The 57,671-nt window shown below is 33.1% G+C and carries 49 protein-coding genes and 1 tRNA gene (2 of these 50 cut by a window edge); 33 read left to right on the top strand and 17 right to left on the bottom strand.

Annotation, left to right across the window (positions count from 1 at the left end):
• On the top strand, positions 1-562 hold the 3' end of the coding sequence (locus PLJ10_00900) for an alkaline phosphatase family protein (protein ID HOK08200.1). 1,409 nt of this gene lie to the left of the window's left edge; only the last 562 of its 1,971 coding nucleotides appear in the window; its start codon lies beyond the left edge, outside the window; it ends in the stop codon at positions 560-562.
• 49 nt (positions 563-611) lie between these two features.
• On the opposite strand, the gene PLJ10_00905 is transcribed toward PLJ10_00900, so the two are convergent.
• Positions 612-1,586: a hypothetical protein gene (locus PLJ10_00905; GenBank protein ID HOK08201.1), complete on the bottom strand. Its 975-nt coding sequence runs from the start codon at positions 1,584-1,586 to the stop codon at positions 612-614.
• A 111-nt stretch (positions 1,587-1,697) separates the two neighbouring features.
• Between PLJ10_00905 and PLJ10_00910 the strand changes: the two genes are divergently transcribed.
• The 6 genes from PLJ10_00910 to tsaD all read left to right on the top strand — a co-directional run bounded on the left by PLJ10_00910 (position 1,698) and on the right by tsaD (position 6,898).
• A complete protein-coding gene (locus PLJ10_00910; GenBank protein HOK08202.1) occupies positions 1,698-2,207 on the top strand; it encodes a cyclic nucleotide-binding domain-containing protein in 510 nt (169 codons plus the stop codon).
• 309 nt (positions 2,208-2,516) lie between these two features.
• The gene (locus PLJ10_00915; GenBank protein HOK08203.1) at positions 2,517-3,506 is read left to right on the top strand and encodes an N-acetylmuramoyl-L-alanine amidase; all 990 of its coding nucleotides are present in this window, start codon (positions 2,517-2,519) and stop codon (positions 3,504-3,506) included.
• Positions 3,499-4,140: a GerMN domain-containing protein gene (locus PLJ10_00920; GenBank protein ID HOK08204.1), complete on the top strand. Its 642-nt coding sequence runs from the start codon at positions 3,499-3,501 to the stop codon at positions 4,138-4,140. The genes PLJ10_00915 and PLJ10_00920 overlap by 8 nt, the downstream gene beginning before the upstream one ends.
• 27 nt (positions 4,141-4,167) lie before the next feature.
• Positions 4,168-4,989, top strand: coding sequence for a glutamate racemase (murI, locus tag PLJ10_00925; protein ID HOK08205.1), 822 nt, complete (start codon positions 4,168-4,170; stop codon positions 4,987-4,989).
• Between the two features lie 26 nt (positions 4,990-5,015).
• Positions 5,016-5,903 (top strand): divergent polysaccharide deacetylase family protein, encoded by an 888-nt coding sequence (locus PLJ10_00930; GenBank protein HOK08206.1) that lies wholly within the window; start codon positions 5,016-5,018, stop codon positions 5,901-5,903.
• Positions 5,900-6,898 carry a tRNA (adenosine(37)-N6)-threonylcarbamoyltransferase complex transferase subunit TsaD gene (gene tsaD / locus PLJ10_00935; GenBank protein ID HOK08207.1) on the top strand — a complete coding sequence of 333 codons (999 nt, stop codon included), beginning with the start codon at positions 5,900-5,902 and terminating at the stop codon, positions 6,896-6,898. The genes PLJ10_00930 and tsaD overlap by 4 nt, the downstream gene beginning before the upstream one ends.
• Before the next feature lie 8 nt (positions 6,899-6,906).
• Here tsaD and PLJ10_00940 read toward each other — a convergent pair whose 3' ends face one another.
• Positions 6,907-7,644 (bottom strand): lipoate--protein ligase family protein, encoded by a 738-nt coding sequence (locus PLJ10_00940; GenBank protein ID HOK08208.1) that lies wholly within the window; start codon positions 7,642-7,644, stop codon positions 6,907-6,909.
• Between the two features lie 83 nt (positions 7,645-7,727).
• Here PLJ10_00940 and PLJ10_00945 point away from each other — a divergent pair, with 83 nt between their 5' ends.
• From PLJ10_00945 to PLJ10_00975, 7 genes are all read left to right on the top strand, one after another.
• On the top strand, positions 7,728-8,810 hold the full coding sequence (locus PLJ10_00945) for a type IV pilus twitching motility protein PilT (GenBank protein ID HOK08209.1): 1,083 nt from the start codon (positions 7,728-7,730) through the stop codon (positions 8,808-8,810).
• 349 nt (positions 8,811-9,159) lie between these two features.
• Positions 9,160-10,380, top strand: coding sequence for an outer membrane protein transport protein (locus tag PLJ10_00950; protein HOK08210.1), 1,221 nt, complete (start codon positions 9,160-9,162; stop codon positions 10,378-10,380).
• 155 nt (positions 10,381-10,535) lie between these two features.
• Positions 10,536-11,186, top strand: coding sequence for a CerR family C-terminal domain-containing protein (locus PLJ10_00955; protein ID HOK08211.1), 651 nt, complete (start codon positions 10,536-10,538; stop codon positions 11,184-11,186).
• Between the two features lie 12 nt (positions 11,187-11,198).
• A complete protein-coding gene (locus tag PLJ10_00960) occupies positions 11,199-12,686 on the top strand; it encodes a TolC family protein (protein ID HOK08212.1) in 1,488 nt (495 codons plus the stop codon).
• A complete protein-coding gene (locus PLJ10_00965; GenBank protein HOK08213.1) occupies positions 12,673-13,863 on the top strand; it encodes an efflux RND transporter periplasmic adaptor subunit in 1,191 nt (396 codons plus the stop codon). Before PLJ10_00960 ends, PLJ10_00965 begins: the two co-directional genes overlap by 14 nt.
• Positions 13,860-16,937, top strand: a complete 3,078-nt coding sequence (locus PLJ10_00970) for an efflux RND transporter permease subunit (protein HOK08214.1) — start codon at positions 13,860-13,862, stop codon at positions 16,935-16,937. The genes PLJ10_00965 and PLJ10_00970 overlap by 4 nt, the downstream gene beginning before the upstream one ends.
• A gap of 8 nt (positions 16,938-16,945) precedes the next feature.
• A complete protein-coding gene (locus PLJ10_00975; protein ID HOK08215.1) occupies positions 16,946-18,724 on the top strand; it encodes a hypothetical protein in 1,779 nt (592 codons plus the stop codon).
• Positions 18,725-18,736: 12 nt separating this feature from the next.
• On the opposite strand, the gene PLJ10_00980 is transcribed toward PLJ10_00975, so the two are convergent.
• From PLJ10_00980 to PLJ10_01000, 5 genes are read right to left on the bottom strand one after another with little or no spacing between them, the layout of a single operon-like run.
• The gene (locus tag PLJ10_00980) at positions 18,737-19,819 is read right to left on the bottom strand and encodes a Xaa-Pro peptidase family protein (protein HOK08216.1); all 1,083 of its coding nucleotides are present in this window, start codon (positions 19,817-19,819) and stop codon (positions 18,737-18,739) included.
• Between the two features lie 31 nt (positions 19,820-19,850).
• Complete coding sequence (locus PLJ10_00985) at positions 19,851-22,748, bottom strand: O-antigen ligase family protein (protein HOK08217.1); 2,898 nt, start codon at positions 22,746-22,748, stop codon at positions 19,851-19,853.
• A gap of 11 nt (positions 22,749-22,759) precedes the next feature.
• Positions 22,760-23,854: an MraY family glycosyltransferase gene (locus tag PLJ10_00990; GenBank protein HOK08218.1), complete on the bottom strand. Its 1,095-nt coding sequence runs from the start codon at positions 23,852-23,854 to the stop codon at positions 22,760-22,762.
• The gene (locus PLJ10_00995; protein HOK08219.1) at positions 23,851-24,954 is read right to left on the bottom strand and encodes a glycosyltransferase; all 1,104 of its coding nucleotides are present in this window, start codon (positions 24,952-24,954) and stop codon (positions 23,851-23,853) included. Before PLJ10_00995 ends, PLJ10_00990 begins: the two co-directional genes overlap by 4 nt.
• Before the next feature lie 10 nt (positions 24,955-24,964).
• Complete coding sequence (locus PLJ10_01000) at positions 24,965-26,113, bottom strand: radical SAM protein (protein ID HOK08220.1); 1,149 nt, start codon at positions 26,111-26,113, stop codon at positions 24,965-24,967.
• Positions 26,114-26,213: 100 nt separating this feature from the next.
• Between PLJ10_01000 and PLJ10_01005 the strand changes: the two genes are divergently transcribed.
• The gene (locus PLJ10_01005; protein ID HOK08221.1) at positions 26,214-28,016 is read left to right on the top strand and encodes an ASKHA domain-containing protein; all 1,803 of its coding nucleotides are present in this window, start codon (positions 26,214-26,216) and stop codon (positions 28,014-28,016) included.
• Between the two features lie 3 nt (positions 28,017-28,019).
• Here PLJ10_01005 and PLJ10_01010 read toward each other — a convergent pair whose 3' ends face one another.
• Positions 28,020-29,198: a pyridoxal phosphate-dependent aminotransferase gene (locus PLJ10_01010; protein HOK08222.1), complete on the bottom strand. Its 1,179-nt coding sequence runs from the start codon at positions 29,196-29,198 to the stop codon at positions 28,020-28,022.
• A 72-nt stretch (positions 29,199-29,270) separates the two neighbouring features.
• Here PLJ10_01010 and PLJ10_01015 point away from each other — a divergent pair, with 72 nt between their 5' ends.
• Positions 29,271-30,770, top strand: coding sequence for an MBL fold metallo-hydrolase (locus tag PLJ10_01015; protein HOK08223.1), 1,500 nt, complete (start codon positions 29,271-29,273; stop codon positions 30,768-30,770).
• Here PLJ10_01015 and PLJ10_01020 read toward each other — a convergent pair.
• Positions 30,759-31,256: a ferritin-like domain-containing protein gene (locus PLJ10_01020; protein ID HOK08224.1), complete on the bottom strand. Its 498-nt coding sequence runs from the start codon at positions 31,254-31,256 to the stop codon at positions 30,759-30,761. The two genes, PLJ10_01015 and PLJ10_01020, sit on opposite strands and share 12 nt — an antisense overlap.
• An 82-nt stretch (positions 31,257-31,338) precedes the next feature.
• Here PLJ10_01020 and PLJ10_01025 point away from each other — a divergent pair, with 82 nt between their 5' ends.
• From PLJ10_01025 to PLJ10_01055, 7 genes are all read left to right on the top strand, one after another.
• On the top strand, positions 31,339-31,875 hold the full coding sequence (locus PLJ10_01025) for a metallophosphoesterase family protein (GenBank protein HOK08225.1): 537 nt from the start codon (positions 31,339-31,341) through the stop codon (positions 31,873-31,875).
• Between the two features lie 29 nt (positions 31,876-31,904).
• Positions 31,905-34,625, top strand: coding sequence for a family 78 glycoside hydrolase catalytic domain (locus PLJ10_01030; protein HOK08226.1), 2,721 nt, complete (start codon positions 31,905-31,907; stop codon positions 34,623-34,625).
• Between the two features lie 20 nt (positions 34,626-34,645).
• The gene (locus tag PLJ10_01035; protein HOK08227.1) at positions 34,646-35,569 is read left to right on the top strand and encodes a CHAD domain-containing protein; all 924 of its coding nucleotides are present in this window, start codon (positions 34,646-34,648) and stop codon (positions 35,567-35,569) included.
• Between the two features lie 158 nt (positions 35,570-35,727).
• Positions 35,728-38,538, top strand: a complete 2,811-nt coding sequence (locus PLJ10_01040) for an ATP-binding protein (GenBank protein ID HOK08228.1) — start codon at positions 35,728-35,730, stop codon at positions 38,536-38,538.
• A 21-nt stretch (positions 38,539-38,559) separates the two neighbouring features.
• Positions 38,560-39,282 carry a response regulator gene (locus tag PLJ10_01045; protein HOK08229.1) on the top strand — a complete coding sequence of 241 codons (723 nt, stop codon included), beginning with the start codon at positions 38,560-38,562 and terminating at the stop codon, positions 39,280-39,282.
• A 28-nt stretch (positions 39,283-39,310) separates the two neighbouring features.
• Positions 39,311-39,916: a glycine zipper domain-containing protein gene (locus PLJ10_01050; protein ID HOK08230.1), complete on the top strand. Its 606-nt coding sequence runs from the start codon at positions 39,311-39,313 to the stop codon at positions 39,914-39,916.
• Positions 39,917-39,986: 70 nt separating this feature from the next.
• Positions 39,987-41,225, top strand: coding sequence for a neutral/alkaline non-lysosomal ceramidase N-terminal domain-containing protein (locus tag PLJ10_01055; GenBank protein HOK08231.1), 1,239 nt, complete (start codon positions 39,987-39,989; stop codon positions 41,223-41,225).
• Positions 41,226-41,256: 31 nt separating this feature from the next.
• On the opposite strand, the gene serC is transcribed toward PLJ10_01055, so the two are convergent.
• The gene (gene serC / locus PLJ10_01060; protein ID HOK08232.1) at positions 41,257-42,348 is read right to left on the bottom strand and encodes a 3-phosphoserine/phosphohydroxythreonine transaminase; all 1,092 of its coding nucleotides are present in this window, start codon (positions 42,346-42,348) and stop codon (positions 41,257-41,259) included.
• Between the two features lie 143 nt (positions 42,349-42,491).
• On the opposite strand from serC, the gene PLJ10_01065 reads away from it, so the two are divergent.
• Complete coding sequence (locus tag PLJ10_01065) at positions 42,492-43,058, top strand: RNA methyltransferase (GenBank protein HOK08233.1); 567 nt, start codon at positions 42,492-42,494, stop codon at positions 43,056-43,058.
• Here the strand turns inward: PLJ10_01065 and PLJ10_01070 are convergent.
• From PLJ10_01070 to PLJ10_01085, 4 genes are all read right to left on the bottom strand, one after another.
• Positions 43,055-44,053, bottom strand: a complete 999-nt coding sequence (locus tag PLJ10_01070; protein HOK08234.1) for a Gfo/Idh/MocA family oxidoreductase — start codon at positions 44,051-44,053, stop codon at positions 43,055-43,057. The genes PLJ10_01065 and PLJ10_01070 overlap by 4 nt on opposite strands.
• A gap of 13 nt (positions 44,054-44,066) precedes the next feature.
• Positions 44,067-45,032: a Gfo/Idh/MocA family oxidoreductase gene (locus PLJ10_01075; GenBank protein ID HOK08235.1), complete on the bottom strand. Its 966-nt coding sequence runs from the start codon at positions 45,030-45,032 to the stop codon at positions 44,067-44,069.
• 30 nt (positions 45,033-45,062) lie between these two features.
• Positions 45,063-45,146, bottom strand: a tRNA-Ser gene (locus tag PLJ10_01080).
• 60 nt (positions 45,147-45,206) lie between these two features.
• Complete coding sequence (locus PLJ10_01085; protein HOK08236.1) at positions 45,207-45,503, bottom strand: (2Fe-2S) ferredoxin domain-containing protein; 297 nt, start codon at positions 45,501-45,503, stop codon at positions 45,207-45,209.
• Positions 45,504-45,589: 86 nt separating this feature from the next.
• On the opposite strand from PLJ10_01085, the gene PLJ10_01090 reads away from it, so the two are divergent.
• The 7 genes from PLJ10_01090 to PLJ10_01120 all read left to right on the top strand — a co-directional run bounded on the left by PLJ10_01090 (position 45,590) and on the right by PLJ10_01120 (position 53,473).
• Positions 45,590-46,588: a zinc-dependent alcohol dehydrogenase family protein gene (locus PLJ10_01090; protein ID HOK08237.1), complete on the top strand. Its 999-nt coding sequence runs from the start codon at positions 45,590-45,592 to the stop codon at positions 46,586-46,588.
• 66 nt (positions 46,589-46,654) lie between these two features.
• Positions 46,655-48,124 carry a rhamnulokinase family protein gene (locus PLJ10_01095; protein HOK08238.1) on the top strand — a complete coding sequence of 490 codons (1,470 nt, stop codon included), beginning with the start codon at positions 46,655-46,657 and terminating at the stop codon, positions 48,122-48,124.
• A gap of 15 nt (positions 48,125-48,139) precedes the next feature.
• Positions 48,140-49,786, top strand: a complete 1,647-nt coding sequence (locus PLJ10_01100) for a peptide ABC transporter substrate-binding protein (GenBank protein HOK08239.1) — start codon at positions 48,140-48,142, stop codon at positions 49,784-49,786.
• Between the two features lie 2 nt (positions 49,787-49,788).
• Complete coding sequence (locus PLJ10_01105) at positions 49,789-50,706, top strand: ABC transporter permease (protein HOK08240.1); 918 nt, start codon at positions 49,789-49,791, stop codon at positions 50,704-50,706.
• The gene (locus PLJ10_01110) at positions 50,703-51,548 is read left to right on the top strand and encodes an ABC transporter permease (protein ID HOK08241.1); all 846 of its coding nucleotides are present in this window, start codon (positions 50,703-50,705) and stop codon (positions 51,546-51,548) included. Before PLJ10_01105 ends, PLJ10_01110 begins: the two co-directional genes overlap by 4 nt.
• Positions 51,549-51,593: 45 nt before the next feature.
• Positions 51,594-52,307, top strand: coding sequence for a hypothetical protein (locus PLJ10_01115; GenBank protein ID HOK08242.1), 714 nt, complete (start codon positions 51,594-51,596; stop codon positions 52,305-52,307).
• Positions 52,308-52,309: 2 nt separating this feature from the next.
• A complete protein-coding gene (locus PLJ10_01120) occupies positions 52,310-53,473 on the top strand; it encodes a 50S ribosomal protein L11 methyltransferase (protein HOK08243.1) in 1,164 nt (387 codons plus the stop codon).
• A gap of 44 nt (positions 53,474-53,517) precedes the next feature.
• Here PLJ10_01120 and PLJ10_01125 read toward each other — a convergent pair whose 3' ends face one another.
• Entirely contained in the window at positions 53,518-53,946 is a 429-nt protein-coding gene (locus PLJ10_01125; protein HOK08244.1) for a hypothetical protein, read from the bottom strand.
• Positions 53,947-54,015: 69 nt separating this feature from the next.
• A complete protein-coding gene (gene hemW / locus PLJ10_01130; protein ID HOK08245.1) occupies positions 54,016-55,158 on the bottom strand; it encodes a radical SAM family heme chaperone HemW in 1,143 nt (380 codons plus the stop codon).
• Positions 55,159-55,239: 81 nt separating this feature from the next.
• Between hemW and PLJ10_01135 the strand changes: the two genes are divergently transcribed.
• Positions 55,240-56,415, top strand: a complete 1,176-nt coding sequence (locus tag PLJ10_01135) for a CinA family nicotinamide mononucleotide deamidase-related protein (protein HOK08246.1) — start codon at positions 55,240-55,242, stop codon at positions 56,413-56,415.
• Positions 56,416-56,466: 51 nt separating this feature from the next.
• Positions 56,467-56,865 carry a septal ring lytic transglycosylase RlpA family protein gene (locus PLJ10_01140; protein ID HOK08247.1) on the top strand — a complete coding sequence of 133 codons (399 nt, stop codon included), beginning with the start codon at positions 56,467-56,469 and terminating at the stop codon, positions 56,863-56,865.
• A gap of 80 nt (positions 56,866-56,945) precedes the next feature.
• Here the strand turns inward: PLJ10_01140 and ileS are convergent, their stop codons facing one another.
• On the bottom strand, positions 56,946-57,671 hold the final stretch of the coding sequence (gene ileS, locus PLJ10_01145) for an isoleucine--tRNA ligase (GenBank protein HOK08248.1). Its footprint extends 2,682 nt past the window's final position; the window shows 726 of its 3,408 coding nt (coding positions 2,683-3,408); its start codon lies beyond the right edge, outside the window — the gene reads right to left on this strand; the stop codon is at positions 56,946-56,948.

Consider the following 57,671-nt stretch of genomic DNA (forward strand, 5'->3'; position numbering starts at 1 on the left):
ATACCTTGTTGTTGAAGGACAAAATGACCCCAGTACTGCATATAACGACCAGTCCTTCTTACAAGGTTATGACTGGAATAAAACAAAGGCATACGCATTGGGATTGGGTTCGATATACCTAAACCTTGAAAACAGAGAAAGAAATGGCGTTGTTAAACAAACAGAAGCAAAGAAAGTTAGGGACGAAATAAAGCAAAAACTATTATCGGTAAAAGACCCACAAACAGGAAATCCTATTATAAGTCAAGTATATACATGTGAAGATTTTAAAGGTATATCAATCGACAATGCACCTGATTTGATACTTGGGTACTATCCTGGTTATCAATCTACAAAAGCATCTGCTAAAGGCTCTGCTCCTCAACAAGTATTTGAAGATAACAAAGACAAATGGAGTGGAGACCATGTAGCCACAGATTACCGACGCATCCCTGGAATGCTATTGACAAATAAAAAACCGAATACCGACAAACCTCATATTCAAGATATTGGTGTTACAATTCTTTCGTACCTAAATCTATCTACACCTGATGACCTCGAAGGGAAAAATATCCTATCGTAAATCGTTATATTAATTACTAAAATATTTACAAGCCATTCAACAAATAAACTTAAGCATACCATTTACGTGCTCTATCTTTGTTCCTTTTATATGTATTGATAGCAATATCAACATCTTCTTTTACTTGAAAGTCAAAAATACCAACGCACATAAAATCGGCTCCATTTTTGAATGCAAAATCAAAACCTTTTTTAGGTGGAATTGCACCTGCTGCCAATACCTTAAATGCTATCCAGGGAACTTTAACATTTTTCATTACTTTAATAGTCTCATCAGGATTTATATCCCACTTATTATCATAAGATTCTTCAGGTTTAGCTGACCAATAGTCAAGAGAATGGAAAGTTTTCATATAAAAATCAGGTATTATTTTCTCTTTTTCACATGCGACAATAACATCAATAGAATGTGCTCCTATACCACCTATAACTCCTTTTCCTCGAATATGGTCTACAATTTTGCCTAATAATTTCGTATCACCCTTCTGAACAAAATCATCCCCAATTTGCCCCTGGATATAAACACCGATAGCACCATTCTCAATAGCAATATCCGCATCTATATATGGATCAGACTTTTTAGGTTTTATTTGTGCTATCCATTGAATTTTCCCTTTATTCTCTTTCCAATGCCGATTAATAATTTTTAAAGTTAAATCATCAAGACGAAGAATAGCAGTATTAATCCCATTTTGTTCATAAAGAGCCAAAGTATCGAGTATTTTACCTTCGTTAAAATAATTTTTCATTAATTGAGACACATAAATTAAATCACGGCTGTGAGCAATTCCGCTAATAATGTTTCCACCTGCTATCAATCGACTTATCTCAATATTTCCTATTTTTCCTAACGGCATTTCGCGTTTCAAATCCCCATTTGAAATAGAATCCTCTCCTAATAAATCATCGTGTTCTCCAACAATTGGTATTAGCTCATTATCATTTTGAGCAAATAGATTCTGTCCAATTAATGGCGATAATGAAGTGCCAATAATGAAACGTCTTCGTGTAATTTCATTTTTCATATTTAAACCTCAATAACTATTAAATTTTAAAATAAACTAAGTTAAAGTTATTGTTTATATAATATTCATTGTTATAATGAACATACAATATTTTACAAGAAGGTAATAACTATGACAGACATTGCAAAATATCGAAGGTATGCAGAAAAGATACCCTTGTTTCATGGTTTAGAGCCTGAAGAAGTTGAAGATGTAATAAAAAGAGGAAAAATTATTATTGCCCGTAAAGGTGAAACAATTTTCCACGAAGGAATTTTAGGTAGTAATCTGTTTATTGTCCTTAGCGGAAAAGTAGGTATTTATATAAAAAATCAACTTATTACGAAATGTCACGTAGGCGATACATTTGGTGAAATGGCTGTTTTAAATAAAAAACCAAGAACCGCTACTGCTATGGCGTTAGAAGAAACCAGACTTCTTTGCTTAGATGAGAAGCAAATAAGCGATATCTTCGAAAAACACGTTGCAGTCAGATTATTACTTAATACCATCCATATTCTAAGTGAAAGGCTTGAAAAAAACAATTCCCTGATAAGTGAAATGAAAAGAATTATGGAGATATACAATATTCCCATACCCGAAATAGATTACAAAAAAGAGGAAAAGGGAGATAACGAGTAAATGTTTCTTTTCTAATATAATCATTAAAAAGAAATCGTTTGGCATAGTTGATATATAATAAGTATCTAAAATCAAAAGAAAGTGATAAGAAAATAAATAAATACATCCACATTTATAGAAAATATTGTTGTTATGTATAGGCTAAATTATTTATTTACATCGTTTGTATTACTAATATCTTTTATCTATTACAATGCCTTTCCAATAGAAATTACCGTTATCTCACAAGATTCAAAAGAACAAATTACAGTTGATTCTTTTAAACAGGATAACAAAGAATATCTACATTTACCTACCTTGATACTAAAATTGAATGGAACGATAAATATTGAAGAAAATAAGGTAAATATAAGTTTAGAAAATAAAAAAATAGTCGTTAATTTGCAAAGTAATTATATAAGTCTTAGCGACGGAATGACATCCAAATTCATACAATTACAAAATACACCTAAAATATGGCAGGATACTATTTGGCTTGAAAAAAATGACGCATATTTATTGCTTCAAACAGTTACAGGGAAAAATCTATCACCAGAAACAGGAATATCAGAAATAACTCCTGTCCCAGAAAATGAGATAGAAACAGTAACTTTAAAACCACTAACAACAGAAGATATAAAGAACGAAACTATTAATAATAAATTTGAAGAAAAGGAGCCTGTTTTCGAAGAAATAAAAGTAGAAGAGAGAAAAAATGAAGAAGAAGGAACAAAAGGAACTATCAATAAAATAATAATAGATGCAGGGCATGGGGGAGAGGACAAGGGAATTTTATTTCCATCTGGAAAGTATGAAAAAGATATTACGCTAATAATCGCAAATAAACTGGAGGCAACATTAACGAAAAACAATTTAAAAAATGAACTTATACGGAATGGAGATAATACCATTAGTATAAAAGACAGAATGAATCGACTACAGAAAAATAGTAATGAGTTCTATATAGCTATTCATGCTGATATGCCAAAAGAGGCGGGAGAAGGATTAAGGATATTCATTCCAAAATCAAACAATGAAAACATAAGTAAAACAAACGAATTGTTTGCCGAATTACTAATAAAAAAACTTGGTAGTAAACAAAATAAAATAAATATTGAAATGTATTATTCCCCCCTTTATATTAATGATGTCGAAGGAGTTGCTGGTATATTAATCGAAGTATATCCAGGTATCAAAGAGAATACAAATGAAGAGGAGTGGAATACATTTTTAGGTGATACTTCAGATTTTACAGAGGTTCTTAAAGATACATTTATAGAGTTAATAAAGAATAAGGAAGGTAATAATAAAGGTGAATGATATAAAAAAAACGGTAATAAAAAGAATTTTTGTCATTCTTTGGATCATAATTACGTTTTCCGCCGTATTAATAATTATATATATGGCTCAACAAATTATTGGAGAAAACAAACAATTAATCAAAACCGCAGTAGACACTTCTGTAAATGTAAAGGTTGAAAACAAAATAAATGAACCCCAATACACAACAAAGAACATCATAATTTATGTTTTGCCAAAAAATAAAGAATGTTTACAACCAATTGACACACAAATTGAATGGAAACCTAAATATGAGGAAAATTGCAAACAAATACTCAATAAAATGAAGGAACTTAACACAGAAAATTATAATTCTCCAATACCGAAGGATATAACTATCAGAGGAGTATATCTAACTCCAGATGGTGAGTTACTAATAGACCTTCCAGCAACAATTATATCTAATTATAAAGACCAAGCAACAACATTCCTTGAAACATTATTTACATACGCTATTGTAGATACATTACTACAAAGCGATTTAGTTGTTAACACCTCTGTAAAACAGATTAGATTTTTAATTGAAGGTTCTTTACCTTCTATGGATTTTCCAAGCCATATAAGTTGGAAACAACCTTTCATCCCAGACTACTCTTTTGTCTGTAATAAATAGGATAAATCATAAATGTATAAAAATAGCATAGCTCGTTTGCCTATAGGAGTTTTTGATTCGGGTATAGGTGGTCTTACCGTTTTAGCAAAACTAAAAAAATATTTACCTAATGAAACCTTCTTTTATTTAGGTGACACTGCACGTGTTCCCTATGGAACACGGTCTCCAGAAACGGTTATTCGGTATGCAAGGTCCTGCTCTCATTTTTTAATTAACAGGGGGATAAAAATTCTGGTGATTGCATGTAATACTGCCTCATCACAGGCTTTACCCATGTTAGAAAAGGAAGCAGACATCCCTATATTAGGTGTAGTAGAACCTGGAGCCTTATCTGCTGTCAAAACCACAAAAAATAAACAAGTCGCTGTTATCGGAACAGAGGGGACAATTGCCAGCCAATCTTATGTCAAACACATAAAAAAAATCGACCCAAGCATTAATGTTATTTCAAAAGCATGCCCTTTATTTGTACCTTTAGTCGAAGAAGGCTGGACCAAAGGAAATATCCCCTTTTTAGTTGCTAAACAGTATTTACAACCTATCATAGACAAAGGAATTGATACGTTATTGTTAGGCTGTACCCATTACCCTTTGTTAATTCCTATTATTAAAAAGGTTATTGAGAATAAAAAAATAAAAATTATTGACAGTGCAGAAGAAACCGCAAAAGCTGTTTTTGAAATACTACAAAACCACAATATGTTAAATAAAAATATACATAAGAAAACCAACACTATTCTGAATTTTTTTGTAACAGATAGACCAGAAAAGTTTAAAACCATAGGCAGTAAATTTTTAAGAGAAAAAATAGAACATGTAGAGTGGATTGATATACCAATTCTATCTTAATAATAAACAATGATATTTATTAAACAATGTTATTTAAAATAAAACCATTAAATAAAGACGAACTTAAGACAAAGAATAAATTCTTTGTTTTGCTATCTTTTTTGGTAGTTAATTCTATATTTTGGGGGACAAATAATGTAGAAAATCGCTCTTTTACAGACAATTTTGATATTCAACACCAAAAAGAGGTTAAAAATGGTGAAATTGAAGAGAATAATTTAGGTGCCTGTGGTGTATTAGAACAAAAGCAAAAACCTAAAATTGCTATTATTCTTGATGACGGTGGGTATAGAAATCCATCAGGTGAAATAGCATTAGAATTGCCCAATAAAATTGACTTTTCAATCTTACCAGACACTCACTATGGAAAAGAATTAGCTAAAGTTGCTGGTGAAAAAGGATTCGAAATTATGATCCACATGCCTATGCAAACCAAACATGGAATAGCAAAAGGTTCCCTACCATGTGAATTATTGGTTAATATGAGCGAAGATGAAATTAAAGAAAAAACAAAAGAAGCGATCAAACAATTTCCAAATGCAAAAGGAGTTAATAACCATACTGGTAGTGTTTTTTCTTTAGATGAGGACGCTCTTAGAAAATTTATGAAAGTTCTCAAAAAGGAAAAACTATTTTTTGTTGATAGTATTGTTGTTAGTAATAGTAAAGCCTTTAATGTGGCTGTAAGTGAAAAAGTACCAGCATTGCAGAGGGATGTTTTTTTAGACCATGAATATACAAAAAAAAAGATTCAAGAAAACATTAAGAATCTGAAAAAAATCGCACAAAAAAAAGGCAGAGCAATAGGTATAGGTCATTTCAAAGATTTAACAATTCAAGTATTGAAAGAAGAACTACCTAATCTGGAAAAACAAGGATTTGAATTAGTACATGTTTCGGAGTTATTCCCATGACATATACATTAGGGATTGAAACATCTTGTGATGAGACGGGTATAGCAATAGTGAAAGATGGTAAAACAGCAATAGTAAACCTTATTACAAGCCAAGTACCTATACATTCTACCTATGGCGGTGTGGTTCCAGAAATTGCTTCAAGACAACATCTTATCCATATATCCAGATTAGTAAATAAAGCAATTTCAGAAACAAATATACCTTCTATAGATATGGTAGCAGTTACACAAGGACCAGGTTTAATGGGTTCTCTTCTTGTAGGTGTTAATTTCGCAAAAGCATTTGCTTGGGCACAAAAAATACCAATAATACCTATTCACCATATTGAAGGGCATATCTTCTCTTCAATGCTTTCAAACCATAGCCCAGATTTCCCTTTTCTATCCCTTGTAGTCAGTGGTGGACATACAATGTTGATTAAATGTAAAGAACCACATAAATATGAAATCATTGGAAATACCAGAGATGACGCTGTTGGAGAATGCTTTGACAAAGTGGCACGTATTTTAGGTTTGCCTTATCCAGGAGGACCGTCTATACAAAAAGTTTCTGAAGATGGGAATCCTTTTGCTTTTAAATTTCCACAAGGACTGGCAAATAGCGAATCACTCGAATTTAGTTATAGTGGCCTTAAAACAGCTGTATTATATAAAGTTCGTGAAATCCCTGAACAAGAAAAAAATCCACAATGGTTGTCAGATATTACAGCGAGTTTCCAATGGACAGCGATTGATGTTTTAATAAACAAAACAAAAATCGCTTTGAAAAAAACAGGGATAAAATCATTGGTTATTGCTGGTGGTGTCTCAGCAAATGCACTACTCCGAAAGAGAGCCAAAGACGAATTAGACGCAGAAGTATTTCTTCCAGAAATGCAATATTGCCTCGATAATGGAGCAATGATTGCATCAGCAGGGTATTCAAGAATAGTAAACGGATATACATCCGACTTCACATTTACTGCTAATCCCTCATTACCTTTAACAATGTAAAGATTGTTCTACCTCCGATAATTCCACTCCAAGTTAGAATATTTGTTTATAGCAAGGTTTTTTATATCCTCTATATTTTTGTTTGATAATGAAAAAGAGATTGTATCTTTTCCAAAGGCCGTAAAAATAGTATCTATGATTTGCTCCTTCGATAGCGGTAAAGTCCCAACAAAGTCCCTATGATTCCTTCCGTCACGATATTCAGGTTGCTTCTGGGGTATTCTTAATACTCGTTCCATTAAGTCATAATTAACTGAATACAGGATTGTTCCATGATGAAGTAATACTCTGCTACTTCTTCGTTGAGCATTCCCAGAAAATTTTTTGTTATTGAAACAAATATCGCTAATTCCTTTAATTGTAGTATGTAATCCATAATTATTTCTTAAAACGCTAATTAATGGTGATAATAAAATATAATACGACTCACGGATATTTCTTAATTGAGGATAGAGAACAAGGTCTAAAAAAAGTGAATAATTTATACATCCAGGACCCTGTAAAACAGCACCTCCAGCACTGCAACGTCTTATAATCTTTATCCCTTCCTGTCTGCAAACATCTAAAAACACCTCATCTTGAACCTTTTGTGAACTGCCTAATACTATAAAATACTCATCACATTCCCATATCCGTAATAGATTATATTTTTCGAAAAAGGTATTTTTAGAAGAAAATAAAAATTCCTCTACAGCTATATTTTCCTCTGGTGTAGTAAATGAGTTTATAATAATATATGTATTCATAAGATTTGGTTTGTTGATATAAATTATAATTTAAAACTAAACTATTTTATAATAAATAGAAACTTTTTGAAAAGGAGAGATTTATGCCAATACCCTTAAAAGAGTTGATGGAAATGGCAATAAATAAAAATGCATCTGATATCCATCTCAAACATGATAACCCACCTATATTACGAATTGATGGTATATTAAGAAGAATAGAGGGGGACAATCCCTTAACAGATGACGACTTAAAAATCTATCTAAGTGAAATTGCATCTCCAGCGGATATTTTAAAATACGAAAAAGTTTTTGAATTAGACATATCCTTTTATTACGAAAACAAAGCACGGTTCCGTGTAAATATTTGTCGTGACGATGGACACGTTCGTATTGTTATGAGAATTATTCCATTAAAAATACTAAACATCGACGAACTTAATTTGCCTTCTATATTAAAAAAATTATGCAAATTGAAAAATGGTTTAATCTTAATTACTGGTCCTACAGGTAGTGGAAAATCAACAACATTAGCCGCGATGATTGATGAAATAAACAACACAAGACCTGAACACATTGTTACCATTGAAGACCCATTAGAATTTGTTCATAAAGATAAACAAAGTATTATTACTCAAAGAGAAATAGGTCATGATACACTCTCTTTTGCAAACGCACTACGCGCCGCATTACGACAAGACCCCGATGTAATTCTTATCGGTGAAATGCGTGATACAGAAACAGTCCGCACAGCTTTATCATCTGCAGAAACAGGGCACCTTGTTTTATCTACGTTACACACTGTAGATGCAGTAGAAACATTAAACCGAATAATCGAATTTTTCGAACCCCACCAACAAATGTTTATAAGAAAACAATTAGCAAGCGTCCTTCGTGCTGTCGTTTCCCAAAGAATTGTTCCATTAGCATCAGGTACAGGAAGATGTGTCGCCGCTGAAATACTTATAGGAACACGTGCTGTTCGTGACTTTATAGAACAAGGCAAACCTTTTAGAGATATTGTTTCACTAATACAAGAAGGAAAAGACCAATACGGAATGCAAACATTCGACCAAGCCTTATTCGATTTATGGGAACAAAAGAAAATCTCTACAGATATAGCATTGAGTTACGCTACTTCACCAAAAGACTTAAAATTGAAAATGCAGGGGTTGAATGTTCGTTAATACATATCCATCAAATCTCAAAAGAAAAACAGCATCTTTAATGTTATTGTAATATATAACATCATAAAACATTACATATCTATAAATATGGGCATATAACGATAAAAACACAAAAATAAACAACCCCTTCCCCAAAAAATAGAAATAATGTAAGTGAGACCTCCTTCTTTAATATGTTCTCAAAAAAATCATCCAGTATTTCATTTGATTATTTAATTTATAATATTATATTATCGTATCCTGTAAATATTATTTTATAAATACAATATAATACATAATATATATTTATTACATATTATTTATAAATTCAATAATTAGTAATATTACAATAAATAAAAAGGATTGTATTATGTCAAATAATTCCAAAATAAGCAATAATACAGGTAAAACTATTCTTCAAATTCTAATTATTTCTATAACTATATACTCATCATATCTTTATGCAAACGAAGGTGTTTTTGTTTTAGGTAATGACGCATATCAATTGGGTAGAGCATCAAGTGGAATTGCAAGTCCAAGAAGTGCTTATTGGTGCTATATGAACCCTGCCAGTATGGTTGAATTAAATAAAAGATTAGACTTAAATTGGTATATCGTTAAAACAGATATTGAAATGCACCCACGAGGACTGATAGGCAATCGTTTCGAATCACCCTTAGAAGGAGATGGGCTATTTAATATTGCCTCTGGAGGTATGATTATCCCTTTGGATGTAGGAACATTAGGAGTTGGTTTATATGTCCCGAGTGGCACAGGTGTTGATTATCAAAATTCACGAAACATTCTTTCAAGATTATGGAATGCAGACAGAAAATTATTTTATCAACATATGAGATTAGTTGTAGCCTATGGATATAAATTTGATAATGGTTGGGCAATTGGTGGAGGTATTCACGGCTCAGTATCACGATTTAAATCCGACCATATTACATTATCTCTCTTGCCAACAGAGGGGGATTTTGATTGGGATGAATCTTATGGAGCTGGATTTAATTTAAGTATTTACAAAAAATGGGAAAAATTTGCAATAGGTGCGACGTATACATCAAGACATTGGACAGAACGATTCCAACATTATAAAGATTTACTTCGTTATCCATTAGACCAACCTCAAATATTAAATGCAGGTGTCGCCTATGATGTTAATGATAAATTAACATTAAGTCTGGACTTTAAATGGCTAAATTGGGAAGGTATCCCAGCCTATGGTAGAGACCTTACGGACGGTGGTTTCAACTGGGTTAACCAATTCTGTACAAAACTTGGTGTTGAATACAGAATAAATGACAAAACAAGAATACTTGCGGGATATAGTCATGGAAACTCCCCAATAACAGAAGACCATGTGTTTTTAGCTGGTTTAGTCCCTGTTTTATGTGAAGACCATTTTACATTAGGACTGGCAAGAAAAATTACAGAGCATGATGAGGTTAGCTTATCGGGTGTAGTGGGATTAAAAAATAAAATGACCGATACAGGAAACGGGGATTTATTATCACATTTAGGGCAAGGAACGGAACTCAGTACTGGCGGATTCTCAATAGTTCTTGGCTACACACACCATTTCTAAAACAAAAAATCGTTATCTAAATTAATCACTAAAACTTTCAATTTTTATCCATAAATTAAACAGGAATTATTTGACAAGTAATCAAACATTCGTTTGAAACAAACAATTGTTTTATATTAGAATACAAGAATATCTTTAAAAAAGAGCTCAATTTCATGAGTATTCAAGACTATACAGACAAATATAAAAAGTTAGAACTTATTGAAACCGCAGGTCCTCTTTTTGCCGAATTAGGCTTAAAGGGAACCTCCATAAGAAGTATTGCAGATAAATGCAAAGTTAATATTGCTTCTATAAACTATTATTTCGGTTCAAAAGAAAATTTTTATACAGAAACACTTCGCTATGTTGCGTGGCAGGTTCAATGTCCACTGGCTCAAAAAATCTTAAAAGATCCCAAAATAGATTTTTCTTCAAAAAAAACAAAGTGTCAAATAATACAAAATTTAATCAAAGAACGAGTGCAAAATTATCTTTCTGATAAATACCCCATGTGGTATGCGAAGTTATTACTTAGAAGTCTTATCGAGCCTCCTACCATGTTTGAAACTGTGATTTCTAACACATTTATCCCAGAATTGAATGCATTGGTCGAAGTTATTGCAAAATGTGTTCCTGAAATAGACAAAGAAAAGTGTAAATTTTGGGCTTTTTCTATTCTCGGTGAGATTTCCTTTTACGTATTTGCGGAACCCGGTATTAAGATGTCTTTGGGATTAACAGAGAAAAAATATAATTCAAAAATTTTGGAGCAACTGCAAAATCACATAACAGGTCTAATCCTAAAAGGTTTAGGACTTACATAGGAAGAAAATGACATGATGAACAAGAAAAAAGAAGGATTTCATTCTTTAGATATAAAAATAATCATACATAAGAAACTTTCTCTTTTGGTTGTTGTCTCATTATTTCTTATTTCATCTTGTGCCCATAAAAATGACATTACAATTCGAGAAAAATCAATTCACGAATTTCAGAGAAAAATAGATGAACAAACACCTGAGATTATTAAAACAAATAAAGAAATAAGTTTAGAAGAATGTATTCAATTAGCATTAAAAAATAATACACACGTAAAAACATCAGAGATTAATAAAAAGATTGCCCGTTTAGAAAAAAATATGGCTTTTGCTAATTTTTTTCCACAAATCAATGCAGAATTTCAAGTAGTAACATACGACCGTCAACCGATGGTAGATATAGGTCCTCTATCAACTGCAATGCAAGATAAAACAATCCGAATAGCAGACATTCAATTACAAATGCCTATATTTGCACCTGCCACATGGTTTATTTACGACTTAAGTAAACGGGGCGTTGATATTAGTAATTTAGTTTACAACTATACATGCCAGATGATCTCACTACAAACAACCGCTTTATATTTTCAAGTATTAGCGTTAGAGAACATAAAAAAATCATTAGAAATGCAATATGAAGCATCAAAAAAGCTTGTTGAACAAATGGAACTATTTTACGAAGAAGGGCTTATCACCCAATCGCAAAAGGAACAATCTATTTTATTAAAACAATTGAAAGAAAGGGACTTAAAACAATGTGAATATGAAATTAACAAAGCAAAAGCACAACTAAACAGTGTTTTGGGGATCCATCCTTTGCAAGAAATAAAACTATCAAAAAATATTGAAATTCCTTCAACAACGGACTCATTGGAAGATTTAATTCTTCAGGCATTAAAGAACCATCCTCAGATTCAGATAGAAGACAGAAAAGTTGAAATTAGTGAAGATGAGATAAAACTTGCCATTACCCAGTTTTTGCCATTAGTTGGAGGCTTTTCTAAATGGGAATATACTTCCAATTCGTATACAATGTATTCCCAATCAGTGTTGTATGGCATACATAGTGTTTTAACCTTGTTCAATGGATTTGCAAACATACAACAATACAGAATTGCACGAGAAAAGAGAGAAAAAGCCTTTTTAGAACGAGAAGAAACAGCATTATCTTTAATTGTGGGTGTTATTAGAGCAAAAAATGATTTAGAAAAAGCTAAAGAAGACAGTAAATTAGCACATCAAGCATTTATTTACCAAAAAGAAAAGTTTAGAGAAGAAAACGAGAAATGGAACGAAGGCATGATTACGGAGGTAGATTTAATCAATCTACAGGCGGAACTTGGAAATGCTGAGATTAACCAAATAGTTGCACAAATACAAGAACAAATTGCTCGTGCTGTTTTGTGGAATTCTATCGGAAAAACATATATGGGAAATTCAATATACTGTTTTGAAGCAGTTAATACGTCTAATGAAAAGGAGCAAAAAAACAATGGAAAAGAATAATAATATTAAAATATGTATCCTGTTTATTTTCGTTTTGGAAATACTCATTTTCACAAGCTGTAAAAATAATATTGTTAATGCAGAACAAAATAACGGCACCGAGAATTTCCCTGTAAAGGTAACAAACATTGAAAAGAGGATATTCACAAAAACAGTTGAAGCACAGGGAACTATTGATACAAAAGAACACGCTATAGTATCCGCAAGAATTGATGGTGTAGTAACAGACCTGTTCGTAGACAAGGGAGATGAAGTTATAGCAAACAAAACGCCATTATTTCAGATAGATAAAGTCAGAGTAGAGCAGGCATATGAAATAGCAAAACAAGACCTTGCAGTAGCTAAATGTGGAATACGTGAAGCCGAAGCCAATTTGGCGAACATGAAGGCTCAATACGAAAAAGCAAAAACAGACTATGAAAGATTTCAAAGACTTATTGAAAAAAAAGCCATATCCAAAGATACTTGGGAACTTCAGGAAACACGATATAAAGCAACAAAAGCAGGGTTAGAACATGCAGAAGCCGTATGTCAGTTAGCAAACGAACAATTGAAAAAAGCAGAACATGCCCTTAAAATATCAGAGAAAACACTCTCTGATTCATTAGTATATGCCCCGATTTCTGGCAAAGTAAGCTATAAATTTGTTGAACAAAATGAGTTTATTGGTGCCGGTAGACCTATTCTTAAAATAGACAATCCAGAGGTATTAGAAGCCTCTATTTTTCTCCCTGCAGAGTACTATCCTTACATAGATATTGATAAAACAGAAGCAGTATTCACCGCTATGAAAAAAGAAATAGGAACATTTAAAATAACCTATAAAAGTCCTACAATATTACCTAATTTACGAACCTTTGAAGTTAAAGCAATACTTAACAATAAAGATGATTATATCGTTGCAGGTGCCATGGTTGAAGTTTCAGTAATACTTGAGAAAAAAGAAGCATTGGGTATCCCCAAAGAATGCGTATTAACCGCAGGAAATGAAAAATTTATTTTCACGGTTGTTAACAATGTTGCCCAAAAAGTACCTGTAACTATAGGATTAGAAACAAATGGCTGGGTAGAACTTGTAGATACTACACTTCAAGAGGGAACCCCAATTATTAGCATGGGACAATCTTTTATTAAAGAGGGTCAAAAGGTTCAGGTAATGGAGGACAACACAAAATGAATCTTCCAGAATTATCTGTTCGCCGACCCGTTGCTATGTCCTGTTTATTTATAGGACTCGCCTTTTTAGGTATTGATGCTTATTTTAATATGGGTATTGAATTTTTTCCAAAGGTTGATGTTCCATATGTAACTATAGTCACTGTCTATCCAGGTGCAAGTCCAGAGGAAATAGAAACAGATATAGCCCGAAGAATAGAGGACGCTGTTGTAACAATCGATGGATTAAAGCATGTATCATCTATATGTATGGAAAATGCCTGCCAAACATTTCTTGAATTTAATCTCAATGTAGATGTTGATGTCGCCGCTTATGATGTGCGAGAAAAGTTGGATTTGATTCTCAATGACTTTCCAGAAGGGACGGAAAAACCAAAGGTATTAAAATTTGACATTAACGCTGTTCCTATTATTGACTTAGTTTTAACTGGAAAATACTCTGTTGATGAGCTATATGACTATGCAGACAATCAACTTAAAGACAAATTAACAACAATAGAAGGTGTTGCAAGTGTTGAGTTAATTGGTGGCACAAAACGAGAAGTCCATGTTTTGTTAGATAGAGATAAATTGGCATCACGCGGTTTGACATCGTTAGATGTTGTAGAAGCAATACAAAAAGGTGTCCGTCTTATCCCTTCGGGTAGAGTTAAAGAAGAGGGTATGGAATATTCTGTTAAATATGATGCGGAATATCATCAAATAGAAGCGTTAGAAACCTTACCATTAAAATCAAATGATGGGTCTCGTTGTTATATTCGTGATGTCGGGAAAGTTATCTTCGGAACAAAAGAAAATAGACAGTCCGCTTTTATTGATGGAAAACCTTGTATTTCTATAAGAATTGTTAAGAGAGCAGAAGCAAATACAGTTCGGGTAGTGAATACGGTTAGAGCAGAGATTCAAAATATACAAAAGGTTCTACCTGATGGTATGGAACTCATCTGGGTAAATGATGAGGGCACATTTATTAAGGCAACAGTTGATAGTACAACATCAGATATTATACAAGGAATTATACTTACTGCGATTATATTATTCTTCTTCTTATACAATTTAAGACTCACTTTTATTGTAGGCATTTCAATGCCTATGACTGTTATTGTAGGTCTCTTTTTTATTCGACTTATGGGATATACCTTAAATATAAGCACACTCATATCTATGGGATTATCAGTCGGTATCCTCGTTACAAATTCAATTGTCGTATTAGAAAGTATCATGACCGAATTCCAAAAAACTCATAATCCCAAAGAATCAGCTATCAACGGGGCAAACCGAGTATTAGTGGCTGTTCTTGCAAGTGCAGGCACAAACCTTGTAGTTCTTTTCCCTATCGCTACAATGGGTTCTCAAGTAGGATTATTTTTTGCTCCCTTTGCATGGACTATGATTATCGTAACTGCTGTTTCTCTCTTCATATCATTTTCACTTACTCCGCTTCTTGCCTCTATTCTGCTTAAAACAACCCAAAAACAAGGCATCACACAAAAGGCAGAACTTATCTTTAATAAAGGGTTGCAATTTATAAAAAACGGATATGTTGGGATATTAAAATTTTTTGAACACAGACGTTGGGCTTCTCTTTTGTTAACAGCATTAGTAATACTTACATTTATCCATGCCTTTACATTAGTACCTAAAATTGGCTTCGGCTTCTTTTCCGAGCCTGACCGTGGCACTATCTTCATACGATTAGAATATCCTACCTATTATAGGATAGAAAATACAATAGAAAGAGTTAGAGAAATTGAGGAAAAGATAAAAGGTCTACCTTATTTACAACATGTTCTAACAAATATAGGTAAAGTCCAAGGCATGATGGGAATGAGTTCTGAGGGTGTTCATTTAGCACAAGTATTACTTGTATTTAACCAAAAACCAGAACGTCCTGATATGCCTATTGAAAAAATGAAAGATACTATAAGAAAACTTATTGAAGGTTACCCAGATTGTCAATATAGAGTCTCAACTCCTACTGCAGTTGGAGGACAAGCGGTCCCTATAGAACTGGAAATATCAGGTGAAGACCGTGGAGAAATACAAAGTATTGTAAAACGATTGAAAGAACACGTAAAAGATATTAAAGGAATAAAAGATATTGATACTTCTGTACGTTTAGGGAGACCAGAATTGAAAATATACCCAAATAAACCTCTACTTGCTGATTTAAATATTCCTCCTTTGGTTTTAGGGTTGATTTTAAGAGGAAATTTAGAAGGAATAACATCTGGCGTTTATAAAGAACAGGGGAGAAATTATGATATCGTTGTAAAGTTTGAAGAGAAAGAAGGTAAAAATCAAGTAGAAAACTTTTTACTTCCAGGAGCACCAGGACAACCAATTACTCTTAAAACGGTCGCTGACATAAAAGAAGGAGTTGCACCAGTTACCGTATTAAGAAAAGATAAACATAAAATTGAAAAATTATTCGCAGGATTAGACCCCAAAAAGCCTCTGGGTACAGCTGTAGATGAAATAATAGAAATAATAAATAAATATGGGAAAATTCCAAGGGGATACGGATATTACTTTTTTGGCGAACATGAAGTAATGGTAGAAGCACAGCGGGAGTTCGCACGTGCAGGACTAATTGCTGTGGTTCTTATTATTCTTGTATTGGCAGCAATATTAGAATCATTCAAACAACCATTCTTTATTCTCATTACGTTACCTTTGGGATTTGTTGGTATAATATGGGCATTATATTTAACGGGATACTTCCTCTCTATGTTTGTCTTGCTTGGTTTAGTTATGCTCTCTGGAATTGTTGTAAATAATGCCATCCTTATTATGGATAGACTAAATCAACTCGTTGTGGCTGGTAGTTCAAGACATAAAGCAATGATTCAATCCGCAGGAGAACAATTCCGACCCATCTTAATGATTACACTTGCCGCAATAGGCGGAATGATTCCTATAGCCACAGGCAAAGGATTGGGTAGCGAAATTAGAACAGATTTGGGTATTGCAAGTATAGGAGGCATTGCAATCAGTGGTGTTTTAACGTTAATAATCATCCCCATTTTGTATGATTTATTTACTCGTGGAAAAATAGAAAACAATGACAAATAAGATGATACATGTTGTTTATTTATATTACAATCTTATTTTCCCATGCTTTTATTGAGCCATATTTGCTATATGTAGATGATACTACTCCTAAGAACTGGCTATCATCAGACCCGTCTATAATATTGAAAATTCAGAAATTAGATTTTTCTCACAACATATTCAATATTTCTGTCTCAAAAAGCGACAATGAATCTAAATGGCATTATGTATATTATGATATACCAATCATTAAAGAACAATTTGTTTATGCAAAAACATATATAAGATTAGTAGATAAAAAAGATTCGTTAGGTGTAGGTGTTACAATAGGGTTCATTGATGAAAATGGAAATAGAATCGATTTTGTTGAGGAAAGGTTGACTGAACCTACAAAAACATTTGTCCCTATCCATCTTTATGGAAAAACACCAATTGGTACTTCAAAAATAAGAGTAACACTCTTTATTCATAATCAAGGAGCCTTAGAATGCTATGAACCCATAATCTCAACCCCATGGCATTTAGAACAAAAGCAAAATGAAGTAACATTACATATAAATAATAAACCATTAAAGAAAAAGTTATTAGGTTTCGGTGCAGAAGATGATGGCCGTTTTTATGATACAAATAATAAAATTGAGGGGGTAGACGATGAAGCAGTACAACTTAGAAAAGAACGCATCATATCTATTCAACCGCACTGGGTAAGGACATTTGCATGGTTTAAAGACTGGGACCCAAAAGATGATGGATTAAGTTTTACTTTTGATAGTGATGGAATGCAAAGCCTTTATAAAACAATTGAAGAATATCAGAAACTTAATACAATTGTTAATATTACTTGTGTTAATTGGGGAATACCTTATCCATGGGAAGATGTAGATAAAAGGACAAATTCTATAGTTGCGTTATTGAAACACCTAATCAAAAACAAAGGATTTAATAACATAAAATATTTTACTTTAACTAATGAACCTAACTATTTTTTCTATACAAAGGGAAACCGATTTGATAAATACAAAGAATTACATAAAAAACTAAAGGAGAGATTCAAAAAGGAAGGTTTATCAATTCAAATTGTTGGTAGTGACGATGCAATGGGCACAGACTGGTTTCAAAAATGCTTGGAAGACAAGGATTATCAGTCCTATGTGAATATTTGGGCTTCTCATTTCTATTGGCAATATAACACTGTCTATTTTGCTGATAAATTATTCCATGAGCGTATAGAGTTAATGAATAAATATGTGAAGAATAATAAACACCATATTTTTACAGTAACAGAATTCGGGGTAACAGACCAACGCTTTAAACCACCATCTATAAATCCAATAATGCAGGAATACAAAGGTGCTTTGTATAGCGTAGCATTGATTATTGACGGATTAAATCAAGGTGTTTCTGGTTATAGTCTCTGGTGCTTACAAGAAGTTCGTTATCCTGGTTTAAAAGAACCTATGCGGATGGGATTGTGGGGATATAAAGATAAAAATTGGCAAATTTACCCAATGTATTATGCAATGAAAATGTTTACAAATAACACAGCACAAGGTAATAAAATATATCCTATAAAAAGTTCCAATCCTACATACTTCAAGTCTGTAAGATTAGGAAATCGGATATTCTGGGTAAATTTATCAGACAAAGAAATAAAAGTAAAATTTAACAAAAAACTAAATATGAAATCAGCATTGTATTATGAAGGAAATGAAAATAATGTTCATGATATAACTGAAAATAAAGATTATTCGATAAATAGAGAATATATACGTTTACCTAAAGAAAGTTTTGGCATTTTTAAATTTTAGTAGCACTACAAATTACACGGGAATAACAAATAGTTCTTTATCAGAGACTGTTAATCTTTCACATCCATTCTTCGTAATGACAACCGCATCTTCAATTCTAACCCCACCTCTATTTGGTACATATATTCCAGGCTCAACTGTAACAACAAAGCCCTCTTCTAATATAGTTTCACTTTCTCTATTTAAACGTGGCGGTTCATGGATTTCTAAACCTACTCCGTGTCCTAATCCATGACCAAAATACTCCCCATAGCCCATACCCGTGATAATATTACGAGCAACACTATCAACATCTTTTGCCAAAACATTGGGTTTTAACATACTCAACGCTTTATTTTGTGCATTAAGAACAATAGTATATATATCCATAAACCATGTGCTTGGAATAGCCCCAAAAATAAACGTCCGTGTAAGGTCTGAACAATATCCCTTGTAAACACACCCACAATCTATGAGCACAATATCCCCAATGTTCAACGTTCTATCCGATGGCTTCCCGTGTGGTAGTGATGATCGGTTTCCAAATAAAACAATAGTGTCAAAGGCAGAACCATCTGCACCAGACAATCGAAACTCATAATCAATACGTAAAGATAATTCCTTTTCTGTCATCCCTTCTTTAATGTTTTTTACCGCATTATAGACGCATTTCTCTGTTATTTGACAGGCTTCCTTTATGAGGTTTATCTCTTTTTCATCTTTTATTATGCGAAGCATAGAGAGTTCGTAAAAAACAGAGATAAATTCACCTGAGAACTGTTTTTTTAGTGTGTCCATTAACAGCAAATTCATTTTTGCAGGATGAATTGCAACTTTCTTCACATTATGAGAAGAAAGTGCGTTAGCAACTTCTTTTTCTAATTCACCTTTGACAATAACAATCTGATAATCGGAGACCTCCTGACTTGATTGTTCAAGATAACGAAAATCAGTAAATAATAAGGTATGGTTTGCCGTAATGATAATAGCCGAAGATGAACCAGTAAAACCTGATAAATAACGATTATCAATTGGACAAAAACTTAAAAAAGCATCGCATTCGTTCTTATTTATTATCTCCCGAACTCGATTTATTCTATTCATATAATCAAACATTTACTCATCCCCATATAGGATTAAAATAATCCTACCAAATGTTAAGTTTTCTCCTTTTTTCTTTTAAATCCGTTACATATTCAGTTGCTTTTTCTACCTTCTCATCCAAAAGAGTTACCTCATTATTTAGTGAATATTTAGCAAATATGTCCCTTGCATCTTTCATGTGTGATATATACTCATCCCAGTAAAATGGAACTATTCTCCAAATGGATGCAGATTTTTCAAAGTTATAAATCGCCTGTTTCAAAAATTCTATTTGTTCTTCTTGAGTTTCGAAATCTTTTGTACCAGCAAGCCATAACACTTTTCCAAAATTGTAGTAAAGGTCACCATGTTGAGGACTTCTTTTTAATGTTTCTTCACCCCAGAACAACATATTTTTACGACTTTCTTCAAAAACAGTCGGAAATATATCTTTAGGTGAATAAGTAAATACTTGCTTATATATCTCTGTGATAGATGATGGAATATCCTCCTGATATGGAAAAATGCTATCTACACGACTTAAATATTTTGCATAACTTATAGAAGCGTTCCGAATATGGTTTATAAAATTCCATGTATTCTTGATAACAAGAACCGCGTTATCAGGTACAGGTTCTCCCTCGGGTAATAAAGTTGCTTTATTACTTCCTTTCCCTTGTGGAACATACACATTTCCATATTTCCTCATGTTGTTTAAATCAACAAAGAAATATTTTAAGACAGTAGCAGACATCTTAGGTTGTTTCTTCGAATTACCCAATGCATACTGAAGAACATCTGTAAATGTATAATTAATCGATTTCAATACAATAGATGTTTCTGCATCCTTTCCAACATTTAAAAATGACATTCTACTACGAACTAAATCCCTTAAATAAGGCGGATAAGACAAGTAAGTAAGGCACATCACTAAAACAAAAAATATAAAAAATACACCCCTCGATTTCAAAAGCTTATTCACTGTATTACCATTTTCAACTCCTTCTTGTTTTTCATCAAATAAAAATAGAGAGAGTGTAATCAGAAAATAGGTTATGAGTGAAGAATGGGAAAAATGAATATCTAAACCCGCATGTAAAAGAAAAGCTAAAATACCTATCGATAATGCAATGTGATGCAGGTTAATCGGTTTCCTATTTAACCCTGTCCATATTTTATACAGAATACTTATAATGAAGGTAATAAAAATCATACCTCCTAAAACACCTGTTTCACATAACATTTGCAAATATCCATTATGACACTCTTTTACATCTCCTGCCCCTAAATATTGATATCTTGGATAGGCAAGGGCAAAATTCCCCAAACCAACCCCTGTAAAAAAGTTATGTATCCACATACTAAAACCTACTTTCCAATAACTCCAACGAAGTCGAAACGATGACGGGTCTCTAAGTTGTTTCCAAGATACACCGACACCAGATTCAAGTATCTCTTCAGCCGCTTCATTAGCATCCCTACTTTGATAGGAAACAGATTCATTACTCTTAGATTGATTAGAATCAATATCCTCAGCATTGGATATATTCAATGAGAGAGAGAGAACAAAAAGGGGAACAATAATAAAGGTAAAAATAATTATTGAAAGAGTACCTTTTAGTGACTTTTTGTCAGAAATCCGAGATAAAATAAGTAAGAAACAAATTGTTAAAAAGGATAATCCCAACGATAACCATGACCCTCTGGAATATGTTAACCAAAGCGAAAGGAATGCAAATATAACAGATAACATAAGAATTAATGAGTATAAAAAATACTTGCCCGTTTGATAACCCTTTTTGATACAAATCCATGCAAACACACATGATGGTATTAAACTTATTAAACCTGCTAAGCCTCCTGCAAGATATATATCAATATTTGAACTCGATTCGAGACTATATGTAAGTGGAAACAATTCTGTAGCATAAATAATAATTGTCGAAATAAGCCAGATTATGGCTGTTTGCACTAAGACCCAACGTTCCCTCCTCTTTGACATATTTGTATTTTTTTCATCCCATAGATTTACGAACATTTTGATATGTTGATAAGCCCAAAAAATACTAATAGGGAAGAGAAGGATAATAAAACCACCTAATGCATTAGGGAACAACATTGTTCCAAATGCACGGTTAACATTAAATCTATATATAAGTTCCCTCGATAATTCGGCTGTACCAAAAAATTTAATTCGTAATGCAGGATCCTCAGCAATACTCTTTCTTAAAAATGGTAATACATATTGAAAATGCATAAATGCATACCATGTTTGCAAACCCATGGCGATAATAAGTGTCCATAGTAAAACATTTCGTTGTTTTGCAGTTTTTAAACTACCATAGGTAGAAAAAAATAAAAATGCATACGATGTCCATAAGATGGTATAACGGTAACTTTTGCCATATTGGTGTGATAAGGGTAATAGCAGATATAAAACCAGTGTAAACAAAAAGAAAATAAGCGTATGAATGTCAATTTTTAACGAGTCCTTCTTAAACCAACTCCTAAAAATATAAGAAATGGATATAAAAATAATTGCCCACACAAAATAGGTATTATCTGTCGGATAAGTGTAACCATCCAACCAGCAACGGACAATGGATATTGCACAAACCCCCAAAATAGGTTGAATTATAGAAAAACCCATTACAATTATAAGACCAGATAATACAACGAAAATATCATTACTTCCTCTTGTATATCTTAAATAATTAATAGTGTCATAATAAGATAAAATTAGAGGTTTTACTTTTTCTAATATACCAAAATAAAAAAGAAGTAAATTTACAATAAAGACACAACCTATAATAATGGAGGTTAAAATAACTCCTTTTAATGAAAAGTCTAAAAAATATCCTCCAATGTGGATATCCTCCATAAAAAATGCATCTGCTGTTTTGAAAGACGACTTATCTTCAACAGGTTTCTTTAAATAATTTTTACCTTGTTTCTTACCCATAAGACTATTAACTACTTTCCATTTGTATTTTTTTGTGCATTCATCAGAAGAACTATAAGAATGTATATCCCTAAGATTTGAAGAATAATAAGGACGCTAAAATTAAAATTCAACATAGGAAGGAATAAAGCCCCTATACATGTAATAATTCCAACGAGCCATATAAATTCAACAGCTTGTTTTGATGTCATTCCTAATTCAACAAGACGATGTGAAAAGTGTCTTTTGTCACCTAACATAATAGGTTGTCCACTTCTCCATCGTAGATAAATAACACTAAACGTATCAAAAAGTGGCACACTCAAAATAACTACAGGAGCAAGGATAGCAACACGAGAAGGGGTACCTTCTAAATGAAATGTTCCGAGCACACCAATCGTAGATAGAAAAAAACCACAAAACATGCTACCTGCATCTCCCATAAAAATTCTCGCTGGATTGATATTATGAAACAAAAAACCAGCAACACTACCCGCAAAAATCATTAAAAAGAGACGAATAAGAAACTCATCGTAAGGCTGAATACAAAGGAAAAAGGCAATAGCAGATATAAACGATATTCCTGCACACAGTCCATCCATATTATCTAACAAATTAAGAGAATTTGTTAAAAGGACAATCCATGCTATTGTTATTAAAGATGATAATAACCAATGTGAAAAATAAAACATTTCTATTCGAATTCCAGAAAATACCAATATTAGGGAGGCTAATATTTGACCAGCCAACTTTATCCCAGGACGAAGTGATTTAATATCATCAATCAAACCTAAAATAAAAATGACTACGCTACCTCCTACAATCCCCAAAACCTTTTGAAAAGAACCAGCCCCTAAAAAATCAATAATAGAACTCCCTGGCAAAGCCTCCCTAAAATCTTTCGAAAAAAGATACAAAAGAAAAATAATAAATAGAGAAATATGAAAAGACGCAAATATCCCTACACCTCCAAGTAATGGCGTAGGTTCAATATGAGATTTGCGACCTTGGGGATGGTCTAAAATATTTAATTGTATGGCTACACTTCTACACAACTCTGTTAATATTAATCCTGTTAAAAAAGATATAAATATCGCAAAGGAATATATAAAAGAAAACAAATTCATTTGCCTACAACACTCCGATACAAATCAAATTCCATTTTAGCAGTGTTTTCTATATTGAACTCCTTCTCAACTCTTTCCTTCGCAGTTTTACCCATTTGTATCCTAATTTCTGGATGTTCAAGCAAAAAAGAGATAGCATTGCTTAAACTTATACTGTCATTGGGAGGAACATTAATTCCTGTAATACCGTCAAGATTCGCAAATTCTACTCCGGTGCCAAGTTTAGTTGCAATTACAGGTTTCCCAACGGAATGAGCCTCTATAATTGATAAACCAAATGCCTCACTTCTTGCGATAGATGGAAACACAAATAAGGAACATGCATGTAAATAATTTATTAAATCATCATCACTAATTTGTCCAATGAAAAATACATTATCGCATGAAAGTGATTTTTTTAAATCTTCTAACCTTTTTCGTTCAGGCCCATCACCAGCAATGACAATAGGGACATTAATATTGTTGGCACTTTGAATCAAAACATGAATCCCTTTATAGTAACGATGAACTCCACAAAAGAAAACAAAAGAGGAACCATACTTTCTTTGTATCTCATCAATTTTATTTTTGTCAAAAAATCCAAATTTATTTGTCTCTATCCCAAGAGGAATTGTTTTACATTTGTCTAAATGTTTTGATAAAAAAGGCGAATTATTAGCGTAAACATCACTCGTTGGAATAATTAATTCAGATTTCTTAAGAAAATTATAAAATAAAGGTGAGTATAATTTCATCGTGTATTTTTGTCGAACTACATCACTATGATAACGAACCACATAAGGGATATTCCCGTGATTTAACAAGACAGACAGCTCACCAAGTGGATTTGGAGAATGAATAATGAACAAATCAGGCTTAATATTTCTCAAATATAACGGGAATAATGGTGCAATAGGACTACTTAGAATACGCCCAAGTTCCCCAACAGATATAATCTCAACATTATCAGTAACGGTTCTGGATGTTTTTAGTTGTCTACTACAAACAAGGACAGTGATTTTTGCCCATTGTTTTTGATATTTAACAGACAAAGCGATATGTTTTTCAATACCACCAATAACAGGAGGATAAAAATCTTTATAAACATGACAAATATGCATTGTAATACCACTAATAAAACGAATATTTTTGGGTACCTAAAAATACATTCGGATAATAATTAAACTTGTCAATTTTACCTTCAAATAATAGCTTGGTTGATGGTTGAAATACCTGATATAACTGGCTACACGTAGCACAAACAGGGTTTAAATTACCCGATACATGTTGCCATCTTAAATCTTTATACCTATCACTAAACCAGATAGACTTAAAATCAGACTCATAAATATTACCCATATAAAACTGACGATAACTTAATGTATAACAGCATGGCATAAAATCACCATTTGCTGAAATAGTTGGCTTTTCCCAGAGGTCAAAGCAAGTAACTATACCCTTTCGAGGTGGCAGGGTTTCATCATAGAAATCTAAGTCATGAGGTGGAACGACCTCAAAATCTGGAGAACTCAATGAACGTATAAAGGTTAATATTTCTTCTTTTTCTTTATCTGGCAAGTCAACAATCGTATTATCTACAATTTTAGTCCCGTCTGGAAATTTGATAGTATTAGGAATACCACAAACTATTAAATGCTGAAAACAGAGCATATTAGCACCATGTTCCTTAAAGACTTTTATCATTTCTGGAATTTGACTAACCGTGCTCTTAAATATAACGGCATGTATTGCGATTACAGGCTTATCAGATTTATTCTTCTTCTTAAACTCATCAAGTTTTTTAATATTATTTAATACCCGAGAAAGAGAATGGTTTTTACTCCCAGGACGGATACATAAATAAAGATCAGGGTCAATTGTATCTATTGAAACTGCGATTCTATCATGCTGTATTTTAACTAACATTTCCGCAGTTTCATCGGATAAAATCGTAAAATTAGAGTTAAAATACGTTTCTAAGTTCCGTTCTTTACAAAATTGTATCGCATCTATTAATTTGGGATATAAAATAGGTTCTCCCAAACCTTGAATATGAACACCTTTTAAGTACTTAAATTGATATATTTCATCTACAATTTTATTAAAAACAGGCAAACTCAAATCATAAAATTCTGTAATCTTGTTATATCCATGAGAACAGATAATACATTTAAGATTACAGCGATTTGTAGGCTCTATTTGTAAAATGGTAGGAAAAACTGGAGGATTAACCCACGCTTTAACAATAGACCTTATCTTTGATGGAAGTAAGTACCACATTGCTAATGTTATTACTTTCTAATACCTCATAAAGACCAACTTTAATTTATAATATCACATAACAATATATATACATCTTAATAATAAGAAAGGATATGGTTTGAAAAAAATAAATATACATATTTTACCTGTTAATGAAGTGATAGAGGCAAATGAAGGGAGCAATTTATTAGATATATTGCATAAACAGAACTATAAAATACCGTCATCATGTGGGAGAAAAGGAATTTGCGGAAAATGTCTCGTAGAGGTTAAGGAAAACAACGATAAAAGATTAGTCTATGCTTGTCAATTTAATATAACAAAAGAAATAACGGTATATTTGCCAGATAAATACATACAAACAGAAGGGGAGACCTTTCAATACCAAAAACCTTATTTTATAAACACAACTATTCAACTAAAACCTAATATATATGCTTCAAAACTACTTTTAGACAAACCAGGTTTTAATGATACACGCTCCTATATTAGTCGTATATTCCAAAAAATCGGTGAGAAGGATATCCCACTTTCATTATTAAAAATACTACAAGAAAAAATAAGGGAAAACAATTTTTCAGGAATACTTATATCTTCTGAGAAAAAAATATTAGATTGGCTTTCAGATAATGAATATAAAGGGTGTTATGGAATAGCCATAGATTTAGGAACTACATCTATTGCAATTGAAATTACAGATGTAATTAGTGGCGAAACAAAAGGTGCTATATCAGATTTAAATCCACAAGTTATGTATGGTGATGATGTAATCAGTCGCATTTCTTATGCGATTCATTCAAAAGAAAACTTAAAACAACTGCAAAAAAAGGTTATTGACGGGATAAACAATTTATTGCACAAGTTAACAAATCAAACTGGAATTGATACAAATTGTATTTATGATATTACAATAGCAGGCAATACTACTATGATTCACCTGCTTACAGGAATTAACCCTGTTTCTCTTGGCGAATGTCCTTTTGTACCTGTTATAGATTCAACAATAAATACACATGCAAAAGAATTAGAGATAAATACCCATCCAGAAGCCGAGGTTTACATTTATCCTGCTGTCGGAGGTTTTGTAGGAGGCGATATTGTATCTGGGTTAGTTGCCTTAAACCTATTCAATTACAACAAACCTTTTTTATTCATCGATTTAGGCACAAATGGTGAAATTGTTGTTGGCAATGATGGACACTTGTGGACAGCATCAACAGCAGTGGGTCCTGCTTTCGAAGGTGGAAGAATTCAATGCGGAATGCGAGCAACCATAGGAGCAATTGAACATGTATCCTATGATAATGATGATATACAAATATATACAATAGGGAATGTAAAACCCGTTGGAATATGTGGAAGCGGTTTAATCGATTTGTTAGCAGTCCTCTTAAATTTGGGTATCGTAGATTACTCAGGAAAAATGCTCAACAATGAAAAATTAAGAAATATCATCCCTGATAAAATAAAGGCACGGATAAAATTAAAAAATAATGAAACTGTATTTATTGTAAATGATTATAAAGATATTGACAACGCAATATTTCTATCTGCACATGATGTTCGTCAGTTACAGTTATCATGCTCCGCTATTAAATGTGGAATAAAATTGTTATCTGAGATTGCCAGAATAAACTTAGAAAATATTAAAAAGGTGTTTGTAGCAGGAACATTTGGCTATTATGTTAACCCGAATAATTTAGTCCGATTAGGCTTACTACCCAATGAAGTTAATGTAAATAATATATCTTTCGTAGGGAATACCAGTTTAGCTGGTTCAAAATTGGCTCTAATAAATAAGGACATCAGAAAAAAAGCAAATGAGTTAGCAAAAACAATTAAACATATTGATTTATCAACACTTCCAAACTTTGAAGAAGAATTTGCACTATCTACCTTTTTCCCTACAAATCAAGGATAAAAATCACACAAAATACTGACAAATTCTATTAACACCTTCCTGAAATACCTCCTCCTGCGGTAAAAGGCTAATAACTATATATTTACCATGAGGAAATCGAAACATTGACCCTGGATGAATATATACCCCAGAATATTTTAGAAGATTTAAAACTAATTCTTCATCATTAACATCAATATTTTTAACCTCAACTACAAGATACCAACCACCATCAGGAACAGATAAAGATAAAATAGGATGGGTTGCGAAGGAATTAGTTGCATAACGTAAATTATTCGTTATACGATTTTTTATTTCTGATTGAATCGGGTTAAGGAACTCAAATAATTTAGGTAATGCAGTTTGAACAGGTGTGTTTACAGAAAGAAATGTATCAGCAATTATTTCTAATGCTTCATAAATCTCGTTCTTCATATTTTCAGGCGCAGAAACAAGAATCCAACTTAATTTGAGTTGAGGTAACCCTAATATTTTAGAAATACCATTAAGTGTAAATATTGGAATTTTCTCTGAACTCAAAATGACAGGCTGTTTTGAGGAAAAAGTATAGTCACGGAATACTTCATCAATTATTAATGGTAAACAATATTTTTCCGCAACAGAAATAAGAATATCAATTTCATCAGTACTTAAAATATTCCCAGTGGGATTATTAGGTTGAACGAATAAGATTGCCTTGGTTTTTGTGGTAATGCTTTCTTCTAATGATTTTTGTGAAATACACCATTTAGAATTATCATTACGACTTAAATAATAAGGTACCACATTAACCGTCTCCAAAGATGCTATAAAATCAAGCAATGGGTATGATGGTGCGGGTATTAATACCTCATCATTTGGATTACAAAGTAATTTAAGTAGATAAGAATAAGCCTCAGAAGTCCCAGAAGTTAGAAATAAATCTTCAGGATAAATTGAATAACCATGGTTATTATAATATTCACATATACTTTTTCGAGCTATATCTAAGCCTTTAGGATTGGGGTCATATAACAAAACATTTGCGTCGTTTAATGCTTGAAGTATTTCATACTTCGGATATCTTATACTTGCTTTAGTCGGATTTGATAGGGTTAAATCGTAAATAAGCTGTCCTTTTTCTTTATACGAAAAATACAATTTAGCAATTGGATTAATATCCCCTGATAAATCATAATAATCGAATCGTTTCGATATAAACATATTAGTATCCTTATAAGTATCAAAAATAAAATATATGTTACGATTATAATCTAATAATGTGGAGTTTTTAATATGACAGAATTGATTCCGAAGTTAGCAGGCGTTTGTATTTTATGGAGAAATATAAAAAACAACCCTGAAGTATTACTTATTAAACGTGGTGAAACAATGGAATTTCTACCTGGACACCATGCTTTCCCTGGAGGCAGAGTAGAAAAGGAAGATTGGAATTATTATATCGATGGAAAAGCAGAACAAAAGATAAAAAGTGCTTTTATTGGTGCAATCCGAGAAACATTTGAAGAAACAGGCTATTTCCCTTCCATAATCGATAACAAACAAAAGAAAGATGAATTAAAAAAATTATGGTATGATTTACATAATAGAAAAGTAGGCTTTAATAAAATCATAGATTTCCTCCATCTAAAACTAAATCTTGATGACGTCCCATTTTCAGGTCCTTGGATAACACCTCCAGGATTGCCAAAACGCTTCGAAACGTACTTTTTCTTCATCGAATGGAAAGAAGAATACTTCAAATTAGGTAATATTAGTATAGATGAAGTTGAATCTATATTATGGAATACACCAAAAAATATTCTTCAACAATGGCATGAAAAAAAAGTGTCCCTTTCTACACCTGTGGCATATATATTAGAACAAATTGAATATTTTGGCATTCCAGAAGTATTTCATAATTTAAACATTATTCCTTGGAAAAGAGACGGCTATTCATATTTTCACCCCCGTGCAGGAGTTCATATTTTCCCTTTACCTTGCCCCTTAGATACGTTTTTTAATCAGGTAAATTGTGTAGTTATCGGAAAAGATGAAATGCTCATTATCGACCCTGGTAGTGGTGAAGAACAAAGCACAAAAGAAATGATTTTTTGGCTGGAACATTTTATAAAAATGGGTTCAAAACTTGTCGGTATATGTATAACACATAGCCATATTGACCACATAGGTAGTGCAGAGTTAATAGCCAAACATTTCGAATTACCTATATATGCATCTCCAGAATGTAAAGGAAAAATACCATTTCCAATCGATGGCATCTTAAATAATGGTGATAAAATTATTTTAGGCAAAAATGATATACCCTGGATTATTGAAGTTATTTCAACACCAGGACATACAGAGGGGCATCTATCCTTTTACGAGAATACTACAAAAACTCTTATAGCAGGGGATATTATAAGTTCCGAAGGTCCCGTCCTTATTGACCCTGATGATGGTGGTTCTATGGGGAAATATATGGACTCTATAGGAAAAATTTCAACATTAGATATAGATTTAATTATCCCAGGACATGGTGTTGTCTTATTTTTTATGCCTGGGAATAAAATGATAAAAAAACTAATAGAACATCGTAAATTAAGAGAAGAAAAGATAATCAACCTTATCAAATCAGGAGTAAGTTCAATAAATGAACTTCTTTTAGAAGCGTATAATGACGTCCCTAAAGAAAGACTTCACTTAGCAAAACAACAACTCAAAGCCCATCTCATTGACTTAAAAGAAAAAAATATTATATCTCAACAGTTATTTGATAAATATTTACTTTCTTGAAACCATCAAGTCCAGGTCTTCCAAAAGCGCCTGAAGGTCTTCCTCATGCATTACTTCATCTTGTAGTATTTGCAACACCATATTATAAGTAACAGGGTCGCCATCCTTTGTCTCTTTTAACAACGCATTATATACTTGTATAGCACATTGTTCCCCTTTGATATTTTGTTCTAACAAAGGACGGACATACGGGTCACTCGGTGGGTCATAACCACAATTGGTCAGCTCATACCACTGCTTTGGACTTTCTACTGGCGTTCCACCTAACTGGATTATCCGCTGAGCCAACATATCTGCATGTCTTAGTTCATCTGCAGAATGTTGAATTAATTCCGCCATCACTGCCTCCTTCATCGGTCCTTTTGCAACCTTAGCACCTAACCAATATTGATAATAAGCAAACCACTCATCTGAAAGTGCTTTGTTTAACAAATTGAGTAGTCGATTTAAATCCATGTTAACTATTTCTTTACCTTTTGTACCCATAATTCTTCCTTTCCGTTGTTGCTTTTTTTTGGATATCATTTTTAAATTAAAATAATATCATATTAGAAGGAAAATACCAAACATGTTTCATAGAATATTAGGTATCATTAGCGACACTCATAATAATTATCAACTTGCTGAAAAAGTGTGTTTTATTTTGATAAATGAAAAAAAGGTAAGTACTATCTATCATTTAGGGGATAACTATGAAGATGGTGAATATCTCTCCTCTCTCGGCTTACCCATAAAGATGGTGCCAGGATTATGGTGTGACCAATTCCACGACTGGAAAACACCAAAAATAATTAAAGAGGAAATCTTGAATATTAAAATTGCTTTTGCACATACATTAGAATTGCTACAGAAAAGTGATGCCAGAGATAGTCATATCCTTTGTTTTGGACATACACATACGCCAATCATTAAAATAGAAGAGGACAAAGTCTTGTTTAACCCTGGCCATTTAAAGAAAAATATAGACTTAGGTAAAGAAGCAAGCTTTGGCATTATCGAGCTTACTCAGGAAAGTGCGATATTTGAAATTATATCTGCAATTGATGTAAAAAAGATATTAAATAAGGCGCAAGTATCGTACAATAATATTTTGAAAAATAACTAAACTAAACATTTAATATAAGGAGAAACTATATGTTAAACAAATTTATGCTAACGCCAATTATTATTAGCATGACAATTTTGTCAATCCCATGTATGGGACAATCGCCTTTAATTCCAGAAAATCCACGTGTTGAATACTTAAAAAACCCGATAGGAATTGATACAAGTATTCCACGTTTTAGTTGGGTCCTCCCAGCAAAAGGATATAACGTAGAACAAAAGGCATACCAAATTCAAGTATCCAAATCATTAGATGCTTTACTTCAGGATAAGCCAGATGTATGGGATTCGGGAACCGTCGAATCAGCAGAAAATGTTCATATTGAATACGCAGGACCCTCTTTGGAAAGTTTTACAAGATATTTTTGGCGTGTTCGTGTAACATATCAAAACAATGAAACAACACGTTATAGTGAACCTACATATTTCGAAACTGCATTCTTGAATCCACAAAAAGAAATGTCCGCAAAATGGATAAGACATCAAGAAAAAGATGAAGAACCAGTTAAAGACGATAAAAAAGAAGAATGGGAACGCAAAAGAATTTCGCCAATGCTCCGAAAAACTTTTGAAATTACTAAACCTATAAAAGAGGCTCGTGCATACGTTTCAGGTTTAGGATATGTCGAACTGCATATTAATGGACAAAAAGTTGGTGACCATTTATTAGACCCAGCATATACAGTATTCGAAAAAAGGACACTTTATGTAACTCATGATGTTACAAATTTATTAAAACAAGGGAAAAATGCGGTTGGAATGATGTTAGGACATGGTTGGTGGAAAAAAACATGTGGCGGTTGGCTTGAATTACGTATCCTTTGTGAAGATGGTTCAGTAGAAAAAATTATAACTGACGAATCATGGAAAACAAGCACAGGACCTATTGTAAAAGAAAGTCTATATCATGGCGAAACTTACGATGCACGATTAGAAAAAGTAGGCTGGGATACCCCTGATTATGATGATAGCGGGTGGACACAGGCTGTTTTATTTGAACATGTCCCAGAAAAACTCGTTGCCCAGGTTATGCCTCCAATACAGATTGTTCAAAGAATAAAACCAGTATCAATCACTCAACGTAAAGATGGTGGCCCCGATAAAAATGAAGAAGTATATATGGTAGATTTCGGACAAAATATGACAGGTGTCATAAAAATGAAAGTCCAAGGACCCGCAGGAACAAAAGTGAGAATCCGCCATGCCGAACTACTATATGAAGATGGCAGATTAAATGTAGAAAACATACGTAAAGCCAAAGTTACAGATGAATATATATTGAAAGGGGAAGGAGAAGAAGAATACATGCCTCGATTTACTCAGCATGGTTATCGATATGCTGAAGTTACAGGTTATCCTGGAGAATTAACTCCTGATAAAATTGAAGCCCAGGTTTTCCATACAAATTTTGCACGTTCAGGCCATTTTGAATGTGATAACCCATTAATTAACAATATCAGAGACATCGTATTATGGGCTATTCGTGGAAATAATATGAGTATACCGACAGACTGCCCTCAGCGCGACGAAAGAATGGGCTGGATGGGCGATGCACATCTCGCATCCGAAGCAACAATTATGAATTTTGATGTCGCAGCATACTATCAAAAATGGTTATGGGATATTGCAGACTCACAAAGTCCAGAAGGCTATGTCCCAGATACCTGTCCAGCAAATATTTGGGGCGATAAAAAAGGCTCACCCCCTTGGGCAATTGCCTACCCACTAATTACTTGGTATTCTTGGAGATATTATCAAAATCGAAGGGTCGTAGAGTTCCATTATGACAATTTAGTTCGCTGGTTCAAATCTATGGAAAAAGATGAAAAAGACGGTGTGATGGAATACTGCCATTATGGCGATTGGGTAGCACTTGAAAAATCACCTATGGAACCCATCGGTACCGGATGCTATTATTGGACTGCCGTGGTTTTAGAAGAACTCGCTGGCGTACTTGGAAAGCAAGATGACGTCGACTATTTCAAAGCAAAAAAGCAAAAAGTCGCTGAAGCATTTAATGCAAAATACTTTGACAAGGAAAAAGGATATTACCGCTATGGTGAAGAAAAAGGAACGCCTTTTGAAGGAACTCAATTCCAACAGATTTTCCCATTATATCTCGGCATAGCACAAGGCGAATATAAAGAAATGGCATTAAAGAAATTGAGAGAAGAAATCGAAGTTAAACGTAATGGACATCTATATTGCGGTATATTAGGTGCCAAATATGTCTATGACGTTCTGACCGATAATAACATGGTCGACCTCGCCTATAAAGTCGTATTACAAAAAGACTTCCCAAGCTATGGATATATGATTGAGTTAGGTGCCACAACTCTTTGGGAACTATGGGAATACAAAACTGGTCCTGAAATGAATTCACATAACCATCAAATGTTCGGTAGTGTTGTCGATTGGTTCTTTGGTGGAATTGCAGGTATTCGACGCCTACCACAACCAGGTTATAAGTACATTACAATCGCACCAAAACCATGGGAAGGTCCCATCAATTACGCACAAGCATATATTGATACTGTCCGTGGTCGTGTTTTATCACGATGGGACAAAAATAGCGATGGTTCCCTTTCCCTAACAGTAGTAATACCTCCAAATAGTAAAGCTAAAGTCATCGTTCCTAAGAAGGAAAATATGTCCATTAGCGCAAAGCCAGAAGTTACTTCCGTAAGTTCAGAACCGCTTCAAGAAATATTTGAATTAGGTTCAGGAACATATCAGTTCCTTGTAAAATAAAAATAATATAGAGTTTAAATATGCAGAAAGAAGGGGAAGAAATATCTTGTCCTAAAACAAGAGAAATCTTTATAAGTTACTATAATCTCCATCTTGATGGATTAAAAACAAATCTTCCCCTTCTTCTCACGTATAACCCCGATGCTATACATGATGTTAGAGTTGCCACAAGGAGAATGCGAGCGGTACTCAATGAATGTAAAAAGTGGCTTCCCTCAGATATTAAATACACACTTACTACACAACTAAGAACAATAACCCGTTCCTTAAGTAAACGACGAGAATTAGACGTTATACAGCAAGTGTTTGAACATCTTCTGATTAACAATAAAGAAACCTTCTATGAAAATTTTATACTCGATTTTTCCAATTACATTAATAAATTAAGAGAAAATGAAGTTAAGAACTGTTCCATTGCTTATAATACAAGCTTAGAGATTTTAAATTACCCACCACTTGAAGAGCATCTCAAATTTCCATCAGATTTCTGTATCTATCCTTATGCAAAAAAAAGAGTCTTATCAAGTATAACCAAAATAAAAAGAGGAACAAAGTCCATCCAAAATGTAAAATCGCCTATGAATGAAACAGTTCACATATTTCGAATATTAATAAAAAAAATACGATATATGTGGGAAATATATCACTATATTTTTCAATCACCATTGCAAAACTTTTCAGAACACCTAAAAACAACACAAACACTATTAGGCGACTATAATGATTTCAGAATCTTATCCTTATTATTAAAAGACTTCAATAAACAAACAAACCAGGCGTATTCACAAAATATTAGTAAGATAAGGGATGATCTGAAAGAAAAAATGCTGAAAAAAATAAATGAAGCTGAAAATGCTATTGAAAATGTAATAAATACAAAAAACATTAAAAATATTAAACAAGAAATAAAAGAAATTTGTAATACACATATTTGTATCAGTTGACATAATATATATTTAACACAGAAAATAAAATTTAGATTCAGAAATATTTAATATCAATTGATGGGGATAATTTTATAAATTCTTATAGTTATTTTTTCCAAAATCATGTACAATATCAAAAGAATTCGTGGTAAAATAAAAAAATAGGAGAAAAATAAATGTTTCTTTTATTTAATAAATCTGGCGATATAGTAGATTTTGATAAAGAATTTTTAGAATTTACACAAAGATGTCTAAATATAAAGAATACAGATAAAGAGTTATGGAAAAACTTAATTTATGAAGAAGATAGAAACTCTTTTTTATCCACCGTCAAAAAACATCAAAGTCATGAAAATTATAATCCTATTCTGTTTTACAGAATAAAACCGAAACACATAGATAGATTAATTGGTGTCCTTCACATTGGTTTTTCTAAAAAAGCAATAATTAATGAAGAAATTGAACACTTCGCATTACTTTATCCATTTTGCAACAACTATCTTAATCTTTACACAAATTATTCAGATAAAATTCCTATTATATTCCAACCAATTATCCAGAAAGACATCGCTTATTTATTAGCCTTCAAGGGAAAAATACTGTATGCAAATGAAAAGGCATTAAATATTTTAGAATCACAAGAAGATGAAATATACAATACATCACTCAATGATTGGTTCAAAAATTTTTTATTCATTGGTAATAGTAAAAAAATAGAAATAGAAAACTTCCAAAATCCTTCTCTTCTTAAATTAAAAACTAAAACCAACATAAAAAAATATATAAATATCTATTTGTCTAATATTCAAACAAACCATGAACCTATTCATAATATATTCTTTTATGAATTAACATCACTTATCGAAGCTGAAGAAAAACTAAAATTATTTAAATACATCGTCGACCATGCTGGAAACGAATTTTACCTGCTTGACCGAAAAGGTAAGTTCGAATATGTTAATGAATCATCTGCAAAAAGTTTGGGATATGACCTCAATACATTTAGTAAAATGGGTCTCCCTGAAATAGATGTTTTCTATACACCTGAAAATTTTGAGAAGCACTTTCAATCATTAAAAAAAGGTGAAGATAGTCCTTTTACAACCATTCATAAACATAAAGATGGTCATTATGTCCACAAAGAAATCAAATCAGTTTATTTAAAGATTAGTGAAGACAAGGAATATATTTTTGGGTTTGGGCAGGATATAACCAAGAGAAAAATGATGGAGCAGTTTTGGGATAGAGAACATAAATATTCTCGAATTATCCTACAACTCTCACATCAATCTGATAAAAATTCTAATCAATTGCTTGCCGAGTTTTTAGAAAACTCTTTTAACGTTACAAATTCGATTTCTGTATGTCTTATAAGTGATGAAGTCGGAAGAAATTTAGTAGAGACAACAGAAAATGAAAGACATAAAATAGTATATTACGATAAAAACATTAGCAACGAACTGTCAAATACTATTGAAAGATACATCAATGATTTTTTCGATAATGTAAATACGAAAAGATTAACAGAAACCGAGGTAGATTATATAAAAATAATTAATGATGACAATACTCAACATAACATATATTGTGCAATTATCCCTATCACAGATAAAGAAAAAATTAGAGATGCAATTATATTTTTTAGAGAAAACGATACCTTCTCTGATGAAGAGTTAGAGCAATTATATTTCTTCTGTAACGCAGTAGGAGAAATAATAAGAAAACTACAAATAGAGGAACACTTAAAAATAAGGGATAAAATCCTTGAAGCGACTGCAAAATGTTCCTCCTTGCTATTTCTATCGCAAAATTGGGACGAAGCAATCAAAGAAGCATTAAAGATATTAGGAGAATCAGCAGAGGTAAGTAGAACATATATCTTTAAAAACAGAAAGTTAAGTGATGGTTCTTTAGTGACTGACCAAATTTTTGAATGGGTTAATGATAATATAACTCCACAAATAGATAATCCAGAATTGCAAGGATTTAACTATGAAAAAGAAGGATATGGTCGTTGGGCTAATATGTTTTCAAAAGGAGAACCTGTCTATGGTTGTATAAAAAATTTCCCTGAGGAAGAAAAGCGAGTATTAGAACCGCAGGATATAATCTCAATCGCTATAGTCCCCATCTTTGTGTCTGGAAAATGGTGGGGAGTTATAGGTTTTGATGATTGCTTAACTGAGAGACTTTGGACATCAGCAGAAATAAATGCATTAAAAATTGCGAGTGAAATAATTTCTGCAAGCATAGAGAAAAAAACAATTGAACAGAAAATCAAAGAACAAGAAAAAAGATTAAATGCAATAGAACGTCTGTACTCATTAGGTGTCATGGCAAGTGGGATTTCCCATGAAATTAACAATCCATTAGCCATTCTATCCTTAGCTACTCAACATATTCAAAATATATTGAATAATGAAGGAGAGTTAAATAAAGAAAAATTTACATTTTTTGTAGATAAATTACAAAGAAATATAACAAGAATTGATAATATAGTCCAATCATTAAAACTTTTTGTAAGAAAAGATATAGTTGCACCTCTAAAAATTTACAGTCTGGATAAAATAATTAAAGATGCAATTGAATTAACACAACCCAAAATAGAAAAAATAAAAGCAGATTTAAAATATAACAATAAATGTGTAAATGTAAAAATAAAAGCTGTTCCTACACTCCTTACACAAGTATTCGTAAATTTATTGAATAATGCAATCGAAGCAGTTGAAAATAAAGAGAACCCTGAAATTACAATCAATGTGGAAGAAAATGAACTAAATATTATTGTAACAGTAGAAGATAACGGAGATGGAATACCAAAAGAGATACAACATAAATTGTTAGAACCATTTTTCACCACAAAAGATAAAGGAACAGGTCTCGGTTTGCCTTTATCAAAAACAATAATAGAAATCCACAGCGGAAATTTAGAATTTGAATCAAATACACAAAGAACTCGATTTTTTGTAAAGATTCCTAAATTATAAGAAAACAGAAAGGGGGAAAATATGAAGGAACACTCTCCAAAAATAATTATCCTTGATGATGAAATCGATTTAACCGAAATGTTATCCATTGAATTGAAGGATAGAGGTTATGTACCAAAGACTGTTTTTAATCCTAAAGAATTCCTAAAATGTTTCGCTAATGAAATGGCAGATTTGGTCATAATTGATCTGAGGTTACCTGAAATTTTTGGTACAGATATAATTACTATGTTAAAAAATATTAATATAAATATACCTCCGATCATAGTAATAACTGCATATAATGATTATCCAAATTACGTTCTTTACAATCTCGGAGCAGAGGCTATTATCTATAAGCCTTTTGAACTAAAAATGCTCCTGCATAATGTCGAAAGATTACTGACACCATTACCAGAACGATTCCAAATAAACATAGAGAAAATAACCGATTATGAAGGTTGGATTGAAAATTTAGATTCTAAAGAAATACACGATATATTATTAGGAAGAGGAGGATTTTCCCTTATTTCAAGTGAACGTTATAGTATTGGGACGACTGTTCGCTTTACTCTCAATTTTCCGCAATTAAATAATCAACAAGGAGAAGGGATAGGTATTATTAGGTGGAAAATGTCATCACATGAAAGTAAGTTTGTAAATAAATACGGTATAGAATTCGTTAATATAAGTGATATATTACAAAAACACTTGTTAATTTGGATTAACGAAACTAAACCGGTACAATATATACCATACGAATAAAAACTACTTTAAAGAAAAGGAAAAACTTATGAAAAAACTAGTATCAACATTTTTAACCTTCTCTATCCTCATATTTACTTTAACCCATAATTTGGGTTGTCAAACTTATGGAGAAGCAGCAGGTTTAGGAGCAGCATTAGGTGGTGCAACAGGTGCAATTATAGGACATCAATCTGGACATGCCCTTGAAGGTGCAGCAATTGGTGCTGTTCTCGGCGGAATCACTGGTTTAGTTGCTCATGATATAAAAGCAAGAAGAGCAAAATCTGCTGAAGAAACAGCAAAAGAATATAATTACCAACCAACCCAAGGAGAAAAATTACTCTTTGAAAGAACAGAAGTATTACCAAATGTTATAACCCCAGGGAACAAAATAGAAGCAACAATACAGTACGCCCTTTTAGGCACAGGTCCAGGAGGCGTTAATGTTACTGAATCAAGGACCTTATTACAGGGTGAGCGTGTTATCGCAGAGCTGTCTTCTTCAACAGTAAATAGAGGAGATGGTACATGGGTTAGTAGTCAAGAATTCAGATTGCCGTCAAATTTAGCCCCAGGACAATATTCCATACTCACAAGAGTTTCTACAAAATTGTCTTCCATATCAGGCAGTGCGTCTTTTGTAGTGGATTAATAAGAATAGTATGAAAAGCAATATCAATGTTTTTATAAGTTTATTCTTGATTTCTATGGGTTTCCAATCTATGTCACATGCAGATATATATGCTGGTATCTCTAAAATCTCCATAAATCCTATACCACATGGGCTTTCTGTTCAATTGGGTGGTTATGGAGAAAGACAAGGGAAACCAGCATTAGGAACGCATGACGAAACATACGCAAAAGTCCTTGCACTTAAAAATGAAAGTAACGAATACCTATTTTTAGTAACAGTAGATATATGCCATTTGCCATGGAGTCTTGTTGAACATAGTGTTAAGAAGGCAAGTCTGCCTTATGTAACAACAGATAATATTATAATGATGGCAAGTCATACTCACGCAGGACTTGAAGGAATGTCCCTTGATGAACGAAATATTATACAAAACCCAAACATTGGAATATTTGATGAAAAAGTTTTAGATTTTGTTTCGACACAGATTGCAAAAGCAATTCAAGATTCAATAAAAAATTTGTCTCCTGTCACTTTTGCATCAGGCAGAGTTGAAACAAAAGGGTTAAATAGAAACAGAAGAAATAGTGAACTCCCAACCGACCCCTATCTCTCCATTTTACGATTCGATAAAGAAGATAAACCATGGGTTATTTTTGTCAACTTCACAGCCCATGAAACAATAATGACCCCAAAAGAAATGTACCTATCCGCAGGTTATCCAGGCATTATTCAAAGAACTGTAGAAACGTTTATTCCCGACACTGTTTGTATGTTCTCCAACGGTGCTGAAGGTGATGTCGCCCCATTCGGCTATCATGGCGATTCTGCCTGGGAAGCAATGGAAAATTACGGTCTAACCTTATCTAAAATAGTAATAGACCTCATTGGGCAAATGAAACCCGAACCTATTACTAACTTTAAACACCACGTCTTATGGAAAGAACTACCACCAACTCAAGTAGCCCCAGACTTCGTTAAAATCGCAGGTGATGAATACAATGTTTCAGAAGAAATGGCAAGTGCAATGGTAAGACAGTTATTTCCACAAAAAGCACCCTTCCACATATTAATGATTAATGACTCCACAATTATCACATTCCCTGGGGAACCTATTACAGAAATTGGAATGGCAGTAAAACAGCAGTTAATCAAAAAAGGAATAAAGACACCTATTGTAACATCCTTGACTAACGATTTAATTGGCTATATTTTAACAGAGAAAGAATACCATTTAAGTGGCTATGAAGTTACCGCCTCTTTCTATGGACCTAAATTAGGTGATGTTGTCTTAAATACCGCCTTCGAACTTATCGAGAAAATAAAATAAGTACATAGAAAAACAATTTTCCTCTGCTTTTCTATCCATGTGTGCGGACAAATTCTTCCATAAATTGGCTTAATGCTTCACACCCCTCATACGGCATTGCGTTATAAATAGAAGCACGACAACCACCCACTGAACGATGCCCTTTTAGTCCATGGAACCCTTCTTTAGTAGCGTTAGCTATAAATTCCTTTTCTAATGCCTCATCAGGCAAGCGGAACGTCACATTCATTCGTGAACGAGACTCTTTCTGGGCATGTCCTTTATAAAATCCCGTATGTTTATCAATCACATCATACAAAACCTGTGCTTTCTTCTTATTTATCTCTTCCATTTTTTCCAAGCCACCAATATCCTCTAATAACCACTTCAAAACAAGACCTATAATGTAAATACTCCATGTCGAAGGGGTATTATACAGTGAATTATTCTCCACCATCAGCCGATAATCTAACAGCGAAGGAAGTTTTTCTGGTACCAAAGGTAATAGGTCCTCACGAATAATCACCACGGCTATACCCGAAGGTCCTACATTCTTCTGAGCACCCGCATATATCAATGAATATTTTGTAATATCAATAGGACGAGATAAAAAGTCAGAAGACGCATCGCAGAATAAAGGCTTTTCACCTACGTCTGGCTCATTAAAAAATTCTATTCCCTGAATTGTTTCATTTGAAGTAAAGTGCACATATTTAGCATCTGTAGAAATACTTATCTCTGAAGATAAGGGTATTCGCACATAATTCTCAGCCTTTCCAGACCATGCTTCCCTCACAGTACCATGCTTTTTAGCTTCTCCCATCGCCTTAGAAGCCCATGAACCCGTATTTATATAATCTGCCGTCCCACCATTTAGAAAATTCATCGCTAACATTGAAAATTGCATCGTCGCACCACCCGGAGTAAATATAACTTTATATGTGTCAGGCATATTTAACAATTTTTTTAAACAATTTTTAGCATTTTCAAGTATCTCATCAAAAGTCTTTGAGCGATGACTTATCTCCATTATTGACGCTCCAGCCCCAGGATAGACAAGCAATTCTTCCTGTGCTTTCAACAATACTGGTTCAGGTAACATAGATGGTCCAGCAGAAAAATTAAAAACACGTCCCTCTAACATAATCTAATCCTTATTAAGTTAAAGTTGAATTGGATATATATGAAATAGAAAAACGATTTTGAGTAGAATAACGCCCAATATCTATAATTTCAATAATTATATCATATCTGTTTTTCAAATTTAAAAATAAAAAGTAAAATACTATGGATGACCTAAATCAATACAAAAGAGAACCCGTTCCATATATTCCACAAGAACCCTTCTATAAGGGAGTAGATATTGATTCCTTAACTCCAATAACAAGAAATCCAATTCATGTAGTTTTAGATAACCTCAGAAGTGCATACAATGTAGGTTCAATATTTAGAACTAGTGATGCTGGTGCGGTAGAACACATATATCTTTGTGGCATGTCAGCCCACCCACCCCATAAAAAAATAGAAAAAACTGCATTAGGAGCCCACGAATATATCCCATGGAGTTATTATGAAAGGACGAAAGACTGTATCCTTCATATAAAAGAAAAAGAAATCCCCATTGCATCTATTGAAATAACAGAAAATTCCACTTCCTACTTCGACTTTAACTGGCCCAAACCTGTTGCTATCGTTTTTGGAAATGAAGTATTAGGTGTTCAGGAAAAAGTATTAAAAATGTCTGATTATATTATTCATATACCTATGTTTGGTTATAAAAATACAATAAATGTTTCCACCACATTTGGTATCATTCTTTATGATATTTTGCATAAATGGGGAAGAAAAACTTAAATTTTCTCTTTTTTAATGTTCACCCGTTTCCCTGTATTCGCAGATTCGTAAGCAAATACAGTAACTTCTACCGACCTCAAACCATCCAAACCTGTTGAAATAGGGTCACGTCTTTCTTGAATTGATTTAACAAAATCACTTATTAAACCCATATCGGGATTATCACCCCAAAAAGCCCATTCTGTCTTCATAGCAAAATCACTGTAAACGTTTAATTTCTGATTAAAAGCATCGACATACAAGACCCCTTTGGTGCCTACAAATTCTAATGTCACATCACCCCAGGTCGGAAAACTCTTCGGTCTACTCCAACTTGCGATGTGAGATACCTGAATCCCACCTTCCATCTCTAATTGTAAGCAACCAATATCATCCGTGGTTAATGTTTTTTTATGAACCTGATTGCCCAGTTCACAATATACGGACTTAAATTCCTTTCCTGTTATCCAACGAAGAATATCAGCCACATGCACAGTATGATCCATCGTTGCTCCACCACCAGAAAGGCTAATATCACCAAACCAACCACCAGGGTAAAAACCATTATTTGTGCAAGATATTGACAAAATAGTTCCCAATTTACCCGATTCGATATACTCTTTTGCCCTTATAATTGGGGCTAAAAATTTACATGGGAACGCAATACCTAAACCGACACCTTCTTCTCTACATGTTTTTATCATCATCTTAGCATCTTCTATTGTTGTAGCAAGTGGCTTCTCACAAAGTATCCACTTCTTGGCTTCTCCTGCTTTTATTACCATCGGCTTATGATTTACATTTTCAGATGTAATTACAACTCCATCAGTAGGCAGACTTAAAAATTCATCCATACTCTCTACAAATTTTGTATTATATTTTTGAGCCGCATCTTTACCTCTTTCTACATCGTCATCCCAAATAGCTGTTAATTCAACATCAGGCAAAGAACATAAACAATGGGCATAACTATATGCATGTAAGTGAGCAAAACTCATAATCCCTACTTTAATCATTTTTAATCCCTCCTTATAATGAAATAGGTTGCTTAGTTTTTGCTGAACGGAGGCACGCACTAACTATCTCAACAGCCTTCAAACCATCATTTGGCTGAACTTTTGGTGTCTTATCATTTTGTATCCAATCGATAAAATCTTCCCATTCCTTTTGATAAGGACTTTTAATAACAGGACTTTCTGGGACGATAGTGCCAGATATCTTGCCTTGCTGTCTCTGATGTAATTCTAATGCATTTTCCATATTGTCATAATAAATGAGACCATCACTCCCACAAACCTCAACTTTCACCCGAAAACCCGATGGGTGTGCCCATGTCCCTATTACGAGTGCTAAAATGCCATTTTTCATCCGTACCGTAATTTGGGAATAATCTAAGGGAGCACATTTTTTATCAATCAAGTTTTGACAAAATACTGTTTTGACCTCACCAAATACATATCGCAACCAATCTAAGTCGTGAATAAGGCAATCAAATGTAACACCACCACTTAATTTGAAATCACTAAACCAACCTTTAGGTGACATTCCACCACGATACATCTTAACAAAACCAACGTCACCAATTTTTCCAGATTTAATTTGTTCCTGAATAGCCTCAAACTCATGAAAGTACCGAACTACATGACCAACAAATAATTTCACACCTTTTTTCTCAGCCTTATTTACAATTTTTTTACATTCCTCAGTAGTCCTACATAGTGGCTTCTCGCAAAATATATACTTTCCTTTTTTTATTGCTAAATCGAGAATAGGATAATGATATGGAGTTGGTGTTGTTATTACTACAATATCGACATTCTTACTTTGCACCAAATCTTCCCAATTTTTTACATGCTTTGCCTTAAATTCTTTAGCCATGTCTTTAGCTATTCGGCTTACACTGTCCGCACACTGGACGACTTCCAATCCGCAGTTTTTAGCCATAGTAGCATGGAGACGTCCCATCGTCCCACATCCAATAATCCCTACTTTCATAATAAAATCCTCCAGGTTTAAATAATATAATGGCGGAGGGTGAGGGACTCGAACCCTCAAGCCCGAAGGCGCCGGTTTTCAAGACCGGTGGATTACCGATTATCCTAACCCTCCGCATCTTTTCTGTGATTATATATATACATAAAATTAACGATTAGTTTCAAATATAATCAACTATGACAACGACTTCATAATCTCATCTAACAAAAAAGGAATATCCTCTTCCTTGACATAACTATACCAAATACCTTCTGGATAAACCATAATATTGGGTCCATGTTCACACTGACCAAGACAACCTGTTCTTGAAACACGAATAACATCTTTTAAGTTTTTATCACGAATAGATTGTTTTAACTTAACTACAAATTCATCGCTTTTATGGACACCACAACAGGGTTTCGTATTATCGTCCTTTTTGTTCGTACAAACAAAAATTGTTTTCTTATAGGGAATCGGTTGTTTTCGCATATTCAATCCCTTCTTTTGTATATGTAAATTAATTATATTTATTATATAAAATTATTAAGGAATTTAGATATTAGGGAAACAGAAAAATGAAAGTAATGGCTTTATATCAACAAGCCCCTATTCAAACACACCCTCTAATTATAGAAGATTGGGATATTCCAAAACCAAAGGAAAAAGAACTCCTTATTAAAATAAATTGTTGTGCTATTTGTAGGACAGACCTACATATTATAGAAGGTGAATTACCTTTAGTAGTATCTCCAATTATTCCTGGCCACCAAATTGTGGGAACTGTCATCGAAATAGGAACACAATGCACAAAATATAAAGTAGGCGATAAGGTCGGAATAGCATGGTTAAGAATGACCTGTGGCACATGCGATTTCTGTAAGATAGGATTGGAAAACTTATGTAAAGATAGCTTATATACAGGTTATCATCAACATGGAGGCTATGCTGAATATACAGTAGTAAATGAAGACTTTGCATATGCCCTTCCAAAAAATTTAGATGACCCCAAAATAGCACCTCTTTTATGTGCGGGTATTATAGGTTTCCGTGCATGGAAAAAGACAGAACTAAGGAAAAAGAATGTACTGGCTATATATGGTTTCGGTGCTTCCGCTCATATCATATTACAGATAGCAAAAGCCAAAGGAGTCACTGTATTTGTTGTTAGTCAAAGGAAAAACCACCAAGAATTAGCAATACAATTAGGTGCGGATTGGGCAGGAAGTAACCCCTCTGAACTTCCAGAATTGCCAGATGCAAGTATCATCTTTGCCCCTAATGGAAATCTAATTCCAACTGCTTTAGAATATTTGAAAAAAGGTGGCCGTCTTGTTTTAGCAGGTATCTATATGTCTGATACACCACCTCTTAATTACGAAAGACACATATTTTACGAAAAACATATATTATCTGTAACTTCAAATACACGAGTAGATGGACAAGAATTGTTAAAAGAAGCCATAAATGTAAAAGTAAAAACGCATGTTGAATTAACACCATTAAAAGAAGTAAACGAATTGCTCCAAAAATTAAAAGAAAATAAAATTAATGGTAGTGGTGTAGTTGTAATGTAAGATAATTATAAATAAAATAAAGAAGATAAATTATAGATAAGAACTAATTAATGAAAGGATACAAATATGAGTAAAAAGATATACCAGTTTTTGGCTTTTGATTTAGGAGCTGAAAGTGGCAGAGCTATCTTAGGAACCCTGAAAGATCATAAAATCGATTTACAAATCATTCATCGATTTAGAACCGAAGGGCTTATCATGTTAGGCACCCGACAGTGGGATTTAGCACGCATCTATGAAGAAATGTGCTATGCCCTACGTAAATGTGCCAAAGAATACACCGCTGAATTAGATGGAATTGGTGTAGACACATGGGGTGTAGACTTCGGCTTAATAGCAGATGACGGCTCTGTTATTGCTAACCCTGTTCATTATCGTGATAAGAGAACACAAGGCATTATGGATTACGCATTTTCAATTGTTCCCAAAGAAGAGATATATCAAATCACAGGAATTCAATTTTTACCATTTAACACGTTATTTCAAATATTGAGCATGATAAAAAATAAATCACCTTTCCTAAAAATATCAAAATCATTATTACTCATGGGGGATTTGTTCGGATATTTATTAAGTGGTGTGGCTTCATGTGAATATACTAATGCATCGACAACGCAACTATTGGATGCTAAAAAAAGAACTTGGAGCAAAGAACTTATCCAAAAATTCTCAATACCGTCGAATATACTACAAAAGATTATTCCACCAGGAACTATATTAGGTGATATACTCCCAGAAATTGCACATAATACAGGGATTTCACCAGAGACCCCAGTCATAGCACCCGCAACACACGATACCGCTTCTGCTGTCGCAGCTGTTCCTATTTTGGATACTTCCGAACCATGGGCATACCTATCAAGTGGAACATGGTCATTATTAGGGACAGAACTTAGTGAGCCTAATATTACAAATGAAAGCATGGAAATCGGCTTTACGAACGAAGGGGGTATCGGCAACAAAATTCGTTATCTAAAAAATATTTTTGGTTTATGGCTGGTTCAAGAATGCCGTCGTATTTGGGAACGGGAAGGAACAATGCTATCTTACGAACAACTAACAAAAGAAGCCGAAGAAGCAACCCCATTTAAAGCACTTATACCCGTAAACGAACCACGTCTGTTAGCACCAGAAAATATGCCCAAAACAATTCAAATAATTTGCGAAGAATTAGGGCATCCCATACCACAAACAAGAGGAGGGATTGTACGGTGTGCTTTGGAAAGCCTTGCTTTAAACTACCGTCAAACTATAAAAGCATTAAATAAACTCTTAAACTGCACTATTAAAAAACTCCATATTGTAGGTGGTGGAGTGCAAAACAAACTCTTATGTCAGATGACAGCAGACGCTTGTAATATACCAGTAATTGCTGGGCCTGTAGAAGCAACCGTACTCGGGAATATAAGTGTTCAAGCAATGGCAGTTGGTGCTATTAAATCGCCTCAAGAAATCAGAGAGGTAATTGCCAATTCTGTAATATTAGAACATTATAATCCTACAAATACCGCAGAATGGGACCGTTGGGATAAATAGAAAACTGGAATATCAATGTATATAACGAAAAGCAGTACAAACTTAATATGTAAAAGTGTATTATTTTTAGTTCTTATTCCGTTATCCTGCACATTTAATACCAATACGAACCAAGATACTTTATATGTAGGAAATGGGGCAGAGGTTCAGGACCTTGACCCAGCCACAGTTTCAGGAGTAACAGAACATCGAGTTCTGAGTTCACTTTTTGAAGGTTTAACATCACTTGACCCAAAAAGTTTACAGCCAATTCCAGCAGTAGCGGAAACATGGGACATATCAGATGACAAAAAACTATATACATTCCACCTTAGAAAAAATGCATTTTGGTCAAATGGTGAACCTGTAACATCAATAGATTTCCTTAATTCATGGAAGAGAATCCTTTCACCGAAGCTTTCTGCAGAGTATGCCTATCTACTCTTCTGTATAAAAAATGCCAAACAATACTACGAAGGACACATCGAAGATTTTAATAAGGTAGGGGTAAAAATCATTGATGATTACACCCTTCAAGTTGAACTTGAATACCCAACAGCATATTTCTTAAAAATGCAAGTTCACAATATTTGGTATCCCATTCACAAAAAAACAATTGAAAAATACGGTAATTTTGATGAGAGAAATAACCCGTGGACACATGCAGGTAAACATATTAGCAACGGACCTTATCAATTGATTGAGTGGATACCGAATAAAATAATTAAAGTCAGGAAAAATCCATATTATTGGAATAAAGAAAGTGTCGCTATAAGTAATATTTACTTCTATCCCATCGATAATCAAATGACCGAAGAACGATTCTTTCGAATTGGATATTTGGACCTAACCAGCACTATCCCATTAAGAAAATTAGATTATTACCGTATAAACCGACCCGAATCACTGCTCTTATATCCATACATCGGTGTGTATTATTATCGTATCAACGTAAAAAAAGCACCATTAAATAATATTTTTGTTCGGAAAGCCTTAGCGTATGCTATTGATAGTTCACAAATAACAAAATATATCTTAAAAGGTGGCGAAACACCTGCTACACATTATGTTCCTAACAACATTGGCGATTATTTATCACCCGAAATAGTTAGATTTAATCCAAAATATGCTCGCGAACTTCTTTATCAAGCTGGATACCCAGATGGAAAAAATTTTCCGACCATCGAAATTCTATTCAACACGTCGGAAGCACATAAGTTAATTGCTGAAGCAATACAACGAATGTGGAAACAACATCTAAACATCAATGTAAAACTCTTAAATCAAGATTGGAAAGTATATTTATCATCATTAAACCAATTGGACTATCAAATTGCACGATCCGCATGGATTGCTGATTTTCTCGACCCCATCAATTTCTTAGAATGCTTTTTAAGTTATAGCGGTAATAACAGAACAGGTTGGGCAAATAACGAGTTCGATAATAAAATAGAACAGGCATATCATGAAACAGATGGGAAAACAAGAAATCGATTAATGTTCGAAGCAGAACAAATACTATTAGATGAACTTCCTATTATCCCAATCTATTTCTATACATGGAAAATGTTAATTTCATCTCGAGTTGATAACTTAAACCCTAACGTCCTCGGTTATATTCGATGGCAAGACTTAAAAATAAAAGAACAAAATAAATCGATAACTCTTTTAGACAAAAGATAAATATGAGAAAATATATTGCAAGAAAAGTGTTATTATTTTTCCCAGTCTTATTAGCTGTGGTTACATTAACTTTTTTCCTTATTCGTCTGGCTCCAGGAGGACCTTTTGACCGTGATAAAAATGTTCCACCTGAAGTTCAACGTAGTTTGGAAAAATATTACCATTTAGACGAGCCACTCTTAAAACAATACATTAGATACTTAAATGGAATTATTCATGTAGATTTTGGTCCTTCCTTTCGAAAACCCAGCTATTCTGTTAGAGAGTGGATTATGATGAGAATACCTATATCATTCGAATTAGGTATATACAGTTTAATTTTTGCATTAGTAATTGGCACGTTATGCGGTTTAATTTCAGCAAGTTATCAAAATACATGGATTGACTCATGTCTAACATCGTTCGCAGTTCTTGGAATATGCATACCTGCCTTTGTATTAGGTCCTTTACTGGTCCTAATCTTCGCTTTATATTGGGAAATACTACCCGTAGGTGGTTGGGATTTCCCACAACAAAAAATACTTCCGTCAATATCTCTCGGTTTCATTTATTCTGCTTATATTGCCCGAATTATCCGTTCAGGCATTATTGAAGTATTAAAACAAGATTATATAAGAACAGCAAAAGCAAAAGGCGCCTCTAAAACACGAATACTTTTTATACATGCCTTAAAAGGTTCGCTACAACCACTGATAGCATTTTTAGGTCCAGCAATTGCAGGATTATTAACAGGGTCTTTTGTTGTCGAGACTATATTTCAGATACCAGGACTGGGTAGGGAGTTCGTCGAAGCCACGTTTAACAGAGATTATACAATGATAACAGGGATTGTCATTATTTACGCTATCCTTATCCTTATATTTAACTTGATTGTTGATATTATTCAAGGTTGGCTTGACCCAAGGATTTCATACGAATGAAACGAAAAATGAATGATACATCAACACACTTTTTGCAAAATCTAAACATGAAGGGGAAAATAACATTACTTTTATTAATACTCATTATCTTGTCATCGTTCTTATTTCCAATATTTTTACGTACAAGTTATGAAGAACAAAACCTCGAATTAGGTGCTGTTCATCCATCTTTTAAACACTGGTTTGGTACAGATATTTTAGGCAGAGATTTATTTATAAGGACAATGTATGGGATAAGAGTATCATTTTGGGTTGGAATATGTGCCACTGCAGTGGCTCTGGTTATAGGTGTTACCTATGGTTCTATTTCTGGTTATATTGGAGGATGGATTGATACGTGGATGATGTACCTTGTGGATATTCTTTATACAATGCCGTTTACAATGTTTGTTATTATACTGATGACTTTTTTCGGTAGAAATTTCTATTTGCTATTTATCGCTATAGGTGCTGTAGAATGGCTAACAATGGCACGAATTATACGCGGAAAAGTTTTATCTATAAAACAGCAAGATTTTATAACATCAGCCAAAGCCCTTGGTTTCTCAAATCCTCGAATTCTTTTCCGACACATTATTCCAAACCTTATAAACATTATCGTTGTTTACACAACATTAACAATACCACAGGTTATCTTGCTGGAAGCTTTTCTTAGTTTCCTTGGATTAGGTGTTCAACCCCCAATGTGTTCTTTGGGCGTCCTTATAAGAGATGGTGTTGAAGTTATGGAAGAATATCCATGGTTACTTATTTTTCCAGCTATTATATTTACATTTACCCTTCTTTTACTAAATCTATTAGGCGATAGCCTTCAAGATGCAAGTAATGAGAAAATAGGCTAAAATTTTAAACATTTATCGTTATAAACAAAAGGATTGTTTCCTAATATGTATTTATCATCAGTAGACAGATTAAAAGTAGAAATAAGAACACCTGAATTACAGTCTACTTGGTCATCAATTACAGGAAGCCTTGATTCTCTTGTATATTTGCCGATGAACTTTGAGTGGATTGGAAGGGGAAATATCCATGTAAAACTTGTCGGCGATGGAGGTGAACAATTTTTTGATGAAATCAGTGATATAGAATTCTCAGAAGACATTGATGAAAAATCATGTGGTTTTCAACTTATAATTATCTCTGATAATAAAAGACTAAGGTTGAGTTACAAAGTTTTATATGGCTTCCCTGCTATTTATATAAAAGCACAGTTATTAATTAGCAATAGCACAATTGACAAATGCGATTATTTCCCATTTTACATATATCCAAATAAGCAAATGAAGAAAATAGATTCAAAAATACACACTGAAAATAACAAGTCAGAACTCGCTTCTATAGAATCCGAGTCAGGAGCTGGAATCCTATTTTTTGGAGAAAACGGTATAGAAATTGGGAAACAACAACTTAATGAAAATATTATCTATGTAAAATGCAAACAAAAAATAACTATAAAAGGTAAAAACAATATAGACCTCCCTCTTTTCTATTTTGCACCATATAGTATAGGTAAAATACATAATTTTTATTTATACCACACACAATTAATCCAGCAATTATCTAATTACGAAAAATGGAAAAACGAAAAAGAAAGAATGTAAACATGAAGGAGTCATTAATTGAATTGGAAATAACGACTATTGTCAATGGGGGATATGGTTTGGGCAGACACAAAAATTGTGTAATTATGACTCCTTTTACATACCCTGGCGATATTGTACAGATTAAAACAATTTCAGATAAAAAAAATATGGCGTGGGGAATAATTGATGAAATTATTAGAGAATCACCGAATAGAATCGAAAAGAAATGCCCTTATATGGGAATCTGTGGCGGATGTATGTGGGGAATGCTATCCTATCAAAAACAAATAGAATATAAAAGAAACCTTATAAAAGAAAATATAAAGAGATTTTTGAATATTGATGAACCAGATGTTAAGTTAGAATACAATGCAAATCACCAATATTACTACCGAACAAGAGTTAATTTACATGGAAATGGTAATAAGTTAGGTTTTTATAAATTTCATTCAAAAGAAATAATTGAACTTCATCACTGTGTTCTCATACATCCAAAAATAAAAGAACTATGGGAAGACTTATCAGAAAAGAAGATAATAAATGATATAACAATAACTATAAATATAAATACCGATGAATATTATTTATTCACAATAAATAAGGATAAATATTTACTAAATAACTATAAATACAATTATAATTATTCCCGTCAACAACATGAACGTTTTTATTTTATCTATAAAAATATCCCTATTGTAAACGGTTCGTTCTCGCAAAATAGCCTTATTCTAAATGATTTGCTTAAAAATCAGGTTATTCCTTGTCTTCAGATGGGAGATAAAATCCTTGATTTATATTCTGGCTCTGGAAACTTAACTATTGACCAACCACAAACAAAACATATCATTGGTATCGATATAGACCCATTCGCCATAACAGTGGCAAAGAACAACTCAAAATTTGATTATATAACTGGGGATGAAGAGGTAATGATTAAATATTTAGAAGACGAAAGTTGGGATATTGTATTGCTTGACCCTCCAAGAACAGGGGCAAAAAAGATTATTCCATCCCTCTCGAAATCTAAAACAAAGTATATTATTTATGTTTCATGCGAGCCTGTTACTATGTTTAGAGATATTAAAAACCTTATTTCAGAAGGTTGGAAAATAAGTAGCGTTACAGCAGTAGATATGTTTCCTCAAACACCTCATATAGAATGCATCACCGTCCTCAACAAATAGTTCTTAACAATATTCATAGTTACTCAAAAATTTAAAATAATCTTCTATTCTTTCTTCGTTCCGATTAAACCGTCAATAACAAGTTTTTTTCCATCCCACATTCCTGTCTTTATCATACCCAATACCATAATTTCTAAAATACCATCATCATACAACTTATACTCCGCTTCAATGCCTTCTGGAGAGAGTTTGTTTACGACACCTCCTTTGATGTGAACATGGTTTGCATCTAAAAATCTCATATCAAACTCCTCAAACCTCCAAAAACTCCCTATTAAACTTTTATGTAAAGGATTTTGAGGAAGTTCATTTGTATCCTCTGTGTCATTCGAGTTGATGTTGTTTGTCATCATTCCAGCTGTTGGTAGCAACGGTTCCGCAGTCACATTTTCGGGCTGTTCCTTACTATTACAACCTGTTAAAAAGCCAAAAAGACTTAATAATAGACAAAATGACTTTGTTAATTTAGACATATTATTTTCCTTTTTTTACATCTCAACTTATCTACAATTTTATCAAAAAAATAGGTGTGGATTACTTTTTTATCCATGTAATAATAGTTCTATCCCAATTTTGTTATTAAGATAAAAACCTTCCTTAGTAGGTCTATAAATTCCTGAATCGTATTCCAATAGTTTTTGGGAAACAAGTCTTCCTAAAGCAGACCCAAAATCATTAGAAAGGGAAGTATTAAATCGCTGATAATAGGTCTCCTCATGAATACCTTCTGAGAGTCGAAAATACTGGATTAACGTTTCAATTTTAATCTCTCTTTCAGTCAAAGAATCCACTTCTTCTTTTATACCTGGAAACTCAATGTACTTTGATATATCCCTATAATTAGCACAACGCAAATTATTAATGTAAGAAAACGCGCCAGCACCTAATCCAATGTAAGGCTCGTTATGCCAATAGGTTAGATTATGAATACATTTAAAGTCAGGCTTCGCAAAATTAGATATTTCGTAATGCTCATAACCATATCCACACAACATATTTTCAGCAATTTTGTACAGTTCAAGGCATACATCGTCATCTACTTTCTCATGTAATTTATTCTCAAATAACGGTGTTCCTTCTTCATAAGTTAGATTGTAAGTGGAAATATGAGAAGGTTCGTATAAAACCGCTATCTTTATAGTTTCCTCCCATTCTCTATATGTTGAATTAGGTATTCCATAAATAAGGTCCAAACTCCAATTCCTAAAATTCTCTGATACTATTTCGCATGCAATTTTTGCCTTTTTTGCATCATGTCGCCTTCCTAAATACATAAGTTCTTTATCCAAAAATGATTGGATTCCTATGCTAACTCTATTAATACCAATATCTTTTATCGATTTTATCCAGTCCTCAGAAATATCATCTGGATTAATTTCAATACTAATTTCTGGGTTATTTATTATAAATAATTTATTTACAAGACTGATAATTTTATCAATTTGGTCAAGCCTTAATAAAGAAGGTGTTCCACCTCCGAAATATATACTTTTTAAGGAATGGGGATATGGGATATGACCAAACTCATCCATTAAAGATTGCATATATTCATCTGGTACATTACCTGATACCGGGATACTTAAAAAATCACAATAAATACATTTCTTCCGACAAAAGGGAATATGAATATATAGACTGAAAGTTTGCTCTTTACAGTGAATAAGTAAATCAGAAGTATTTAACATAAAGAACCTATTTTAACTTATAATATGGTCATATTATAATAAAATACCAACAAATCACATTAAATCAAAAAGGTTAACAGAATGAACGCAGAATTATTAATGATAGGTACAGAACTTTTATTAGGACAAATTACAGATACAAACTCTACTTATTTGGGTGAAAAACTGGCAGAAATAGGAATAGATGTATACAGAAAAGTAACGGTGGGGGATAATCAGAAAAGAATTGTAGATGCTTTGAATGAATCCCTATCTAAATCAGATATTGTTATATGCAGTGGTGGTTTAGGACCTACTGTCGACGATATGACTAGAGAAAGCGTTTCTGAAGCCACAAACAGCCCTCTCATTTACCATCCAGACCTATTTCAGACTATATACGACCGTTTTGTAAAAAGAGGGGTAAAAGTATCAGAAAATAATAAGAAACAAGCACTATTACCTGAAGGTGCAATACCAATTAATAATCCTATTGGTACAGCTCCAGGATTTATCAAAGAACATAACTCTAAGTATATTATATGTTTACCTGGTGTTCCTTTTGAACTTAAACCTATGTTTGAAGAAACTGTTATCCCATTCTTAACCCAAAAATTTCAAATCAAAAGTCGTATATACATAAAAGTATTGAAAGTTTACGGGTTAGGAGAGTCGAGAATAGACCACATTTTAGGAGATTTGCTATATTCTTCCTCACCAACAATTGGCCTTTTAGCATCGCCAGAGTGTGTTCGTATAAGACTTGCAGTCAAAGAAGAGGAGCCAGAAAAAGCAGAAGGGGTACTAACCGATATGGAGACTAAAATTAACCATGCTTTGCCAGGGTTGGTCTTACCAGGTGATGACTTTTCTCTTGAAAAAGCATTAGATGCTGTTTTGGAAAAAGAGAACAGCGGAATTGTAGTTTTAGATGCCCAAACAGGAGGAATGATAATTTACAGGATGGTTCAGGCTGGTATGAAACATCTACTTCATGGGGAAGTATACCCAAACTTAAAAACTGAAGAAGAAATGGAATTTCTATTTGACAGGGCTAAGGAATATTTGTTAAAATGTATTTTTGCATACAGTTTAATATTAATACCTGACCATAATAAAAGGGCAACTCGCCTTCATTTTATCAGTAAAAAGTATGGCGAAATTATATGGGAACTGCCCTTTTATGGGACAGAAGAAAGAAATCGGGTAAGAACGGCGGTAGTTTCACTTGAAAAAATAAGAAGGAAATTACTGAATATCGAAGTGGATAAATCATAAAGCCCAAGTGCTTACCCATTTCAATAACTCCAAACAGAAGGAGTCAAAGAAATGTTCCCGATGTTAGCAATATTATTACTTTCAACACAACCTATCCAGCCTTGCATTGAAGGAATTGCTTCCTACTACTCCACATCTAAGGTAAATATTATTACAGCCTCTGGTGAACGGTTTAACGACCGTGAATATACCTGTGCAATGCCTTTTGGCACATTTGGAGATTACTACTTAATTGTAAATGAAGCCACAGGAAAAGCAGTGGTATGTAAATTAAATGACCGTGGTCCTTTTATTAAAGGTAGGGTCATAGACTTATCACACACTGCAATGAGAGCCTTAGATAGTAGAAGAGGACTTATTAAGGTAAAGGTTTATCATTTAGGGAAACACCCTGTGCAAACAGGTCCCGTAACCTTACCACACAGTCAGTCTATCCCCAAAATACATTAAAATAAATGCCTTTAAATTCCCATTCACTATTTTATTTAAACGTTGCTAATAAGTATAAAACCTTTTTTGTTTTATCTTTCTTACACAGGTTCAATAAAAATACCTAATCCAATACCTTCAATATCTGTCTGTTTCATCCCCGAGACGTCCTCATTCTGTATATTAATGTTAACGGCAAGAACTTCTTTTAATAATGTTTCCTTGAACTCTTCTAATGCAGATATGAGACCCGAATCAGCAGTAATTAACGTTAATTTTATTCGTTTATCATAAGGTAATTGCATAGATTTGCGGAGTTCTTGAATTTCACGAATAACATCTCTAATCCAGCCTTCTTTCTTCAATTCTTCTGTTATGGTAGTAGTTAGAATCACCACCATATTTTTACCCTGAGAAGCAGTAAATCCTTCTTTTGGAAGTAGTTTAACACTTAGATCCTCTTCCTTAAGAGACACTTTTTCTCCTTCAAGTTCAATGATGTATTCGTTATTGGTAATTAAATCATGATAAATCTTACCACCATCAACACGGGCAAGTTCTTTCGCTAACAATTTGACTTTACTCCCTAATTTAGGCCCTAAAAGTTTATAGTTCGGCTTAATTTCATAATTTACATATAATTGGGGCTGATCCGAAAATTCTATCTCTTTAATATTTAATTCTTCCTTTATTATGTCCAGATATGGATTGATTTTATCTTTTAATTCTGGTGATGTTAATACAATTTCACAACGAGCCAGTGGTTGACGAACTTTTATATTTGCTAATCGACGGGCACTCAATCCTAATGTAACGGCTTCACGTGC

This window comes from Candidatus Hydrogenedens sp. (assembly GCA_035361075.1).
Classification (GTDB): Bacteria; Hydrogenedentota; Hydrogenedentia; order Hydrogenedentales; family Hydrogenedentaceae; genus Hydrogenedens.

Bases quoted from the DNA above. Each gene is read 5' to 3' on its own strand.
- PLJ10_00905 (HOK08201.1), bottom strand. From the start codon at position 1,586: ATGAAAAATGAAATTACACGAAGACGTTTCATTATTGGCACTTCATTA.
- PLJ10_00910 (HOK08202.1), top strand. From the start codon at position 1,698: ATGACAGACATTGCAAAATATCGAAGGTATGCAGAAAAGATACCCTTG.
- PLJ10_00930 (HOK08206.1), top strand. From the start codon at position 5,016: ATGTTATTTAAAATAAAACCATTAAATAAAGACGAACTTAAGACAAAG.
- tsaD (HOK08207.1), top strand. From the start codon at position 5,900: ATGACATATACATTAGGGATTGAAACATCTTGTGATGAGACGGGTATA.
- PLJ10_00940 (HOK08208.1), bottom strand. From the start codon at position 7,644: ATGAATACATATATTATTATAAACTCATTTACTACACCAGAGGAAAAT.
- PLJ10_00945 (HOK08209.1), top strand. From the start codon at position 7,728: ATGCCAATACCCTTAAAAGAGTTGATGGAAATGGCAATAAATAAAAAT.
- PLJ10_00950 (HOK08210.1), top strand. From the start codon at position 9,160: ATGTCAAATAATTCCAAAATAAGCAATAATACAGGTAAAACTATTCTT.
- PLJ10_00955 (HOK08211.1), top strand. From the start codon at position 10,536: ATGAGTATTCAAGACTATACAGACAAATATAAAAAGTTAGAACTTATT.
- PLJ10_00960 (HOK08212.1), top strand. From the start codon at position 11,199: ATGATGAACAAGAAAAAAGAAGGATTTCATTCTTTAGATATAAAAATA.
- PLJ10_00965 (HOK08213.1), top strand. From the start codon at position 12,673: ATGGAAAAGAATAATAATATTAAAATATGTATCCTGTTTATTTTCGTT.
- PLJ10_00970 (HOK08214.1), top strand. From the start codon at position 13,860: ATGAATCTTCCAGAATTATCTGTTCGCCGACCCGTTGCTATGTCCTGT.
- PLJ10_00975 (HOK08215.1), top strand. From the start codon at position 16,946: ATGTTGTTTATTTATATTACAATCTTATTTTCCCATGCTTTTATTGAG.
- PLJ10_00980 (HOK08216.1), bottom strand. From the start codon at position 19,819: ATGTTTGATTATATGAATAGAATAAATCGAGTTCGGGAGATAATAAAT.
- PLJ10_00985 (HOK08217.1), bottom strand. From the start codon at position 22,748: ATGGGTAAGAAACAAGGTAAAAATTATTTAAAGAAACCTGTTGAAGAT.
- PLJ10_00990 (HOK08218.1), bottom strand. From the start codon at position 23,854: ATGAATTTGTTTTCTTTTATATATTCCTTTGCGATATTTATATCTTTT.
- PLJ10_00995 (HOK08219.1), bottom strand. From the start codon at position 24,954: ATGCATATTTGTCATGTTTATAAAGATTTTTATCCTCCTGTTATTGGT.
- PLJ10_01000 (HOK08220.1), bottom strand. From the start codon at position 26,113: ATGTGGTACTTACTTCCATCAAAGATAAGGTCTATTGTTAAAGCGTGG.
- PLJ10_01010 (HOK08222.1), bottom strand. From the start codon at position 29,198: ATGTTTATATCGAAACGATTCGATTATTATGATTTATCAGGGGATATT.
- PLJ10_01015 (HOK08223.1), top strand. From the start codon at position 29,271: ATGACAGAATTGATTCCGAAGTTAGCAGGCGTTTGTATTTTATGGAGA.
- PLJ10_01020 (HOK08224.1), bottom strand. From the start codon at position 31,256: ATGGGTACAAAAGGTAAAGAAATAGTTAACATGGATTTAAATCGACTA.
- PLJ10_01025 (HOK08225.1), top strand. From the start codon at position 31,339: ATGTTTCATAGAATATTAGGTATCATTAGCGACACTCATAATAATTAT.
- PLJ10_01030 (HOK08226.1), top strand. From the start codon at position 31,905: ATGTTAAACAAATTTATGCTAACGCCAATTATTATTAGCATGACAATT.
- PLJ10_01035 (HOK08227.1), top strand. From the start codon at position 34,646: ATGCAGAAAGAAGGGGAAGAAATATCTTGTCCTAAAACAAGAGAAATC.
- PLJ10_01040 (HOK08228.1), top strand. From the start codon at position 35,728: ATGTTTCTTTTATTTAATAAATCTGGCGATATAGTAGATTTTGATAAA.
- PLJ10_01045 (HOK08229.1), top strand. From the start codon at position 38,560: ATGAAGGAACACTCTCCAAAAATAATTATCCTTGATGATGAAATCGAT.
- PLJ10_01050 (HOK08230.1), top strand. From the start codon at position 39,311: ATGAAAAAACTAGTATCAACATTTTTAACCTTCTCTATCCTCATATTT.
- PLJ10_01055 (HOK08231.1), top strand. From the start codon at position 39,987: ATGTCACATGCAGATATATATGCTGGTATCTCTAAAATCTCCATAAAT.
- serC (HOK08232.1), bottom strand. From the start codon at position 42,348: ATGTTAGAGGGACGTGTTTTTAATTTTTCTGCTGGACCATCTATGTTA.
- PLJ10_01065 (HOK08233.1), top strand. From the start codon at position 42,492: ATGGATGACCTAAATCAATACAAAAGAGAACCCGTTCCATATATTCCA.
- PLJ10_01070 (HOK08234.1), bottom strand. From the start codon at position 44,053: ATGATTAAAGTAGGGATTATGAGTTTTGCTCACTTACATGCATATAGT.
- PLJ10_01075 (HOK08235.1), bottom strand. From the start codon at position 45,032: ATGAAAGTAGGGATTATTGGATGTGGGACGATGGGACGTCTCCATGCT.
- PLJ10_01085 (HOK08236.1), bottom strand. From the start codon at position 45,503: ATGCGAAAACAACCGATTCCCTATAAGAAAACAATTTTTGTTTGTACG.
- PLJ10_01090 (HOK08237.1), top strand. From the start codon at position 45,590: ATGAAAGTAATGGCTTTATATCAACAAGCCCCTATTCAAACACACCCT.
- PLJ10_01095 (HOK08238.1), top strand. From the start codon at position 46,655: ATGAGTAAAAAGATATACCAGTTTTTGGCTTTTGATTTAGGAGCTGAA.
- PLJ10_01100 (HOK08239.1), top strand. From the start codon at position 48,140: ATGTATATAACGAAAAGCAGTACAAACTTAATATGTAAAAGTGTATTA.
- PLJ10_01105 (HOK08240.1), top strand. From the start codon at position 49,789: ATGAGAAAATATATTGCAAGAAAAGTGTTATTATTTTTCCCAGTCTTA.
- PLJ10_01110 (HOK08241.1), top strand. From the start codon at position 50,703: ATGAAACGAAAAATGAATGATACATCAACACACTTTTTGCAAAATCTA.
- PLJ10_01115 (HOK08242.1), top strand. From the start codon at position 51,594: ATGTATTTATCATCAGTAGACAGATTAAAAGTAGAAATAAGAACACCT.
- PLJ10_01120 (HOK08243.1), top strand. From the start codon at position 52,310: ATGAAGGAGTCATTAATTGAATTGGAAATAACGACTATTGTCAATGGG.
- PLJ10_01125 (HOK08244.1), bottom strand. From the start codon at position 53,946: ATGTCTAAATTAACAAAGTCATTTTGTCTATTATTAAGTCTTTTTGGC.
- hemW (HOK08245.1), bottom strand. From the start codon at position 55,158: ATGTTAAATACTTCTGATTTACTTATTCACTGTAAAGAGCAAACTTTC.
- PLJ10_01135 (HOK08246.1), top strand. From the start codon at position 55,240: ATGAACGCAGAATTATTAATGATAGGTACAGAACTTTTATTAGGACAA.
- PLJ10_01140 (HOK08247.1), top strand. From the start codon at position 56,467: ATGTTCCCGATGTTAGCAATATTATTACTTTCAACACAACCTATCCAG.